Raw genomic sequence first — 57,671 nt, forward strand, 5'->3', positions numbered from 1 at the left:
TCTTCTCTGATAAACGTTATGATTTAGGAGAAGTAGGACGCTACCGATTGAATAAGAAGCTGAACCTGAGTACGGATTGGGAAACAAAAGTGTTAACTCGTGATGACATTATCGCCATCATTAAACACTTAATTCAGTTGATCAATTCAAAAACTGATGTCGATGATATTGACCACTTAAGTAACCGTCGTGTGAGAACAGTTGGTGAACAAATGGCCAATCAATTCGGGGTTGGTTTAGCTCGTATGGCTCGTACCATTCGTGAGCGAATGAATGTGCGCGACAACGAGGTGTTTACGCCAATCGACCTGATTAATAGCAAAACATTGTCTTCTGTTATTAACAGTTTCTTTGGTACAAATGCACTGTCTCAGTTTATGGATCAAACCAACCCATTGGCTGAGATAACTCACAAGAGACGTATGTCAGCCCTTGGACCAGGTGGTCTTTCACGTGAGAGAGCTGGTTTCGAGGTGCGAGATGTTCACTATACGCACTACGGACGTCTTTGTCCGATTGAAACACCGGAAGGACCAAACATTGGTTTGATTTCTTCCCTTTGTGTTTATGCAAAAATTAATGATCTTGGCTTTATTGAAACACCTTACCGTAAAGTAGATGACGGCCAGGTTGACTTAACCAATGAAGGCGTTTCTTACCTTACAGCAGAAGAGGAAGAATCGAAAATCATTGCACAGGCAAACGCTCCTTTGGATCAACAAGGAAAGTTTGTGAATGATCGTGTGAAAGCTCGTGAGGAAGGTGACTTCCCGGTGGTAGAACCAAATGAGGTTCACATGATGGATGTGGCCCCTAACCAGATTGCGTCTGTGGCTGCATCGCTAATTCCTTTCTTAGAGCATGATGATGCCAACCGTGCTCTGATGGGTTCTAACATGATGCGTCAGGCAGTGCCGTTGTTGCGCCCTGAATCGCCAATTGTCGGAACCGGTTTGGAAGGTAGATTGATTCAGGATTCACGTACGCACATTGTAGCCGAAGGCGATGGTGTGGTTGAATATGTGGATGCCGATGAAATCGTTATTCGTTATGACCTTACCGATGATGATCGTTTCGTAAGTTTTGAAGGCGAAACTAAACGTTATCCAATCGTTAAGTATCAGAAAACGAACCAGAATACTTGTATCGACATCAAACCTTTAGTAAGCAAAGGACAACGCGTTTACGAAGGAATGATTATGACAGAAGGATACTCCACAGAAAAAGGTGAGCTGGGGCTAGGTCGTAACCTGAAGGTGGCATTTATGCCTTGGAAAGGTTACAACTTTGAGGATGCGATCGTGATTTCGGAGAAAGTGGTGCGTGATGATGTCTTTACATCTGTTCATATCGATGAATATTCACTGGAAGTACGCGACACAAAACGTGGATTGGAAGAGTTAACCTCTGATATTCCTAACGTGAGTGAAGAAGCCACCAAGGATTTGGACGAAAATGGTCTGATTCGTATTGGTGCGCACGTGAAGCCGGGTGATATTCTGATAGGTAAAATTACACCAAAAGGAGAGAGTGATCCAACACCTGAAGAAAAACTGCTTCGTGCCATTTTCGGTGAAAAAGCAGGGGATGTAAAAGATGCCTCATTGAAAGCATCTCCATCACTAAAAGGTGTGGTAATCGATAAGAAACTATTCTCTCGCATAGTTAAAGATCGTAAGTCAAGAACTTCAGAAAAAAGTCAGATTGCCAAGATTGACGAAGATTTTGTTAGAGCAACAGAAGAGTTGAAGGGCCGTCTGGTAGACAAACTTTTCACCCAGGTTAATGGAAAAACATCACAAGGCGTAAAAGATTATTACGATGTGGATGTGGTATCCAAAGGGACGAAGTTTACTCAGAAAATTCTGAATGATATTGACTATATCAATGTAAATCCGAACAAGTGGACCACCGATAATGATAAGAATGAACTTATCGCCAAGGTGATTCATAACTACAGGATGAAATATAAAGAGTTGGAAGCTCGTGAAAAGCGCCAAAAGTACAATGTGACGATTGGTGATGAACTTCCAGCTGGTATCGTGCAGCTTGCTAAAGTTTATATTGCCAAAAAGCGTAAAATTACTGTTGGTGATAAGATGGCTGGACGTCACGGTAACAAGGGTATTGTATCACGAATTGTTCGCCAGGAAGACATGCCATTCCTTGAGGACGGCACACCTGTTGACATTGTGTTGAACCCACTGGGTGTACCATCGAGGATGAACCTTGGACAGATCTATGAGACTGTGCTGGGTTGGGCCGGATTGAAGTTAGGCGTGAAATTTGCCACACCTATTTTCGACGGTGCCAAAATGGATGACCTGAACAAGTGGACCGATGATGCTGGCGTACCAAGATATGGCCGTACTTATCTTTATGATGGCGGTACTGGAGAACGTTTCCACCAGCCTGCTACCGTAGGGGTAATCTACATGCTGAAACTGGGCCACATGGTAGAGGATAAGATGCACGCCCGTTCAATTGGACCTTACTCATTAATTACGCAGCAGCCATTAGGTGGTAAAGCACAGTTTGGTGGTCAGCGTTTCGGAGAGATGGAGGTATGGGCATTGGAGGCCTTTGGTGCTGCCAATATCCTGCAGGAAATCTTAACCGTTAAGTCGGATGATGTAATTGGTCGAGCTAAAGCTTACGAAGCGATTGTTAAAGGAGATGGAATGCCACAACCTGGTATTCCGGAATCATTGAATGTATTGCTTCATGAGATGAGAGGTCTTGGACTAAGTGTGAACCTTGAATAATAGTCTGATCGAAGAGAGTAGCCTTGTGCTGCTCTCTTGATAACCATATTATATAATTTACAATAATACTCTACGCTATATGGCATTTAGAAGAGATCAGAAACAAAAGAGTAACTTCAATAAAATCACTATTGGACTAGCTTCTCCTGAAGAAATTCTGGAGATGTCAAGTGGTGAAGTATTGAAGCCTGAAACAATTAACTACCGTACATACAAGCCTGAACGTGATGGCCTTTTCTGTGAAAGAATTTTTGGTCCCGTTAAGGATTATGAATGTCATTGTGGTAAATATAAACGTATTCGTTACCGTGGTATTGTGTGTGACCGATGTGGTGTGGAGGTAACAGAAAAGAAAGTACGTCGTGAGCGCATGGGCCATATTTCATTGGTGGTACCTGTAGCCCACATCTGGTACTTTAAATCGTTGCCAAACAAAATTGGTTACCTGCTTGGTTTACCAACCAAAAAGCTCGATACCATTATTTATTACGAGCGTTATGTCGTAATTAATGCAGGTATCAAAGCTGAAGATGGTATTAATAAGATGGATTTCCTTACGGAAGAAGAGTATCTGGATATTCTGGAAACCCTGCCAAAGGAAAACCAACATCTGGATGATGATGATCCAAATAAGTTCATTGCAAAAATGGGTGCTGATGCACTTCATATGCTATTGAGCCGTATTGATTTGGATTCTTTATCATACGATTTACGTCATAAGGCCAATACAGAAACTTCTCAGCAGCGTAAAAACGAAGCTCTTAAGCGCTTAAACGTGGTTGAGTCATTCCGTGATTCACAAGGTATTAACCGTCCGGAGTGGATGGTGGTTAAAGTGGTGCCTGTAATTCCACCTGAATTGCGTCCGCTTGTACCGCTTGATGGTGGTCGTTTTGCAACTTCAGATTTGAACGATTTATATCGCCGTGTTATTATCCGTAATAACCGTTTGAAGCGTCTAATCGAAATCAAAGCTCCTGAAGTTATCCTGCGTAATGAAAAGCGTATGCTTCAGGAATCTGTTGATTCGCTGTTTGATAACTCACGTAAATCAAATGCTGTTAAAACGGATTCTAACCGTCCGCTTAAGTCTTTAAGTGATAGCTTAAAGGGTAAGCAGGGACGTTTCCGTCAGAACTTACTTGGTAAGCGTGTTGACTACTCAGCACGTTCGGTAATTGTTGTGGGTCCTGAATTAAATATGCATGAGTGCGGTCTGCCAAAAGATATGGCGGCTGAACTATATAAGCCGTTCATCATTCGCAAGCTTATTGAGCGTGGGGTGGTGAAGACGGTTAAATCGGCTAAGAAAATTGTGGACCGTAAGGATCCGGTAGTCTGGGATATCCTCGAGAATGTATTGAAAGGACACCCTGTACTATTAAACCGTGCTCCTACACTTCACCGTTTGGGTATTCAGGCTTTCCAGCCTAAACTGATCGAAGGTAAAGCGATTCAGTTACACCCACTGGCTTGTGCGGCATTTAATGCCGACTTTGATGGTGACCAGATGGCAGTTCACTTGCCTTTAGGTAACGCGGCAATTTTGGAAGCACAAATGTTAATGTTGGCTTCTCAGAACATCCTGAACCCTGCCAACGGTGCACCTATTACCGTACCATCGCAGGATATGGTTTTGGGTCTGTACTACATGACCAAACCACGTGAGGGTGCTAAAGGTGAAGGATTAGTATTCTATTCACCAGAAGAAACTAAGATTGCTTTTAACGAGAAGCGTGTTGACTTACATGCCATTGTTAAGGTTAAAACATTAGATACAGACGACACAGGCGAAATCGTTACCAAAATGATTGAAACCACTGTTGGACGAATTCTTTTCAATGAGTTTGTTCCAAATGAAGCAGGTTTTATCAACACGGTATTAACGAAAAAAGCCTTGCGTGATATTATTGGTGACGTTCATAAGGTGTGTGGAACTCCACGTACTGCTGCCTTCCTTGATGACATTAAAAACCTTGGATACCGAATGGCATTCGAAGGTGGTCTGTCATTCAACCTGGGTGACGTTATTATCCCTGCTGAAAAAGAAATTCTTGTTCAGGAAGGTTACGACGAAGCGGCAGAAGTAATGAATAACTATAACATGGGTTTCATTACCAACAACGAACGTTACAACCAGATTATCGATATCTGGACGCATGTTAACGCGCGTCTGACACAGACTTTGATGAATCAGATCAGTACCGATAACCAGGGCTTCAACTCTGTTTATATGATGCTTGATTCAGGAGCGAGGGGTTCTAAAGAGCAGATTCGCCAGTTATCAGGTATGAGGGGTCTGATGGCCAAGCCACAAAAGGCGGGTGCTGAAGGTGGACAGATTATTGAGAACCCGATTCTTTCGAACTTTAAAGAAGGTCTGTCAGTATTGGAGTACTTTATCTCTACTCACGGTGCTCGTAAAGGTCTTGCGGATACGGCTCTTAAAACTGCCGATGCGGGATATCTGACTCGTCGTTTGGTGGATGTATCCCAAGATGTGGTTATCCTTGAGGAGGATTGTGGTACATTACGTGGTCTGACTGCTACCGATATCAAGAATAACGAAGAAATCGTTGCTTCATTATACGAGCGTATTCTTGGACGTGTTTCTGTACACGACATTTATCACCCAAATACTGGTGACTTAATTATTAAGTCGGGCCAGGAGTTTGGTGAGCGTGAAGCTAAGATAGTTAATGAATCACCAATCGAACGCGTTGAGATCCGTTCGGTATTAACTTGTGAGTCGAAAAAAGGAGTATGTGCCAAGTGTTATGGACGTAACCTGGCTACTGGCCGTATGGTTCAGTTAGGTGAGTCTGTTGGTGTAATTGCCGCTCAGTCAATTGGTGAGCCGGGAACACAGTTAACACTGCGTACTTTCCACGTAGGGGGTACAGCAGGTAACATCACTTCTGAAAATAAGATTCTGGCTAAGTACGATGGTATTGTCGAAATTGATGAATTGAGAACTGTACCATCCAAAACTGATGAAGGAGAAGATGTTGATGTGGTAATCGGTCGTTTGGCAGAATTACGTATCGTCGATAAGAATACAAATATTTCGTTAACAACTCACCCGATTCCTTATGGTGCCAAACTATTTATTAAAAATGGCGCAGAGATTAAGAAGGATGATGTGATTTGTGAATGGGATCCATATAACGCTCTGATTATTTCTGAAAAGAAAGGTAAAGTGGCCTTCGATAACATGATTGATGGTATTACCTTTAAAGAAGAGTCGGATGAGCAAACTGGTTTCCGTGAGAAAGTAATTACTGAAACAAGGGATAAAACGAAGAATCCTGGCTTACGTCTGGTAAGCAGCGACGGTGAAATCCTGAAGAACTACAACTTACCTGTAGGCGCCCACATGGCGGTTGATGAAGGAGAGGCTGTAGAGCAAGGACAAATTTTAGCTAAGATTCCTCGTGCAGTTGGTAAAGCGGGTGATATCACCGGTGGTCTGCCACGTGTAACCGAGTTATTCGAAGCCCGTAACCCAAGTAACCCGGCTGTGGTTTCTGAGGTAGATGGTGAGGTAACTTTTGGTAAGATTAAGCGTGGTAACCGTGAAATCATCGTAACCACTAAAGCTGGTGATGTTAAAAAGTATCTGGTTTCACTTTCGAAACAGATTCTGGTTCAGGAGAACGACTATGTTCGTGCCGGAACACCTCTTTCTGATGGTGCTACTACGCCAAATGATATCTTAAGTATCAAAGGGCCAACAGCTGTTCAGGAATACATTGTAAATGAGGTACAGGATGTATACCGTTTACAGGGTGTGAAAATCAACGATAAGCACTTCGAAATCATCGTACGTCAGATGATGCGTAAAGTAGATATCGCGGATCCGGGTGATACTAAGTTCCTGGAAAAACAGGTTGTAGATAAGGTTGATTTCATGGAAGAAAACGACAATATCTGGGGTAAGAAAGTAGTTGAGGATGCCGGTGATTCACAAACGTTGAAGCCTGGTATGATCATTACTGCCCGTCGTTTACGTGATGAAAATTCACAATTAAAACGTCGCGACCTTAAGTTGGTAACTGCTCGCGAAGCGATTCCTGCCACATCGAGTCAGGTGTTGCAAGGTATTACGAGAGCGGCCCTTCAAACACAAAGCTTTATGTCTGCCGCGTCCTTCCAGGAAACCACCAAGGTGCTTAATGAAGCAGCTATTCAAGGTAAGGTTGATCAGCTGGACGGCTTAAAGGAAAATGTGATTTGTGGTCACTTAATTCCTGCAGGTACTGGTGTGCGCACCTTTAACAAGGTGGTTGTAGGTTCGAAAGAAGAATACGACAGCCTCGTAAGTAAGAAAGCTGCCAGTGAGGAAGTTGAGTAAGCAAATTTAATGAGATAAGAGGAAGAGGGGAAGCACAGTTGTGACTTCCCCTTTTTTAGAAAATAGATGTATTATGGAAGAAAAGAAAAACCCGAATCAGCTGAATATCGAGTTAAATGAAGAAGTCTCGCAAGGAACTTATTCTAACCTGGCTATTATTACTCATTCACCGGCCGAATTTGTCATCGATTTTGTGCGCATTATGCCAGGTGTACCAAAAGCACAGGTAAAGTCACGTGTGATAGTGACACCAGAGCACGCGAAGCGCTTAATGAATGCCCTCAAAGAAAATATTGCCCGTTATGAGTCATTGCACGGACCAATTAAGAATACCGACAATAATGGACAGGGACCTGTAATGCCAATGAATTTTGGTCCGGCCGGTCAAGCTTAAACTATTCGAACAAATAAGCTTAAAAAACGAAGTAGGTACTGCTTCGTTTTTTTATTTTTACAAAAAAAATCATGCGTCTAAATCTTATTATTTTTCTAGTCTTCATAAGTTGTTCAATCCTTTCATGCAGGCCCAAGACAGTGGCAAATGCGTCGGTTTTGCAATTAGGGTGTCAAAAATTTGAAGAATACCTGCCTTTGCTTGCCGATAAACAGGTTGGATTGTTGGTTAACCATACATCAATGGTTGAAAGCACTCACTTGGTTGATACTTTGCTGGCCAGAGGGATTGCTGTTAAAACAATTTTTGCTCCCGAGCATGGTTTTAGAGGGAAGGCCGATGCCGGTGAGCTCATAGATAATAATGTAGATGCAAAAACAGGTTTGCCAATTACTTCACTGTATGGTAAACATAAAAAGCCAACAAGTGATGATTTGAGGGGTTTGGATGTGGTGATCTTCGATATTCAGGATGTCGGGGTAAGGTTTTATACCTATATTTCTTCCATGCACTACATGATGGAGGCTTGTGCCGAAAATAATGTAAAAATGCTGGTGCTGGATCGTCCTAATCCAAATGGCGACTACTTCGACGGACCCGTTTTACAGAAAGGCTTCACTTCTTTTGTGGGCATGCATCCCATTCCTGTTGTTCACGGACTTACAGTTGGGGAACTGGCTTTGATGATTAATAAAGAAGGTTGGTTGAATGATTCATTGCGCTGTGATTTGTCTGTTATAAAAATGGATAACTATGAGCACAGTATGGCTTATTCGTTGCCAGTAAAGCCATCGCCCAATCTGCCAAATGATTTATCTGTTAGGCTGTATCCTTCTTTGTGCTTTTTTGAAGCTACCGAAGTGAGCATCGGCCGTGGAACTTATATGCCTTTTCAGGTGATTGGTTATCCCGATTCGACCTTGGGGGACTTCACCTTTACGCCTGTAGCCATCGAGGGAATGTCGAAGCAACCGCCTCAGCAAGATAAGCTGTGCTATGGTGTTGACTTGCGACAGGAGGCCCTTACGCATACTTTTTCGCTGAAATACGTGATTGACTTTTATAATAATATGGGCCGTTCTGAAGACTTTATCAGCCGGCGGAGATGGTTTAATTTGTTGGCAGGTAACGATACCCTGATTGAAAAAATTGAGAAAGGCTGGACCGAAGAGCAAATAAGGGATAGCTGGCAAAGCGAGTTGGCGGCCTATTCTCAACTCAGAAATAACTATTTACTATATCCTTAATCATGAAGTTGAATGCAGCGATTGCGTGCCTAATGCTTATTGTAGGCATTGCACAGTTTGGAGAAGCACAGACGCAAAAAACGGATTCCTTGGGAGAGCTTGAAGCGCTTTACGAGTCATTAGCAAGCTTTAAGTTAGTAAAGCATTCCGACGATAACTTTCCGGTTGCGGACTTACTGAGTGAGAAGATTGGCTTTTACGTACCTAACAAAGCGGATGAATGGCAGTCATTGGTGTTGCGCTATATGACTGTGCCTGTTTATGAATCAGCTATCGGTTCAATCTCAAAGCAAATAGATGTCGACTCAGTTGAGCACCTAATTATTGCTGCAAATGAACACTTAGAAATGCTTCCAACGGATATTGGTCCAAGGAATTTAAAGCTGACTTTATTATTTTTTGGTGACTCTTTATGTATAGATGATCCCTTGTTGCAGCCGTTCGATAATGTGCTTGTCTGCTCATCCAACACTTCGTTGAGCCGTAATTTGGCGGTACAGGTTGTATTTAATGCCCTGACAATTGAGGAAGGTGGGCGTATAGCAATTGACTTAGACAATACGCAACAGCGGATGAAGTATTTACCTCCCGCACTTATGGGCCTTAACCAAGGGCTCATTAAAGAGCGGGTCGATTCGGTTGTGAATGGTGCAATTGCAGCCGGTGCATTCCCGGGGTGTCGGGTTATAGTTGCTGTCAGAGGAACGGTAATTTTTAACGAATCTTATGGCTTTCATACTTATAATAACCGAATAATGGTGGACGAACATGATGTATACGATTTAGCTTCAGTCACTAAAATAACAGGTCCCTTGCCGTTAATTATGAAAGCGTGCGGTGAGGGATTGATGCAGCTGGATGCTCCCTTTTATCACTATTGGCCTGATTGGAACAAGCGTTTGTTTCACCGCTCCAATAAAGAAGGGATGTCCTTGCGGGAGGTGCTGGCACATCAGGCACGTCTAACTCCTTACATTAACTATTATCAAAAGCTGATGGACGATGGAAAGTACGATAAGCGCTATTTCTCCATTAACAAAACGGATAAATATACATTGCCTATCGATCGCCATCTATTTCTGTCAAACGCCTTTAAAAAGGAAATTTATAAGACCATTCGGAAATCACCATTGTTACCCGAAGCCAAGTACAAATACAGTGGATTATCCTACATGATCTACCCTGAATTATTAGCCAACTTATATGGCCTAGACTACGAGTCACTGCTTTATGCGCATTTTTTTAAGCCCTTGGGGGCATCCTCATTGTGCTACAATCCATTAGGTAAAATAGATGAAGCTCGTATTGTACCAACCGAGTACGATGGGCATTTCAGAAAGCAGCAGATAAAAGGACTGGTGCATGATGAAGCGGCGGCTGTGATGGGAGGGGTTTCGGGCAATGCAGGTTTGTTTGGCAGTGCTGGTGACCTGATGAAGTTAATGCAGTTATACCTTCAGAAAGGCAGTTATGCTGGCCGGCAATACCTTTCCGAAGATGTGGTGAATGAGTTTACCAAAGTGCAGTTTCCTGACAATGACAACAGGAGAGGTGCTGGCTTTGATAAGCCATTATTTGGTAATGATACCCTTTCTATTGCAGCTAGTTATCCGGCCCCGGGTGTTAGTGCTTCCAGTTATGGGCATAGCGGATTTACAGGTACATTTGTTTGGATCGATCCTGACTATGAATTAGTTTATATCTTTTTATCCAACCGCGTGTACCCCACCCGTAATAATCCACTCATCTACCAAATGAATGTGAGGCCGCGTATTCAGCAGATTTTTTACGATGCCCTAAACGAAACTGAGGCTTACCAGTCTTCTGGTAAGCCTTGATTAGGTTCTGGATATTCAGGCTTACTATTCATCTTGTAAAAGATTTGGCCTTCTGTAATATCCATTTCTATCACCTTCATATGAATCAGGTTGATCAGAATTTTCTCTGCTTTACGTGGGCTGATATTAGCCATGCCACAAAACTTTGAAAACGTTATATAGCCATGTATTCCCAAATAGGTGAGTAGCTTACTTTCGGCGTATTTAATTTTCAGTAAAGAACCGCCTGGCTGCTTTTCGCGTTTCCAAACCTCAGTCAATATCCGATTAGCGACTAAATTCTGATCCTTCACCCGAACATAGTACGTTGGTTTCCCATCCTTGTCAGGTGCCGAGTGGGGTTTTTTAGCACTTTTTTCTATTATAATTTCTAAAACCGTTTTTCCCTCAATCTCCCATTTACGGGTTTCAAAACTGACAGATGGGCGACAGTGCCTTTTAGCCGCCGATTCAATCATATAATACTCTTCGTCCGATTCAACTCCGGCTATTTTACCATTGTCTTTAACTCCGATTAATAGTCGGCCACCATCGGTATTGGCAAATGCCGCGATTGAACGAGCAATTTTTTTTGTATCTGTAATTGCAAATTTAAAATCCTGGGTCTGATGTTCACCTTCCAGGATCATTTGCTGAAGTTCTTTCTGATCCACTATAATTCAATTTTGTACAAAGATCGAAAAAAAGCCCATATTATTAAAAGTTAAGGGGTGCAATTATCGAAAAGTATATAAAGGTATACTGCTTACTTAAATAGGAAATAATATGTTGATTGCCAGTTATTAAGAATCATTATTTATAATGAATATTTTCTGTAATTGCTTAAAATCTCATGGAATTAGCTGTTAAAAAAACTTAACTTTTAAAGATATAATTCTTTATACCAAGATTTTAAACCCTTAAATCAAAGATTATGACTGAAGTTAAGCAATTGGTAAAAGGATTGGCTGACCAACATGGCCGCACCATGGAAAGCCTTTTACCTATTCTTCAAGGAATTGTTTACCAGGAACAGCACATCTCGGAAGATGCAATGGTTGAAGTTGCCAAAGAGTTAAACATTTCGGCAGCGCAAGTTTATGGCACAGCAACATTCTACTCTTTTCTGCACACTAAGCCTTTGGGGAAGTATGTTATCCGGGTTTGTAAAACAATTACCTGCATGATGCATGGTAAAAATCAGATCATCAGTGAGCTTGAAGGGGTGCTTAAGATTAAGCTGGGCGAAACAAGCCATGATGGCAAGTTTACTTTGCTTGAAACGAACTGTTTGGGACAGTGCCATAAAGGGCCTGCCATGCTCATTAACGATGTCCCATATACCGACCTAACACCTGAAAAGGTGCGCGATATTATCATGAGCTACAGAAAGAAAGCCATAAGTGCGAATTAATTTTCTGTTGTTTCGTCTTCGCTTCATTAATCGATAAGTAAGGGGTGTAATAGTGCTGTTTATTCGTTGCATGAAGCGATACGCCATTTAATAATACCTGATGAGTGAAATTACCGGATACATAAGTTCAGCATGCTGATGGGCTCCTGAAAAGAGCTTATCTGGTAGTTTTATATGAACATAATAACCGTACTCAGATGAAAAAAAATTTACAAAGGCTCGATCTCATTTTCAAGAATGAACATGATACAGAGGCGATACTTAAAAAAACACTGGCCCGCAGTAACGACGAGGTGATTAATGATTTAATAAGTTCAGGACTAAAAGGGCGAGGAGGTGCCGGTTTTCCAACTGGTTTAAAGTGGAAGCTGGCAGCCGAAGCACAAGCGGATGAAAAGTATGTAATCTGTAACGCCGATGAAGGGGAGCCTGGAACGTTTAAGGACCGCGAAATTCTTTCCAGCGTGCCTCATAAAGTATTAACAGGCATGGCCGTATGTGGGCACATCATTGGTGCAAAAATGGGATTTATTTACCTGCGAAGCGAGTATAGTTTCCTTAAGAAACCCTTGATGGCTGTGATTGATGATTTTCATACACTGCTTGCCGATTGTGCTGTAGATTTCCGGGTTAGCATCTTCATGGGCAGTGGGGCTTATATTTGTGGCGAAGAGAGTGCGCTGTTTGAAAGTATGGAAGGTAAACGTGGAGAACCTCGAAATAAGCCACCTTTCCCAACTGATTGTGGGTATCGTAACCGACCAACGGTAATCAATAATGTGGAGACATTGGCGCATACCTATTCTATTCTTAAATATGGTCCGGATAAATTCAAAGATTTGGGCGTACAGGATTCCAGAGGATCAAAAGTATTTTCTGTTTCAGGTGATACGCCAATACCCGGTATTTATGAACTGGAGTTTGGCATGTCTTTACAAAAGTTTGTCGATGATTTCGGTGATGGAGATTCCAAAGCAGTTCAAGTAGGAGGTGCTTCAGGCTTTTGCGTGCCACGTAAAAGGTTTGAGAAAACCATTATAGGCTATCAGGGCAAGCTAAGGGGTACTTCATTGCCAACCGGCGGCTCAATGATGATTTTTAATTCTTCTCGCTCCATGTACAATGTACTGCATAACTACCTCGATTTCTTTGTGGAAGAGTCGTGTGGCCAATGCACCCCTTGCCGGGTTGGTACTCAGCAGTTGCTGTTGGGAATACAAGCTGTTAAAAAAGGTGAGCAGCCCTCTTCATACCTTGATAAACTGTTAGGCCTGGCCGAAGCTATGCGGGTCACAGCCAAGTGTGGATTAGGGCAATCGGTCGCTAATTCATTTTCATCCATTGTGGAGAACTTCAGAGAAGAAATGATTTATTAACCCTTTATGCCATTGTTATGTCAGATAAGATTAATCTCAAAATAGACAATATTGCCGTTAGCATTACCAACGGATCTACAATACTCGAAGCGGCTAAAAAAGTGAACATTCGAATTCCTACTTTGTGTTATCACGAAGATTTGTGTGTAGCCGGTAACTGCCGTGTTTGTGTGGTCGAACAAACTGGCAGTGATCGCCTGTTACCGGCTTGTGCAATGCCTGTTGCTGAAGGAATGGAAATTCATACCAACAGCATGAAGGTGCGAAGTGCCCGTAAACAAATTGTAGAGCTTTTGGTGAGTGAGCATAGAGCCGAGTGCACCCGTTGCTATAAGAATGGGAAATGCGAATTACAGGAGTTAGCATCAGAGTATATTGTTGGTGAAAATGGGTTTATCGACCTGGTTGTGCATAAAGGCTTTACAATTGATAATTTTTCGCCATCAATTATTAAAGATGACAGTAAATGCATTCGTTGTCAGCGTTGCGTCAGAACCTGCGATCAGCTGCAAAGTATAGGTGCGCTTACCGTTGCCCATAAAGGGGAATACATGAAAATATCGTCATTTTTCGAAAAGCCGATGTTTGAAGTGGTGTGCACCAATTGTGGTCAGTGTGTAAACCGCTGTCCAACGGGAGCACTAACCGAAAAAACATACATTGATGAAGTATGGACTGCATTAAACTCTGAAGATAAACACGTGGTGGTGCAAACGGCTCCAGCCGTAAGAATAGCCTTGGGTGAAGCCTTGGGGATGCCCGCCGGAGAAATTGTAACCGGAAAGATGGTAACGGCCTTGCGCCGCCTGGGCTTTAGCTCTGTTTTGGACACCGATTTCACAGCTGACCTTACCATTATTGAAGAGGGAAATGAGCTTTTGCAGCGCTTAAAAAGTGTAGTCAAGGATAAAGATGAAAGTGTTAAACTGCCAATGACCACGTCTTGTTCGCCGGGATGGGTCAAGTTTATTGAGCATGCTTTTCCGGAATATTTGGCAAATGTTTCGACAGCCAAATCTCCTCAGCAAATGTTTGGAGCTTTAGCCAAAACATTTTACGCCAACAAAATTAAGGTTGAGCCTGAAAATATTGTCAGTGTGTCGATTATGCCTTGTACGGCCAAGAAGTACGAGGCCGACAGACCTGAAATGAGCAGTAGCGGTTATAAGGATGTGGATTTTGTGTTGACCACACGGGAGCTGGCGTTGATGATTAAGCAGGCAGGAATTGATTTCGCTTCTTTACCCGATGATGAGTACGATAGTATAATGGGCGAATCAAGTGGCGCAGCAGTGATATTTGGAGCTACAGGAGGGGTGATGGAAGCGGCCCTTCGAACAGCCTATGAGGTGGTTACCGGGCGGGAAGTGCCTTTCGATAATCTGGATATTCTGCCTGTTCGAGGCATGGAGAGCATCAGAGAAGCGAATATTAAAATCGAAAATGTATTGCCCGAATGGGACTTTCTTGAAGGTGTAGAACTCAAAACATGTGTGGCACATGGCTTATCAAATGCAAAAAAAGTAATGGAGGCGGTAAGAGACGGTAAAGCTGAATACCATTTTATAGAAATTATGGCTTGTCCCGGAGGATGCTTGGGAGGAGGTGGGCAGCCTATTCCAACTTCACCAGCCATTCGTCAAAAACGAAGTGAGGCTATTTATGAGGAGGACAAACACAAGCCTATTCGTAAATCGCATGAGAATCCTGAAGTGCAGTATCTCTATGAGGCGTTTCTTAAAAAGCCACTCGGACGTGTATCCCATAAGCTGTTGCACACACATTATACTGAAAGAAATCGATATTAAATGGATTGAAACCGGCATTGGTCGGTTTCTTTTTGTTATTTTAAACTTGAAATTCAAGTCATAATAATTATGGAAACGAAGCATGAAATAATAATTTGCCTGGGAAGTTCTTGTTTCTCAAGAGGTAATAAGGAAGTTTTGGAAGTGGTCAAAGAATTCCTTAGAGAGCATCAACTCACAGGCGAAGTGTTTTTCCATGGTGATTTATGTGGAGGTAAATGTGAAGAAGGCCCTGTGCTGAAAATTAATGATAGCTTATTTTCACAGGTTACAGTGGATAATGTATATGAAATATTAACCAGCTATTTTGATGTAGAAAAAGAGAACTAACAATGGGGCAGCTAATTCTAACCGATAAAGAAAAATGTAATTTAAGTTATACCTGTGTTCGGGTGTGTCCGGCCAAGGCCATTAAAATTGCTGATAAATACGCACAGATTTTACCTGACAGATGTATTGGTTGTGGGCACTGTGTAACCATGTGTGCCCAGGAAGCCATAGCCTACAGGAGTGATATTGAAGTGGTAACTGAGCTGATTAATAACAGTGCCAGAGTAGCGGCCATTTGCGATCCGGCCATATCTGGTGAGTTTACAGATGTGGCCGATTATCGGAAATTTGTGGCCATGATTCGAGAGATAGGCTTTGATATTGTAACCGAAATGTCGTTTGCGGTCGATTTGGTCGCCTATAAGTATAAAGATCTCGTAGAGAGCTTTCAGGGAAAACACTACATCACCACCAAGTGCCCTCCGGTAGTCAGTTACATTGAGAAGCAGGAGCCTGAGTTGGTCGAGAACCTGGCGCCCATTGTGCCGCCTTATATTGCCATGGCAAAGATAATACACAAGCGTTATGGCGATGATGTAAAAATCGTGTACATAACGGCCTGTACTGCGGCTAAAGATGAAAAGCGGCAATTTTATCACACGGATGGACATATAGATGGAGCACTCACCTTTAAAGAGCTGAGGCAACTATTTGCTCAGAGGAGCATTACCGAGAAAACGGTAGAATTTAGTGAGTTTGATCCACCATTAGGCCGAAAAGGCGGACTCTTCCCCATTTCACATGGCTTGTTTCAGGCAGTTGATATTAACCAGGGGCTGCTCGAAGGCGATATCATCATCACCGAAGGGCGGACTAATTTTCTGCAATCAATTAAAGAGTTTAAGTACGAAAGTGAGCTCAACCAGCACCTTGATTTATTCTACTGCAAAGGCTGCATACAAGGGCCGGGTACTTCAGTAGGTGGAAAAAAATTTACCAGACGTTCGCAGGTTATCAAGTATGTGAATAAGCGGATGAAGGCCATAGATGCCTATCAGTGGCGCCTTGATATTGAAGAGTTTAAGAGTCTAGATCTCAGCCGATCTTTTAAGTCAAAAGACATTCGGTTACCGGTTCCAACCAAAGAAGAGGTGGACAACGTACTGGCCGATATGGGTAAATCCAAAGCCGAAGATCAGCTGGGCTGCGGCGCTTGCGGCTATCCTTCCTGCCGGGAGTTTGCCATTGCTCACTTGCAAGGATTAACCGATTATGAACAGTGTTACTCTTTTTCAGTCAGAAAATTACGTTCCTATGTTAATAAGGTTAATGCATCCAATGAAAAGTATCGCAAAACTCAAGAGGCCCTAGTTAAAAGTGAAGAAAAGGCAAGGCAGGAAGAGAGTCTGGCACGTGAAGCTGCAGAAACGACAACCGCCATGCTTAATAAGCTGCGCGCGGGAGTGGTTATTGTCGACCATAACCTTAATGTGATGGAGGCCAACCAACGGTTTGTGGAGATGCTGGGAGACGATGCCCGGGAAATAGCAGAGGTAGTGCCCGGACTGAGAGGAGCTGAGTTGAAAAGCCTGGTTAGCTTCCATAAAGTGTTTGCCGCTGTTTTGCAGTCGGGGCAAGATGTGGTGGAGCGTGACCTGGATTATGGCGGTTCAATCTTTAATGTATCGGTATTCACCATTAAGCGTAATCAAGTGGTTGGGGGAATTATCAGAGACTTAATAACACCGGAGGTTAGAAAAGAAGAAGTTATTAAGCGCGCCCGTGATGTAATTAAAGAGAACCTTGAAACGGTGCAACAAATTGCTTTTCTGTTAGGCGAAAGTGCTTCTAAAACAGAAAAGACGCTGAATAGTATTATTGAAGCTCAGCAGTTAGGAGAAAAAGATGGATCCGGCAACTAAATATTTCATCGATGTTGAATGTCGCCAAAATATCCATGCAGGTGAAATTATTTGTGGCGATGTTTTTCTTTCTCAGCGGATGAAGGAAGAAGGGCGCATTATTGCCGTTCTTTCCGATGGTTTAGGCAGTGGTGTAAAAGCCAATGTACTGGCCACGCTGACGGCTTCCATGGCAATGAATTTCACCGTGGAGCACAGGGAAGTGGCACGTTCTGCAGAAATTATAATGAATACTTTGCCAGTTTGCAGCGTGCGGAAAGTGAGCTACAGCACCTTTACCATTATCGATATTGAAGATGATGGAACAACCACCATCGTTGAATACGATAATCCTCGGTGTATGATCATGCGTGGCGCTGAGGAGCTGGACCCAGGCTGGAAAGATTTGGAGCTGGAAAGTGAACAGAATAAGGGCAAGAAACTAAAGTTGTGCCGGTTTAAAGCACAACTTGAAGACCGCATCTTTTTTTGGTCCGATGGGGTGGTGCAGTCGGGTATGGGCACCCGTGCTTTTCCTTTTGGCTGGGGACGCGATGAGCTGGGTGAATACGTGAAGAAGATTGTAAAATACACTCCTTTTGCCTCTTCCGGGAAGCTGGCACAAAAGGTGATTAATATGGCCTTATTACATGATGGCGACCAGCCCAAAGATGATTCTTCCTGCGGGGTAATTTATTATCGTGAACCGCGTAAATTACTGCTAATTACAGGTCCCCCGTTTGAGGAGCGAAACGACTTTTCTTTTTCGCTTAAAGTCAAGCAATTTAAAGGTAAAAAGATAATTGCTGGTGGAACCACGGCCGAAATTGTGGCCCGTGAGCTGGCCTTGAAATTCGATGCCGGCTTTGAATCGGATGATAGTGAATTGCCACCCATTTCCTATATGGAAGGGATTAATCTGGTCACCGAAGGCATCCTGACGCTTGGCAAAGTAGCTCGTTTGCTTGAAACTTACACGGTTAATACCCGTTTGTCCAAAGGCGCTGCCGATCAGATAATTAAAATGCTGTTCGAAAGCGATCGCATCCACATTCTCAATGGAACGCGTATCAACGTGGCACATCAGGATCCTAACCTGCCGGTTGAACTGGAAATCAGAAGAACTGTGGTTAAGCGCATTGTCCGATTATTGGAGGAACGGTTTCTTAAAGATGTAACCATCGAATACCTTTAGTAATTATGATTTAAATCATACATTTAACATTTGTTATAATTTGATACACAAGTGTTAAATCTACTTTTGATTCGAAAGCTAATTTTGCCGCTTATCCACTGATTTGATGCACTTTATTTAGATTTGTTCTGTATTAAAAAAAGCAGACATCTGGCCTTTTTTTTCTCGGTATATTAGTATTAGTTTGTTAATTATTCAGGAATTATTTCTTTAATAGTTTGCATCATTAACCTAGCTAAGATGAACAAATTATGGCGTCATCAATGAAAATTAAAAAGATTGCGGAAGTACTGGATGCTCAGGTCGTTTGTGGCGAAAAATTTATTGATAATGAAGTGGTGTGTGCCTTTGCCAGTGACTTAATGAGCGATGTATTAACCTTAGAGTCTGAGCAGTTGGTGCTCATTACCGGCTTAACAAATATGCAAACGGTGCGCACAGCCGAAATGGCCGATATAAATTGCATCGTGTTTGTCAGGGGAAAAAAGGTAACTCCGGAGATGATTGATGTGGCCAGCGAAAATAACACGGTTTTAATCGAGTGTAAGTATTCGATGTTTAAAACGATTAGTATGTTGCACGAAGCAGGCTTGTGTCCTGTATATTGATTAGATAGAGGATATGAAATTTAGCTACGATGTTGAAGGAGGAAACTTTGCCAAAGCAGGTAATGCCGCCAGCAATGTGAAAAAGATTCTCAAACAGCTAAATGTGGATCCCAAGATAATAAAGCGCATTGTAGTGGCGCTGTACGAAGGCGAAGTCAATGTAGTGGCACATGCCTATAAAGGACAAGTATTGGTTGATATTAATCCCAGTCGGATACATATTCGTATTGAGGATGAAGGGCCGGGTATACCGGATATCAACCTGGCAATGCAGGTGGGGTACTCAACAGCATCAGCAATGGTGAGAGAAATGGGCTTTGGCGCTGGCATGGGATTACCCAATATGAAACGAAATGCCGATGCGATTGATATTAAAAGCACGGTAGGAAAAGGAACGGTTGTAGAGCTAACAACTAATTTGACAAGTTAACAGGGAGTAGCTATGAGCGATCAACAGTTTTATCATGCATTAAAAGTGGATAAAGATTTATGTTTCGGCTGTACCCATTGCATGAATGTTTGCCCAACTGATGCCATTCGTATCCGCGATGGAATTGCGTCGATACGAAAGAACTGGTGTGTAGACTGTGGAGAATGTATGAAGGCCTGTCCGGTAGACGCTTTTTATGTGGAACAGGATGACTTCGCGAAAATTTTCAATTTTAAATACCGGGTAGCCATTCTGCCATCAGTTTTTATTGGCCAGTTTTCTAAGCATATCAAAGAGTGCGAAATTATTGAAATACTCAAAGGGCTTGGCTTTACCCATGTAGTGCCGGCTGAGGCAACTGTTGATGTGATAAAGCAAGCGATGTTGGAAGAGCTTAACTCAGATAGAGATAAGCCAATGATCAGTGCCTTTTGTCCGTCTATAGTGCGCCTGATACAGGTGCGTTTCCCCGGTTTGGTCAACAACATAATTCCCATTAAACCACCCATCGATACCACGGCTATGTATTATCGCGACTTGCTGCAGGAAGAAGGTAAAAGTGCCGATGAAATAGGGGTGTTTTATGTAACGCCGTGTGCCTCCAAAATAGCAACCGTCAAAAGTCCGGTAGGTGATGAAGTATCCAATGTGGATGGGGTCATTAACATGGATTTTCTTTATAATAAAGTGTACCATGTGTTAAAAACGCGTCCCGAAGCTCAGCATGTTTGTCAGGATACCGTGCCCTACCTGTCTCCGCAAGGGCTTAACTGGAGTCTTACCGATGGGGAGGCCAGCCATATGACCGGCCGGTGCCTGGCCATTGATGAAATTCACAATGTGATTTCTTTTCTGGAAAAAGTTGAAAATGATGAAATCATTAATGTCGACTTTCTCGAGTTAAGAGCCTGCGACCAAAGCTGTGCAGGTGGCGTTTTATTAACCGAAAATCGCTTTCTAACTGTCGAAAGAATTAAAAGTCGGGCCGAACGGATCAATGCCTCAGGCAAGTATGTGCTTAATATTTCGGCTGAACACAAGCGGCTAATCAAGCAGAATACAACAGTAGGCAAGATAGAGCCACGTTCTATGATGGTGCTGGATGAAGATATGGGCATTGCATTAAAGAAGATGGAGCGGGTGCGTCGAATGATGTGCTATTTGCCTGGTATAGATTGTGGGGCCTGTGGAGCTCCCAACTGCGAAAGTCTGGCTAAAGATATTGTTCGAAAGGAAGCACATTTATCCAACTGTGTTTTTTTGCAAAGGATGATGGAGAAAACTAAAAAGCTCGATCCACAGCACTCCATTCGCATTATTGAAAAAACATGGGGCAAAGATCGCCTCGATAAAGATTGTAAGAAAAAAGGGGCTAACAACGAAGGTAACAGATAAAAGATATCCTCAAGCGGATGGCTTTGGAAGTATCTTATTGGTTCATTGATAATAATTTATTTACACATGAAAGTTTGTGACATAATTGAAAAATTGGATCTGAAAGTTATTGCCGGGGCAGAAGGTCTCCAAAATGAGATAACCGGAGGTTACACCTCGGATCTGCTGAGCGATGTAATGGGGAATGCCGATGAAGGCTATGTGTGGATTACCCTCCAAACGCATCGTAACGTTATGGCAGTAGCTTCTCTAAAAGAAGTGGCGGCAGTCATTATTGTGAAAGGTCTCGAAGCCGATGAAAATACAATTACTCAGAGTAATGATGAAGGGATTCCATTGCTCAGCTCAGAGATGGAAACATTTGAGCTGTCTGGCAAGCTATATCAATTGTTAAACGAATAAACGACACCAGGTACAAAACACAACGCGATGTGTTGTATCCTGTATAAAACGTTTTGATACTTGAAACTGACCTGATGAAGCGCTTTAAAGCCGATCTGCATATCCATACTGTCTTATCTCCCTGTGGAAGTTTAGAGATGAGTCCGGTACGAATTGTTGATAAAGCTTTAGACCAGGGCTTACATATGATAGGAATAACCGACCATAACTCAACCCGGCAGTGTGCCGAAGTTTCGAGAGTGGCTGGCAAAAAAGGATTGGTGGTAGTGTGTGGCGCCGAAGTAACGACTAAAGAGGAGGTGCACTGTTTAACGTTCTTTGAAAACTTTGAAAAACTTGATGCCTTTCAGTCCTACCTGGATGAACATCTGCCTCATATCCCTAATGATCCTGAGCGTTTTGGTCATCAGGTATGGGTAGATGAAAATGAAGAAATCATCGGACAGGAGGAACGTTTGCTCATTAGTGCCATCAATCAGTCTATTGATGAGGTGGAGCAAAAGGTGAGAGAACTGAAAGGCTTGTTTATTCCGGCACATATTTTTCGGCCAAGTTATAGTGTATACAGTCAGTTAGGATTTATGCCTTTCGAAATACAACCAGACGCGGTCGGGATTAGTGCCCGGTTCGATGTGGAGGAACAATTAAAAAAGCACCTCGAACTGAAACAGTTTACCATTCTGCGCTCATCAGATGCTCATTTTCCAGAGCAAATAGGCTTGCATTACTCATTGATGGCTATGGAGGAGGCTTCTTTTAGTGAGTTACGAATGGCTTTGCATCAGCAAGGGGGACGAAAAGTGGTGGAGTTGAGATAATGAAGGATTTGTCAATGCATATCATGGATATTGTCCAAAACTCGGTAAGGGCTCAGGCCAAAAATATAGGCTTGTCAATTATTATTGATGAACCTTGGTTAGTCATTCGTGTGCAAGACGATGGAACGGGCATGGATAAGCCAACACTGAAAAAAGTAAAAGATCCTTTTTATACCTCCCGCAGAACCAGAAAGGTAGGCATGGGTATTCCCTTAATTCTGCAAAATGCAGAGATGACCGGCGGGCATTTGCAAATTGAGTCTGAATTGGGCAGCGGCACCACCTTAACCGCCAAGTTTGGACTGAAGCACATCGATCGCCCACCAATGGGAGATTTTGCCTCCACAGCTGCCATGATGATGACAGGGAATGAAGGGGTGAATTTGCAATTAATTGTGCAGCATGGGGAGCAGCAATTTGCAGTTACTACCAATGAAGTTAAGGAAGTACTGGGAGATGTTGATATCCGTTTACCACGGGTAACAAGGTTTTTAAAGGAAATGATTGAAGAAAATCTAAAGGAATTAAAAATAGAGTTCGATTAACGAGCAATCCGGTTTTCGTTGTAAGCGTTCAACCCGATGGCTCATTAGCTAAATAAAGAATGTGTAATTAATAATAACCAATTTCTATGTCAAAAGTTAAATCTCTCGCCGATTTGCGCAAAATGCGCGATGAGCTGCAAACAAAAGTTAGTTTGCGTGAGAAAAGCGACCATCCTGAAAAACTGGTTCAGGTAAAAGTGTCGATGGCTACCTGTGGAATTGCTTCAGGTGCCAAGGAAGTGATGAATCATATGATTGATGAAATGGATCGTCAGGCTATTGATGCTGTAGTTACTCAAACCGGCTGCATGGGCTATTGCTATGCAGAACCAACTATCGAAGTTACGCTGCCCAATAGTACACCGGTGGTTTTTGGGCATGTGGATAATAAAAAGGCCAATGAAATCATTGAAAAGTACATTATCAGAGGTGAACTGGTGGATGGTATCATCCCGGTAAATTACGAAACAGTAAAAGAGAACAAAAACGAATAGTTTTTCACGCTATGGCTAAATATAAGAATCATATCCTTGTGTGCGGCGGAACTGGTTGTCGCGCATCACGGGGAGAAGAAATTGTACAGAATCTTGGTAAAGTTCTGGAGGAAAACAGTCTGGAGAATGAGGTGCAGGTCGTAAGAACCGGGTGCTTTGGTTTTTGCGAAAAAGGGCCTGTTGTTAAAATGGTTCCCGACAATACATTCTATGTCCATGTGACTCCGGAAGATGCCAATGAAATAGTTGCCGAACACTTGGTGAAAGGGCGTAAAGTGGAACGCCTGTTATATACCGACCCTGAAACGCAGGAGCGTGTGTTGGAATCAAAAGATATGGGTTTCTACAAAAAGCAAATCCGCATCGCTTTGCGAAATTGTGGCTTTATTAACCCTGAAAACATCGACGAATATATTGCCCGTGATGGATATGCTGCTTTGGGGAAGGTACTCACCGAAATGACCCCTGAAGAAGCCATTAAAGTAATTATCGATTCAGGTTTGCGCGGACGCGGAGGAGGTGGTTTCCCTACCGGTTTGAAATGGGACATTACCCGCAAAGTAGAAGCGGCTCAAAAATATGTGGTTTGTAACGCCGATGAAGGCGATCCAGGTGCATTTATGGACCGCTCAATTCTCGAAGGCGATCCGCACGCGGTGTTGGAAGCAATGGCCATCAACGGTTACTGTACTGGTGCCACAAAAGGGTTGATTTACATCCGTGCCGAATATCCGTTGGCTATTTCCCGCTTAAAAATTGCCATTGCTCAGGCGCGCGACTACGGCTTATTAGGCTTCAATATTTTTGGAACAGGCTTTAGCTTTGATGTGGAGCTGCGTTATGGCGCTGGTGCATTCGTTTGTGGTGAGGAAACATCATTGATTCACTCAATGGAAGGGTTGCGTGGAGAACCAACCGTTAAACCACCATTCCCATCCGAAAGTGGGTACAAAGGCATGCCAACCAATGTTAACAACGTTGAAACCTATGCGAATATTCCGGTAATTCTGTTGGAAGGGGCCGAGTGGTTTAGCAGCATCGGTACTGAAAAGAGTAAGGGTACCAAGGTGTTTGCTTTAGCCGGTAAAGTCAATAATGTGGGCTTGATTGAAGTACCAATGGGTACCACATTGCGCGAAGTGATCTTCGATATTGGTGGCGGTATCAAAGACGGTAAGAAATTTAAAGCTGTTCAAACGGGTGGCCCATCGGGTGGTTGCTTAACTGATAAGCATTTAGATATTCCTATCGATTACGATAACCTGCTGGCTCATGGCTCAATGATGGGATCTGGCGGAATGATTGTGATGGATGAGGACGATTGTATGGTTTCGGTAGCCAAATTCTATTTAGATTTTACAGTTGAAGAATCCTGTGGTAAATGTGCACCTTGCCGCATTGGTAATAAGCGTTTGTACGAAATGCTGAATAAAATTACTGAAGGCAAAGGCACTGAAGAGGATCTGACATTGCTGCGTAACCTGAGTAATGTAATCAAGGATACCTCGCTTTGTGGATTGGGACAAACATCGCCCAACCCGGTGCTTTCAACCATGGAAAACTTCATGGACGAGTATGAAGCGCACGTACAGCAGGGACAGTGTCCGGCCGGACAATGTAAAGCATTGATGCAGTATGTGATTGATGCTGAAAAATGTATCGGTTGTACGCTTTGTTCACGTGTTTGTCCGGTTGATGCGATTACCGGCGATAAGAAAGAACCTCATGTGATTAGTCAGGAGACGTGTATCAAATGTGGTGCTTGTTATGAAAAATGTAAGTTTGGGGCAATCAGCATTCAGTAATTGACCAGGCGTATTTTTGAACAGTAAAAGATAGAAGAATGGAAATCGTTCAATTAACCATAGATAATAAAAAGGTAGTTGTTGAGAAAGGCACTACCATCTTAGAAGCAGCTAAAAACATCGGGGTGGATATTCCCACGCTTTGTTACATGAAGCTGGATGATATGAACTTTGAGAACAAGCCGGGCGGCTGTCGGGTGTGTGTGGTTGAGGTCGAGGGTCGCCGTAACCTGGCACCAGCTTGTAAAACTGAATGTACCGAAGGGATGGAAGTCAATACCCACTCTGTACGCGTGGTAAATGCCCGTCGTACAGTTATGGAGCTGATTTTGTCAGATCACCCCTTTGAGTGCCTGGTATGTACAAAGTCGGGGAACTGCGATTTACAATCGCTGGCTCAAAAGCTGGGTATCCGCGAGGTGCGTTATCAGGGAGAAAAGAATACCTATAAAAGCGATGAATCTCCGGCAATCGTGCGCGAGATGGAGAAATGTATCATGTGTCGCCGCTGCGAAACGGCCTGTAACGACGTGCAAACGGTAGGCGTCCTATCTGCAATTAACCGCGGCTTTGAATCGGTAGTGGCACCAGCCTTCGAGATGGATTTAGATCATTCAACCTGTACATTTTGTGGTCAGTGTGTGGCAGTATGTCCAACAGGTGCATTAACCGAGCGGGATAGCTCAGCAAAAGTGATGGATGCAATTGTTGATCCAACCAAGACGGTCATTGTGCAGACGGCACCGGCTGTAAGGGCTGCTTTAGGAGAAGAGTTTGGCATGGAGCCGGGTACTTCTGTAACAGGTAAAATGGTGGCGGCATTACGTAAACTTGGTTTCGACCATGTGTTTGATACAGACTTTGCTGCGGATTTAACCATAATGGAAGAAGGTACTGAACTGCTTGGGCGTTTAAATGCACATTTAAATGGCGATAAAGATGTTAAGCTGCCTATTTTAACCTCTTGCTGTCCGGGATGGGTGAACTTCTTCGAGCATCAGTTTCCTGATATGATTGATATTCCCTCAACCGCTAAGTCGCCGCAACAAATGTTTGGTGCTATTGCCAAAACCTATTTTGCCGATCAGTTGAAGAAAGATCGCAAAGATGTAGTGGTGGTTTCTGTGATGCCTTGTTTGGCTAAGAAATATGAATGCTCGCGCGATGAGTTTAAGGTCAATGGCGATCCGGATGTGAATTTGTCGATTTCAACACGCGAACTGGCACAAATGATTCGCAACGCTAACCTCAATTTTGGCGCACTTGAAGATGATGATTTTGACCAGCCGATGGGAGAATCTACTGGAGCAGCTGTAATTTTCGGCACAACAGGTGGTGTGATCGAAGCTGCTGTACGCACGGCTTACGAACTGCAAACTAAAAAGCCTTTGCCAAAAGTGGATTTTGAAGAGTTGCGAGGATTTGAAGGTATTCGTTCGGCCACTATCGATTTTGACGGGTTACCAATCAATATCGGTATTGCACACGGATTAGGTAATGCGCGTAAATTATTGGAAGAGATTAAAGCTGGTAAATCACAGTTCCATGCCATCGAAATCATGGCTTGTCCGGGTGGTTGCATTGGTGGTGGCGGTCAGCCCTATCACCACGGCGATGTGGAAGTGTTGAAAAAACGTCAGCGCGCTATTTATGAAGAAGATAAAGGAAAAGTGCTTCGCAAGTCACACGAAAATCCATTCATTACAAAGTTGTATGAAGAGTTTTTAGGTGAGCCATGTGGGCACAAATCGCATGAGTTGCTTCACACGCACTATTACGATAAGAAAAAGAAGATTGAAATCTAGTTAGTAGCAAGGTGAAAGTATCGGGGGCAATTAACATCCCGGTACTTGATGCTTGTATCTTTTATCTTAAAAGGAAATAAAATGGCAAATATAAAATTACCCGCTGCTAAAGTGGACGAATTAAAAGAAGTATGTAAAAGGTTTGACAACGATGGAGGCGAACTGATTAATGTGCTTCATGCAGCTCAGGAGATGTTTGGTTACTTGCCTGCCGAAGTGCAGGAGCTGGTAGCTAATGAATTAAATGTTTCAGTAGCACATGTTTATGGAGTGGTAACGTTCTACTCTTTCTTTTCGATGATTCCCAAAGGTGAGCATCCTATTTCTATTTGTATGGGAACAGCTTGCTACGTGCGAGGAGCAGAAAAAGTGTTGGATGAGTTCAAACGTCATTTGAGTGTGAAAGTTGGTGAAACAACCCCAGACGGTAAGTTCTCCATAAGCTGCCTGCGCTGTGTTGGTGCCTGTGGTTTGGCACCGGTAGTAACGGTTGGCGAAAAAGTATATGGCCGCGTGTCGGCTGAGGATGTCAAAGGCATCTTGGAAGAGTATAAATAAATACCTTTTCTCAAAATAAAAGCCGCCTCATCGGTTGGGGCGGTTTTTTTATGGTTTGAAGAAGCGAAAAGAGCACATTGGTTGAAGAAAACTCAAGCATATTTCGACTTTATGATGATTTGTATTTATCTATGAAAAAATTTTTTTAGTCAAAAATGATTTAAATGTATTTATTTTAAATAACCTATACGATAAGTTTTTATAGCTTATGCACTACTTAAAGATTATGATGCCGCTTTAACTGCTCTTGAAAAAGGCCGTGCATTGGATAAGAATGTGGGTGATGCTAATTATGTGGAATACAAGTTGACAGATCTGGCAAAGAGAAATAAGATATTTAAAGAGTTTCTTGCTGCAAACTAACAAGCACCCGAGAGTAACCAAATTGTTCGGAAGGACATTTTAGAGAAATATCGATTAGTTAAATGTTTAAAAATGAAGCCGTCTTACATTAGTAAGGCGGTTTTTTTTATACTTTTAGAATAGATTCTACCCAAACTATTATGAAAATTCGATTAGTATTCAGCTTATTGCTTTTTGTGCATTTTGGTTTTTCACAAGAACCATTTTTTAAAGTCAGCCAACCTTTTGTTTTTACAAACGGTAAAATTGGAGGTGCTTATATAGATATCGATATGGTAGAAAATGACGCCTGGTATGTCTATTCCGGTGGAAGCTCCCCCACCTATGGTCATTATTATAATGCAGAGGGCAAAAAGGTTCCGGCTTATTTAAAATACAATGGCTCTGCAAATCACCTGTATGTTAAAAGTTCAGAGGAGTACCTTAAAGGAAAAGTTTTATCTGCTGGCAAGGAATGTAAAGGATTTGTTATTGAAAATGATTCCTTTACAGTATTTAATAATGTTACTTTTAACAAAGTAACCAAGTCAAAAGAACTTAATAAACCACAATTTGTCAAATACATAGCTTCGATAGATGGACACGAGTTATTTAGACATATCCGAACAACAAAAGATGCCAGATGGGTTACCTATTTATTAAAAGATACGAAGGCAGACCGCATAATTACTTTACCAAACGAGGATGAGGAATTAAGACGAGCCTTGGAATGTTTTTATCATGTTGCACCTGAATTAAAGAGCTTAATTGGCGGGTTTGGCTATACGGTTCAGGATATGGAAGAGATATTTACCTATCTGAAATACAAAAAGTGTTATGTTGCTGATTCGGTCATGTTCCTTAATAGCTCATTAAATGCGGTGGAGGATTCTTTGCAAGCTAGCTGTTATTTGAAAGTAAATCACATCAGTCATGAAGCTTCTGAACTGGAATATTACAGCTTGGATAGGCGAAAACTAATGACTGCGACGTATTCAACTCTCTTCCCCAAAGTTAAACATGGCCAATGCACGTATTATTACCCCAATGGAAATGTAAGAAAGAAAGTAGAGTATAAAGATGGTCGCATACAGTGTTTAGAAGCTGTTTATTATCAAACTGGTGAGCCCAAGGTCACAATTATCAATTATCCCAAAGCATATAGGTACAGGTTGGAAAGCCTTAATGCATTAAAAGATACCAATGGTTTAAAAAGCTTTATAAATGAGGTGAAAGCACTGCAGCACGATGTGTGGTCGAAAGGAACGGAGGTGTTGTATTATGAGTGGAAAGATAGGTTTGGTGCGAACTTACTTGATGAAACTGGCAGCGGTCTTATTCAGGAAGTTGATTCTACTAATTCAATGGTCTATCATCGAGTAATTTCAAATTATCAGTTAATGGAAGCGTATTACCTGTTAGGTGATAAAAAAATCTACCAATATTGTGAATCTCCCTTAAAGTTGAGAGATTTTAATAATAAGGGAGCAGAGTTTTCAAAAGGATTTGGTTACCCCATCAAATGGAAGGTAAATGAGATGGCAGGCTGCTGTCTGGTGCGCTTTGTAATTGATGGGGATGGTTTAATAAAACACTACGCCATTGAACGGATTTTAGATGAAGATACTTCGCAAAAAATGGATGTTTTCTTAAAGAGGATAATAGGAGATACCTCATGGCGTGTTGCCAAAAACAAGCAGGAAAAAGTAATGGGTGAGTATTGGTTGTGTATTAATTTTATAGACAGATTTGATAATTTGTCATCGGGCAGATATCATAATTCGGGATTAATGCAAATGCAACAGATGCAAATGCAACAGATGCAGAACAACTTTAGACCTCCTGTGGGCTTTTAATTTAGATTCTCAGAAATACACTTGTTTTTACTTTAGCTTCAAGGCAAAATGTTTATGAAAATAATAAGATTGTAAGCGAGAACGCATCAATTATTTAGGTTTGTCATTGGTGCATTTATCTTATGACATCTCTCAGTTAATAATTCTGGTAATATCTTGCTTGAATAAGCTTAAAACACCTAATTTTGAATCATTCAAGTCGTGATTTGGACAATATGTAAAAGCAAGGCAAATGTCAATAATTTATAATCCGCAACAATACAAGTTGGCCGATAAGCCAATGGAAAACTTTATTGATTCGGACGAAATTCATGAGATACTGGAAGCGCATCAGAACCCGTCAATGGAACAGGTTACTGAGGTAATAAATAAGTCGCTTAATAAACAACGATTAAGCCTGCAGGATACAGCAACGTTATTGAATGCCAACGAACCAGAAATGGTCATGGCCATTAAAAGTGCTGCCAGGCAACTGAAAGAGCAGGTCTATGGCAAGCGCATCGTACTCTTCGCCCCACTTTATATCGGAAATTTGTGTATCAACGATTGCGCCTATTGCGGATTCCGTTCGACCAATAAAAAGCAGGCGCGTTTAACACTTGATAAGCAGGATATTATTGAGCAGGTAAGGGCGTTGGAAGACACTGGCCATAAGCGTTTGATTTTGGTGTATGGCGAGCATCCCCGTTACGATGCCCAATTCATTGCCGATACTGTTAAGATAGTTTATGGTGTTAAACATGAGAATGGTGAAATCCGACGTGTCAATATCAATGCGGCACCATTGGATATTGAAGGGTTTAAAACGGTTAAGGAAGCTGGCATTGGAACCTACCAGATTTTTCAGGAAACCTATCATAAACCCACCTATGAAAACGTGCATCTGAAAGGCACTAAAAAACATTTTGACTGGCGACTGGCCGGGTTGGACAGAGCCCAGGAAGCAGGTATTGATGATGTTGGTATTGGAGCTTTGTTTGGCTTGTATGACTGGCGTTTTGAAGTACTGGGTTTACTTCGCCATGTAAATCATTTTGAAGCGGTATACAACGTTGGGCCACACACCATCTCTTTCCCTCGTATTCAGTCGGCGTCAGGCTTTGAGGTAGATAAGAAGTACGATGTAAGCGATGCGGATTTTACGAAGTTAGTAGCCGTTTTGCGTTTGGCAGTGCCCTATACGGGTCTGATATTAACAGCTCGCGAACCAGGCCATATTCGTGATGAAATTTTGCAATATGGTGTTTCCCAGATTGATGGTGGTACCAATATTGAAATGAAAGGTTACACCAGTCATAAAGAGCAGCAGGATTTAGATCATGAACAGTTTGAAATTTGCGATGCCCGTTCATTAAATGAGGTGATGGAAGAATTGGTAGAGAGTGGATACATCCCTTCTTTTTGTACAGCTTGCTATCGCTTGAAGCGCACCGGTGAGCATTTTATGGAGTTTTCTGTGCCTGGTTTTATTAAACGGTTTTGCCAACCAAACGCCCTATTAACTCTTGCCGAGTATCTTGAAGATTATGCGCCGCCAGCGACCAAAAAGAAAGGCTATCAGTTGATTGACGATAACCTGAAAGAGTATGAAGACGAGCGGTTTAAGGATAAGTTAGTCGAGCGTCTTCACCGCATTAAAGAAGGGGAGCGTGATTTATACTTTTAAACAGTAACACACACATATATAGCTAAGGCCTGTTGGATTTGATTCCGGCAGGTTTTTTTGTGCTGTGGCTTTCGACTTTTGCAATTAACAGGTCAAATATTTGGCGTTATCTATCCATTAATCAGTGAATTATTCACATAAAACACCTAAATGAGATAAAAACATCCTAAAATCGATATAAATTAAAAAGTTATCAATACATTCGTAACGTTTTAGTATTAATCAGGATGGTCAATGATTATTTGAGTGGGAGTTGGGGCATTTTTGTTCCCCGTTTCATGTACTTGTGCAGTTTATCATCCTCAAATGAATTTGAATGCAATTAGTTGAAAATAAGCAAGGTGTTGAAGGTGGTCTGAAAACTGAATTTGAGCAGCTGTTAAAGAATTTAAAAGCAAAGATGAAAAGCGTTTATCATGAACGCACTAATGCCAACCAATTGGCAATCAACAGAGGGATGCCGCCATTTGTGATGCGCGAAATCATGTCGGTCAACCCTTTCTCGGCCATCATACCTAAAGAGCATGGAGGATTAGGGGGAGATGTTAAGGAGAGTATTGCTCTGATGGGAGCCGCCTCCTACGAGTCTTTAGCCCTATCGCTTACCTTTGGAATAAATATGGCCCTTTTTCTGCAACCTGTTATCAAGGCAGCTCAGCCTGCTGCAAAACGCGAGGTGTTAGCGCGCTTTGTGGGGCAGCAAAATATGGGTGGATTAATGATTACCGAGCCAGCTTTTGGGAGTGATGCACTGAATATGCAGACAGCCTATACGATGGCTAATGACATGGCCCGTATAAAAGGAACCAAGCATTGGGCCGGTCTTACCGGATGGGCTGATTTTTGGCTCTTAACAGCTCGCAAAGATGCAGGAGATAAGCGTCTGGAGCGCGATTTGGATTTTTTTGTATGCGACGTTACACAGCCCAGACAAGGAATAGAGGTCGAGGAATTTTTTGAAAACCTGGGATTGTATCAGATTCCCTACGGGCGCAACAAAATTGATGTAGAGGTGCCCATAACCCATAAATTGGAGCCGGAGAGCACAGGCGTTAAGTTTATGCTTGATTTATTGCATCGCAGCCGAATGTCGTTTCCGGGTATGGCCATTGGTTTTGTCAAGCGCATGATGGATGAAGCCATTGCGCATTGTCAGCAGCGCTTTGTTGGTGGAAAGAGCTTACTGGCCTATGATCAGGTGCAGCAGCGTATCAGTCAACTTCAAGCCTATTATACAACTATCTCGGCATTTTGTCTGCAAAGCAGTAAGAGCGCCGGGTTACATGAAGATTTATCAATGATTGGTATTGAGGCCAACGCAGTTAAAAGCTTGTCGACAGACATGATGCAGGCTGCTTCGCAAAGTTTGCTGCAGTTAGTTGGAGCCAAAGGATACCGCCTTAATCATATTGCTGGTCGCTCAACAGTTGATAGCCGGCCATTCCAAATTTTTGAAGGCTCGAACGACATGCTGTACTCCCAAATTGCAGAAGGTGTTATTAAGCAAATGCGCAAGCTAAAGCAGACAAACGTTTTGGAGTTTATCAATGGGTTTAGCCTCACAGCGAACAGTGGTAAGTTGGTTGATGACTTACTGAACTTCAACCTAAACTTTTCCATACCACAGCGTAAGCTGGTTCAGTTCGGACAGATATTTAGCCGCGCTATTTCACTTGATCGGGTTACGGAACTTGGTAATGCCGGGTTTTCTTCGCAGCTCATCGATGGCGCTATTGTAAACCTTCGACACGAAATGAAACAGCTTATTTCGGCTTTTACTGCCAGCAATGAGTCGAAAGTTATTGAAGATTATCGTGCTAAGTCCGACTGGTGGTCGTTTGCCTGAGGTTAGCAGGTTGCCAATAAAAGCAAACGCCCCTTGTTACAATTAGCAAGGGGCGTTTGTTTATAGTAAGTTGTGTTACTTTCTCCATAAAGTTTTCTGGAAAATGATGCCGTAATATTTATCACTGCTATCACTCATAATGCAGTATTCAAAGCCAAGTTGAATACCTCCAAAAGCTTTGATGTTATAATAGCCATCCACCCAAAGCGAATTATTGCTATAGCCCTGTCGGTTGAAATTAGTTGTTGTTCCAACGGCAAAGTCAAAGCGGCCTCCATAGGTATAATACAGGCCATTTACCAAAGCACCATTGTCCCAGGTTTCTACATCGTGGTTGTAGGTAAAGTAGGGCTGAAGCGAATGGTTCTTAACCTTAATTTCGTAGCCATAGCCCAATCCAATACCAAAAAACTGCCCCTCAAACCGTTCGTGCGCAAGGCGGAGGTTAAAGCTATGGCGGGCATCTTTAAGAGCAGTCAGCCAAAAGCTGGCTTCCATATCTGAGTAGCCTACTGTGTTAAACAGTTGTACACTTAATGCGTGTATGTTGCTTGAAATGTTCCGGTTGTACGGTTCTTTTTCCACACCTTTTGCAGAAAAAGATAATAGCGTTACAATAGCTGAAAAAACTATAAGCTGTCGTTTCATTTTACTTTTCGACATCTTCGTGTCCATTAATTAAGAATTAAACAATAGTGTAGATTTAATTTCTCTAGTAATGGGGTTGGATAAGGGGGAACAGCTGTTTTAGATAAGGACTATTTTATCCTGATGAATTTCAATTAAGCGTTGCTTGTATAATGTGCCGGTAGCTTTTTTGAAGTTTTTTTTGCTGGTTCCAAACAGCTTATAGATTACTTCGGCGGGACTTTTATCAGAAATTGGTAATTGGCCGCCTTTGGCTTGCAGCTGTTGTAAAATTTCTCCGGCGAGTCCTTCTATTTTTTCGTAGCCAGGTTTCTCGAGTGTGACATCCAGTTTGTCATCTTCCCGCACTTTTTTAATAAAGCCTTTGCAGCGATCGCCTATTTTAATGGGTTTAAACAGCTCGTTGTGGTAGAGCATGCCTGAGTGCAGATTATTAATCGCTACTTTATAGCCCAAATCTGTTTTATCAATCACCAGCAGATCCACTTCTTCTCCTTCTTCGTATTCGGGAATCAGGTTGTCCAAGGCCGTGTTCAGCTTTGACGTGGCTACAATTCGTTTACTTTCATCATCAAGGTAGACGTATACCACATACTTTTTGCCTTCTTTCATGCGTTCTGCCTGTTCGCGGTAGGGAACCAACAGATCTTTCATTAATCCCCAATCTAAAAAGGCACCTGTTTTGTTAACAGATACAACTTCCAGAAAAGCAAATTCTCCTATGGTGGCATAAGGTTCTTCTGTGGTCGCGATTACTCGGTCTTCTGAATCCAGGTAGATAAATACTTCGATTTCATCTTCAGGTTTCAGTCCGGGTGGAACATATCGTATCGGCAGTAAAATCTCACCAAATTCGCCTCCATCCAGATAAACACCAAAATCAACTTCCTTAACAACCTTTAGTGTATTGTACTTACCTATCATTCTGTTCGTTTTTTAGGTGCGCAAATATAGATAAAAAGAATAGGATATGTGTTCATTCAGAGGAATTAAGCACTTACATGGGTGTTTTTTAACGCTTTTTAGCGACTGTTTTATAGCATCTTTTAAAAACGATAAAAAAGTGTTAATTTAAATAGCAGTAAATCAGTCCAATATAAGCGACAATCATATATAAACATCTAGAAAGTTGCATATGTAGAAAAATAGATATATGTTTGTCACTGAAATTTTACGAGAGTAAAACAAATGCGCAAAAAACAAGCAAAACATATGAACAGGAATTTTTTTACAGGAGTATTACTAGTCTGCCTGTCACTGGTGGGCTATACATCTTATGCTCAGGAAGAAGATGAGTTAAAGGTGTTTTCATTAGAGGAGGCATTACAACTGGCCTCTGAGAATAATCGTGAGATTTTAAAAGCGTTGGCAGATGTTGAAGCGGCAAGGGGAGGAAGCCAGCAGGCAAATGCTGCTTTTCTGCCTTCTGTGGAACTGTCAAGTGGATACACAACTTCCAATGATCCACTTTATGCTTTTGGCTTTAAGCTGCAACAACAAGGGGTAACCATGGCCGATTTTGATCCGGCGGTGATTAATAATCCTGGTCAAACCAACCAGTTTGCCACGCAAATAATGGTTGAGCAGCCATTAATCAACGTGGATGCCTGGTTGGGTAAAAGTGCTGCCCGAAAGCAGGTAAAGGCACTAGAGCAGAAGACGGCCTACACGCGCGAGTATGTGCAGTTTTTGGTTAAGCAAACCTATTATGGCCTGCAGTTGGCTCAAAACCGTGTTGCTGTGATGAAAAAAGCACAGACAACAACGGAGTCATACCTCAGGGTGGCTGAAGATAACCTGAAGCAAGGCTATATGAAAGAAGCTGATGTGATGACAATAAGAGTGCGTCAGTATGAGCAGGTGGCTATGGTGCAGGAGGCTGAGAACCAGGTGAAGAACATCAGTGAGATGCTCAATTTTTTGATGGGTCGGGATATTCACTTGCCCGTTCAGGTGTCCGATTCAATTAGCCAGGTAACTTTTTCATTCAACAATGCTACCTCTATTTTTAACCGTTCCGATGTTGTGGCCATGCAGTATGGTGTGGATGCGCAGAAGCAAATGAGCAAGAGTGAGCTGATGAAGTTTGCTCCCCGGGTGAATGCTTTTGGGGCCTACAACCTTTATGACGCTGATTTCGGGGGTTTTGGTGCCGATAGTTACATGGTGGGCATTAAGCTGCAATGGCGCCTTTTTAACGGCGGCCGCAATATTGGGAAATACAACCAAACAAAAGCCAACTATAACAAGGCACACGTGGCCTATCAGGAATACATTGAAAAAGAAAATATGGAACTGTCTAAAGCGGCACGCGACATCGCGGTGGCAGAGAGTCAGCTGGCGACCTACAATCTGGCAACTGAAGAGGCCAATGAGTCGCTGCGTATCAGAACGAACCGCTACAACCAAGGCATGGAGAGCACCTCGGATCTGTTAATGGCTGAAACAAAGGCAGAAGAGAGTATGCTTAAAAAGCTGAATGCCATCTATACCTATAACGTGGCGGTATTCAGGTACCAAATGCTGGCTTCGGAAGCTGGTCAGCAATAATTCAAGTTATCATTCGAAAAAAACAAAAAATAGTAACATATGAAATCTTTAAAATTATTAATAGTAGCATCGGCTATCGCTTTTTTTACGCAGGCTTGCGGCGGTAGCTCCGAGGAAGGTAATACAGGCAAGTTAGCTGTTAAAGCAAAAGTTGAAACCCTTCAGCTAAGTACCGTTCCCAAACAATTTAATTATACCGGCACCGTTGCTTCAGTCAATCAATCGACCCTGAGTACACGTATTATGGGGCAAATAAGCAAAGTGTTGGTGCGCCAGGGCGATGTGGTTCAAAGAGGTCAGTTATTGGTATCTATCCGCAGTAACGATATTCAGGCCAAAGCTATGCAGGTGGAGGCAAATATTGTGCAGGCCAAAGCGGCCTTTAAGCATGCCCAGGACGATTTTAATCGCATCCAGTCATTGTACAACAGCAATAGTGCTACCGAAAAGGAGTTGGATGATATTACCGTGCATCTCGAAATGACCAGAGCTCAGTTGGTAGCTGCTCAGAAAGCTAAAGATGAGGTAGCCGAAATGCTGTCTTATGCCAACATTAAGGCGCCTTACAATGGCGTTATTACCGATAAGTTTGTAGATAGTGGAGACATGGCCAATCCGGGCATGCCGCTGCTAGCCATTGAATCTCCTGGGTTATTCGAGGTAATTGCCAGGGTACCAGAGTCAGAAATTTATAAGGTTGAAAAGGGCGATGCTGTGCAAGTGCGTGTGGATGCATGTGAAGAACCCATTGAAGGCGTTGTGGCTCACATTAGTCCATCCAGTCGTTTTTCGGGTTCGCAGTTTGATGCCCGCATTAGTTTGCAGCCAACAGCCGAGCAGGAGCAGGTTGTTCGTAGTGGGATGTTTGCGTATGTATCCCATATTAAAGGAGAAGAGCAAAAGTTATTGGTACCAGCATCAATGGTCGTTGAACGCGGCCAGCTTAAAGGTATCTGGACGGTTAGTCAGGCTAACCAGGCACTATTACGCTGGGTACGCTTAGGTAAAACCTATGGTGATAATATCGAAGTGCTTTCGGGCTTGAGCGATGGTAACCAGGTTATTGTTACCTCAGAAGGCCGTCTGTTTGATGGCGCCCACCTGCAATTAAACTAATGTTCCAAACCTTTAAATTCTTACAGTTATGAAAACAGGATTTGCCGGGACATTAGCCCGGATGTTTATAAAATCAAAACTGACACCCCTTTTGATGGTCGCATTTTTGATCATTGGAGTGTACAGTTCATACCTTACTCCTCGGGAAGAGGAACCGCAGATTGATGTTCCCATAGCCGATATTTTCATCGGCTATCCGGGAGCCAGCCCTAAAGAAATAGAGTCTAAACTAGTTACTCCTATTGAAAAACTTGTTTCTAATATAAAGGGCGTAGAGTATGTGTATTCCCAGTCAATGTCGGAACAGGCCATGCTGATAGTGCAGTTTTATGTGGGCGAAGATATAGAACGAAGCCTGGTGAAGCTCTACAACGAAATCATAAAAAATATGGATAAGATGCCGGCTGGCGTTACAATGCCGCTGGTTAAAACCCGCTCTATTGATGACGTGCCGGTGATGGGCCTAACGCTTTGGAGTGAGAATTATGATGATTATCAGCTGAAGCGCGTGGCGCAGGAGCTCACATCCGAAATTGAGAAGATTACGGATGTGTCGGAAACAAAGGTCATTGGTGGACGAAACCGCGAAATACAGGTGGTGCTCGATCGGGATAAGATGGCTGCCTTTAAAGTCGATCCATTGCTTATTACCCAGCAGTTGCAGGCTGCTAATCAGCAAGTATCGGCCGGTAGTTTCAATAATAATAATACCGAGTATGCCGTTCGAACAGGACAGTTCTTTACCAATGCTGAAGAGGTGGCCAATGTGGTTGTAGGCGTTTATCAAAACTCACCGGTCTATCTGCATCAGGTAGCACAGGTAGAAGATGGACCTGCTTTGCCCAGTTCGTACGTGGCCTTTGGTTATGGGCAGGCCAGTGATAATAAGTCCGTGTTTCAGGGCGAATATCCGGCGGTAACCATCTCTGTTGCCAAACGAAGAGGTGCAGATGCCATGCGTCTGGCTGATCAGATAAACGATAAAATTGAGATTCTGCGTGAAGAGCTGCTTCCGGCCGATATACAGGTTGAAGTAACACGGAATTATGGAGAAACGGCTTCGGATAAAGTAGGAGAATTGCTGATGCACTTGTTAGGTGCTATTATTGCTGTTACATTGGTGGTGATGCTAGCCATGGGATGGCGTGGTGGTTTGGTGGTGTTTATTTCAGTGCCAATTACCTTTGCCCTAACCATGTTTAGTTATTATTTCCTGGATTACACGCTTAACCGTATTACCTTATTTGCCTTGGTGTTTGTAACCGGTATTGTGGTCGACGATTCCATAATAATTGCTGAAAATATGCACCGCCACTTCAAAATGAGGCAGTTGCCTTTTTGGCAGGCCGCTTTGCGCTCTATCGATGAGGTGGGTAATCCAACCATTTTGGCTACTTTCACGGTGATTGCAGCTGTTATTCCGATGGTGTTTGTATCCGGTATGATGGGACCCTACATGAGTCCGATGCCGATTGGTGCTTCTATCGCCATGATTTTCTCCTTGCTGGTGGCGTTAATGATTACGCCCTGGTTGGCCTATAGGTTGCTGAGGCACGATGATAATGAGGACGATCAGAAAGATTACTCATTGGAAAAGACCCTCATATACAGGCTCTACAACAAAACCATGCGCCCCATGATTGAAAGTCCGGTTAAACGCTGGGTGTTTATCGGTGGTGTAACACTGTTATTAATTGGATCAACCAGTTTGTTTTTATTCAAAGTGGTTACTGTTAAGATTCTGCCTTTTGATAATAAGAATGAGTTTCAGGTGGTAGTGGATATGCCCGAAGGGACAACTCTCGAAGAAACTGCTAATGTAACCAAAGAGCTGGCCGCCTACCTGAAGAATCATGAGCTGGTTACCAATTATCAGACTTATGTAGGTGCGTCTGCTCCAATTAACTTTAACGGCCTGGTGCGGCATTATGATCTACGCCGGGGTTCCAATGTAGCTGATATTCAGGTTAACCTGTTGTCTAAAAAGGAACGCGACTTGCAATCGCATGATATTGCTAAAGAGCTGCGTCCTGGTTTGCAGGCTATCGGTAAAAAGTTTAATGCCAATGTAAAGGTGGTGGAAGTACCGCCCGGACCTCCGGTGATGTCAACACTGGTTGCTGAGGTGTATGGTCCCGATTATGAGGCACAAAAAAATGTTGCCACGCAGGTGAAACAACTGTTTGCCGAAACCGAGAGTGTGGTAGATATCGACTGGATGATGGAGGCTGATCAGACCGAATTTACTTTTGATGTTGATAAAGAGAAAGCCATGCTGGCAGGAATTGCCCCGCAGCAAATTATTCAGGCCATGAATATGGCTTTGCGCGGGTCTAATGTCTCGTATTTATACGCCGAAAACGATCATAAGCAGGTGGGTATTAAGCTGCGTTTGGATGAAAGCAACCGCACAAGTATTGACGATCTGAAAAAAATTACGCTGAAATCACAGCAAGGTGATATGGTGGTCATTGGTGATTTGGTGCATGTCAGGGAGGCTTTTAAGGAAAAAAGTATTTACCGCAAAAATCAAAAGCAAGTGGTATATGTAACCGCTGATGTGGCCGGTAAGCTGGAGAGTCCGGTATATGCTATTCTGGATATGAGTGATCGCATGGATGAGATTGAGCTGCCCGAAGGCTATTCCATTGAAGAATTTTACAACGGACAGCCATTTGTTGAAAACAATTTCGGACTTAAATGGGATGGTGAATGGCAAATTACCTACGAGGTGTTTCGCGATTTAGGAACAGCTTTTGCCGTGGTATTGGTAGTAATTTACTTGCTGATTGTGGGGTGGTTCCAAAACCTGAAAGTGCCTTTCGTGATGATGGTGGCAATTCCTCTTTCATTGGTTGGTATCGTATTAGGACACTTTATGCTTAATGCCTTTTTTACTGCCACTTCAATGATTGGTATGATTGCGCTGGCCGGTATTATGGTACGTAACTCCATATTGCTAATCGACTTTGTTAATATCCGCCTGAATGAAGGTGTGCCGCTGCGCGAAGCAGTGATTGAGGCCGGGGCTGTAAGAACAACACCTATTTTACTAACTGCCGGAACAGTGGTTATTGGTGCTGTTGTCATCCTGTTTGACCCAATCTTCCAAGGACTGGCCATCTCCTTGATGGGGGGCACTATTGCCTCTACGGTATTGACCTTATTAATTGTGCCACTCATCTATTACATGACAGAGCGCAAGAAATATGAAGGAACTGAATTAGCAGGTGATAAGGCCGCTGCCACTGAGAGTGAGGCTGCAGCCATTGAAGAAGTAGTGGAATCCAATAATTAATTACCCATGGTGTAAAGTGTGTGAGCTATTGTCGAATGTGTGCTGCACACTTTACTCCAGGTGTTTAATCAGATAAAATATGAAACTATTAATAGCCATTGCGGTAGCGGAATATAGAGAACGCCTGCAGGAGTTTTTTAGCGAGCATCAGGTCCCTTACTATAACGAAATAGAAATGATGGGAATGCGTAAGCTTCAGAAAGAGCATCGTTTGGGGAACTGGTTTGGACAAAAATCCATGGGGGTTGACAACATTGCTTTTGTCTCATTTATAGGCGATGAGCAGGCCAATAGCCTACTGGATAACCTCTTGAAGTGCAAAGCAGAAATGCCTCAGTGCAACATTAATGCGTATGTTATTGATGTTGAAAAAGGCGTGTAAGCTTCTTGAGAGTGTGTTGCAATAAATAAAATGTAAAGTATTTATAAAGTTAAACTGCTGGTGGCCATAGTGCTTACCACAAAAATAAAGAATCATGCAAGAACGAATTATCAGAGCAATCGCCGGAACATTAGTGTTAACAAGTATTTTGTTAGCTGTTTATGTGAACATTAACTGGCTGTTTTTAGCCGGGTTTGTAGCTGTTAATATGATACAATCATCCATTACCAAATGGTGTTTAATGAACGATATTTTAACAAAACTGGGAGTGCCCAAATAAATATAGGTGATGTTTTCTCATTGGAGAAAGCATGTTTTTAGGTTTCCATATTTTTTGTTTGTGAATGAGAAAGGCCCTAACTGCTAAGAGTAGTTAGGGCCTTTCAAGTATGGTTTTGGCTACTCTTGCAGTTTAAAGTAGCTGATCAGTTTTTTGAGCTGTGTTGCTTGTAAGTTCAGTTCTTCAGCACTGGCAGCTATTTCTTCGCTGTTGGAGGCATTGTACTGAGTGGTTTGATTAAGCTGTTGGATGGCTGCATTAATTTGTTGCACAGCATCGCGCTGTTCACGGGTGGCTGCTGATATTTCCTTCATCAGGGTATAGGAACTATCAATGGTGGGCAGCATGCTTGTGAGCTGTGCATTGGAATTGGCTGACAGTTCATGACTTTCGCCAGCAAATCGAACAATTTCAGCGGCTGCATACTGGCTGCGCTCAGCCAGCTTACGCACTTCACCGGCTACTACTGCAAAACCTCTTCCTTGTTCGCCAGCCCGTGCTGCTTCAACAGAAGCATTTAGAGCTAATATATTGGTTTGCAAGGCTATTTCTTCAATGATAGAAATTTTATCCGCTATCAGTTTATTGGCCTGGTTGGCTTTTTCCGATTCCTGAGCAGTGGTTTTGATGCTTTCCAGTGCCTTGCTGGAATGCTCCTCGCTGGTGCCGGCATTGACATTACTTTGTTCAATATTGGCCACCATTTCTTCCATAGTGGTCGACACTTCCTCCAGAGATGCTGCCTGCTCGCTGGCTCCCTGCGTTAACTCTTGCGAACTTCTGTTGAGCTGGCCGCTGGCTTGATTGAGCTGCTCGGTGCCGTTCATAATTTCCGCAACCACTTCCCGAATTTTGCTATTCATTTGCATCAAAGCATTCATCAGGCGACTGATCTCATCTTTTCCCTTCATTTCGAACGAGTGATACAGTTCGCCTCTGGCAAGTGCTTCTGCTAGTTCCAAGCCTTTGTTCACTGGTTTAATAATGCTCCGAGAAATGATACTACTGCTGATGATGCCAATGAGGATGGCGATTATCAGAAGAGAACTGCCTAAAATGGCTGCAGTGCGTATGACGTCGTTCTCTTTTTCGTTAATCTTCAGGATGATATTATCGCTCAATCGTTGCGTTTCATCTCCGGCTGCTTGCATCTCTCTAACGAGTTTCCCTTGTTCAAGGTTGGCATCAACAAATGCTTCAAAGGCTTTTTCATATTCGCGGTAGCTGTCATGAATATTGTTGATGGAGGCTACTGTTTTGCCCGCATAGGTGGATTTAGCCTCATCCAGCACTGCATAAAATTTATTGAGCCTTCCTTTCACCTTTTTTACCAGGCCCTCGTTAATATTTCCATTTACGTCGAGCGGTTTGGATACATATTCCCAGGCAGCAACTCGCACCTGACTGTGGGCATACAAAATGTCTTTCGAGAGTTTATGGTGTTTGTTAAGCTGCTGATCGAATGAAATAATAGCTCCCGTTTTTGCTCCTGCTTTCGACCAGTTGGTGCGTGTACTCTGTTTGCTTTGTTCCAGTTCCAGGAAACCGCTAAAAGCATTTAAGTACGACTGAACCGCCAGGCTTAAGGAGTCGGTCGGGAGGCCTTTAACGGTTTGGAGGCTGTCCGTTATTTGAATTTCATGAAGGGCACTATTCAGGTAATCAATTACTAAGGGGGGCTTCGTTTCATCTTCAAACTCCATATAGCTCAGTGTCGCTACTCTGGCATTCATTAAATAGTTTTGAGCGTGCTTGAGGTGGTTGGCATAGGCCACTACTTTTTGCGTTTTGTTAATGCTATTTCTGCCTATTATTCCGACAACTCCAACGCAGATGACCATAATTGAGAAACCAATCATCAATTTCATTCTAATTGATAGATCTTTGATATTAGTTTTTTTCATTTTCTTTTAGATGAGTTTATTGAGCGATTTGAGGTACGCAAAAATAATTTTCTACTTTTATTAACGAAAAAGTGAGCTAAATGTGTAACCAGCATTAACACAGGAGAGTGACGTGTTTTGGTGGAGTGAATCCCTCGAAAAACTCCATCAAACCCCTGAATTTATTGACGAAATAATTCCGTAATTAAACACCTGTTTAGCTTTAACAGCCATTGGCAAGTAGGGCGATAACTTACCAATACGCAGAAGTTTATACGAAGCTTAATTATGATATACTTGTTAACCTTTAGTTCAACTGTTTTAAAGATTAATAGCAGTTTAGGGAGATACGTAACACTTTTGTGCGTGAGACGTTAGTTCGTGCTGCCTGCAAATGGTTTGCAAATAGTGGTTTTGAGGAGATGATGGAGAGCTAATTTTATTTTTTGGTGTGTACTAGTAGTTTAGCGAATGCTCCAGTACCAGAACGGTAATGTTAAAGTGGTAAAACATTGGCTCACATTTTGCCAGCGCCAATGCGTTAATACAGGTATTTTCAGATGGCAGGATACCATCCATACAAGGCCTAACTCATTGGTTGTGGTAAAATAAATAGGATCTCATCTTTTATAAAAGACGGGCTGGTTGTTTTTTAAAATTCAACCACCCGTCAGCAATGCTAGAGTTCACCTTTTTTAAACTTGTCAATCATCTCACCGGAAATACTGATGTGAGGCGAATGGGGTGGCAGGTTATCCCTTCTAAACCAGGCTGCTTCAACAATTTCCTTGTTATCGGGAGTAATTGGTTGTTGGTCATCGGCTTCGGCAATAAAGCCAATCATCAGAGAACCCGAAAGGGGCCAGGGGTGATTTCTGTAATACCTTATGTTTTTTACATCCAGGCCAACTTCCTCTTTAACTTCTCTCGCAACTGTTTCCTCCAGTGTTTCTCCCACATCGGCGTAGCCCGCCACAAGAGAATAACGGCCTTCGGGAAAATGACTGCCGCGGGCCAGTAATAGCTTATCGTTGCAAATAACCGCTACAATAATTGCCGGCGAAATTGTAGGATAGTTTGTTGTTGAACAGGCGCTGCATACAATGGCTCGTTCACTGGTCTTGAGCTGTGTTGGAGCACCACACTTGCCACAGTATTGGTGGTTGGTGTACCAGTTGTGCAATTGAAAACCTAGTATACATATCCAGCCGATTTCTTTCGGTAGGGTTCTGAAAATATTGATGTCTTGATATTGCAGGGGCGACTGGTTATTACCCGAAGGTGTTGGGCATAAAAAGCATTGCTTATCATTGAGACTAAACAGGTAGGTGCAATCCTCTTTATGAATGCTGTTTTGAACATCTTTCCATTGTGGAGGTAAAAAAGTAGTACCTGCACAGTTTAATAGTATGGAATGATCGGTGTAATGCAATATGTAATCATCTGGCTGAAGGCTCGCTTCACTATTGTATTGAACGTTGAAGCTGTGAGGTAATATTTCGTTGATCATTGTATTGGTGGCTTATTTTAAAAAGCGAAGATAATGGAAACGATTGGTGATTACAGATGATTATGTGTTATCCTGGCTTAAGAGGCTTAATTAATTTATGGGGTGATGGTTGGCCTGTACTCTTAATAGCTTATAGATGGCTCTGTTTCTGTCTTTTGTAAACGCAGTATGGGCATGTGTGCGTATTTGCTAAATCGCTAGTAGAAAGGGGGAACTTATTGTTAGATGAGGTGTCGTAAAACATGACAAGTGTGTTCAACTAAAACTAGGTAAAAAGTGTTAATTTACTTTATATTTGCTCAAAACCTCACATTATGAACATTAATTACCTTGAGATCATCTCTGCTTTTATTGTGCTTTTTGCCGTTATCGATATTCTTGGTTCGCTCCCAATCGTTCTGGATCTTCAAAAAAAGAGTGGTCCAATCAAAGCTTTTCAGGCAACCTCGGTAGCATTTACCATAATGATTGTCTTTTTATTTGTTGGTGAAGCACTGCTCGGGCTGTTCGGCGTCGATATCTCCTCTTTTGCCATTGCAGGTTCATTTGTGCTGCTTATCATGGCCTTTGAAATGATATTGGGCGTAGAAATATTCAGACACGACTCACCCTCTGGAGCATCTATCGTGCCCATCGCTTTTCCGCTGATAGCAGGGGCCGGTTCATTTACCACTCTACTGTCTTTAAGGGCCGAGTTTGAAACGGTTAATATCATAATTGCCTTATTCCTCAATATTGTAGTAGTGTTTTTTGTGCTTAAGTCATCCAGTTTTGTTGAGCGGGTGATCGGCCAAGGCGGCATTTATGTCCTGAAAAAGTTCTTTGGTATCATACTGTTGGCGATGGCTATTAAGTTGTTTATGACCAACTTTGGTAATATTGTTATTGATTTTATAAAGAATTTAAATATCTAATTTTTATGAGTATTACAATCTCCTCTACTTTTGATGCTGGCAATATTGAGCTTATCAATGCCAGTGACCCTGGCAATATTGAACTGAAAATACGAAAAGATACCCACTCTGATTTTTTTCAGTGGTTCTATTTCAGGCTGCAAGGTGCCCAGGGAATAAAGTGTACCCTTAACCTCCTGAATGCTGGAGAGGCGGCCTATCCCGACGGGTGGGACAACTATAAAGCCCGTATGTCCTACGATAGGGAAAATTGGTTTTTGGTTCCCACAAGTTATGATGGCGGTGTGCTAAGTATGGAACTTACACCTGAGTACGATACCGTCTATTTTGCCTATTTTGCTCCTTTCTCTTATGAGCAACACCTCGATTTGATTAATAATGCTCAGTTATCAAGCAAATGTGTTCTAGAATGCATTGGCCATACAACGCAGGGAAGACCCATCGATTTTCTTAAAATAGGCACCCAGGATGAGAACAAGAAGAAACTTTGGGTGATTGCCCGTCAGCATCCCGGTGAGTCCATGGCTGAATGGTTCATGCAAGGGTTTATCGCTCGCGTGCTCGATGAAGAGGATCCAACGGCCCTTCGCTTACTGGAAAAGGCCAATTTGTATCTGGTACCCAACATGAATGTGGATGGCAGTATTTTGGGGAACCTGCGGGTGAATGCTAAAGGAGTTAATCTGAATCGTGAATGGGCCAATCCAACGATTGAAAACAGCCCTGAAGTCTACTTTGTGAAGGAAAAAATGAAGGAGACAGGCATGCACTTTGTCCTTGATGTACATGGTGATGAGGGCTTGCCTTACAATTTTATTTCTGGCATAGAAGGCATTCCGTCTTTCGATGAAAAACTTAAGCAGCTAACCGATAGTTTTATGAACAACTGGAAGGTGTTTAGTCCCGACATGCAGGATGTGTATGGCTATCCGAAAAATGAGCCCGGTAAGGCCAATCTCCAAATTGGCTCTAAAAATCTGGGCGAAGAGTTCCATTGCTTGTCGCAAACACTCGAAATGCCATTTAAGCAAAACGCTGATCTGCCCGATGAGTTGCTGGGCTGGTCACCCGAGCGCTCTATGAAACTTGGCGAATCATTGGTACCAACTTTGTTAAGTATGGTTGACGATTTATAAATCAGGCAATTATATTTTTGGCACCCTCAACCCTGTTTCTCATACAGGGGAGGTTTCCTTCATTGTGGGGTATGCCGATGCATTTACCGGTAAGTAATTGCATTTTGTGGTAGCCCAGTATTGTTACTTGGCAGACATCATTTAGTGGTTATATAAAAAAGGCCCTGTGGCGAGGATTAAAAGTTCGCTACAGGGCCTGATTCTATCTTTTAGGAGGGATAGGAAAACTATTCTCCCAGCATCATTCGGATAATTTCTTTATCAGTTTCGCGCATGCCTACACTGCCTAATCGGCCTATATTTTTGATTGTGTTTTCAACTCCTTTAACAACAATGCCATCACCACCATAAAACTGCTGACCATTTTTATACATGTGGTAGCCCAGGATGCCAGCCTCTACAGCCGATGCAATTTTGCCGGCACATGATGGCTTGGCTCCATCGCATACAATGCCTGATACAATCGCCAGTGCATTTACAATGGTATGGGCAATCTCTTTGTAGCGTCCGCCGTAAAGGTAGGTAATGCCAGCACCGGCGCCCACACCTGCCGAAACAGCACCACAGAAGGCCGAAAGTCGACCAATACTGGTTTTCTGGTGAATAGTGACCAGGTTAGCCACCAACAAGGCTCTGAGGAGCGCATCTTCGTCGGCCTTAAGCTCTTTGGCATATTCAATTACCGGCACTGAGGTAGCCAGTCCTTGGTTGCCGCTTCCTGATACAATCATTACTGGCAGTTCGCAGCCACTCATGCGGGCATCTGAACCCGCGGCCGCCATAGCTTTTGCGCGTACTTTTATATCATTTTCGTCCCAGCTCGTTAGCAAAACCGAGCCCACATTGGCACCCCAATTACCTTTGATGCCTTCTTGTGCAATAGCCGAATTGTAAGCAATCTGAAGCTTTAATACATCTTTTACCTCTGCAATGTCTACTGAGTTAGCAAAATCCACAATATCTTCCACCGACATCATACTGCGATCGGTTTTGTGCTTATTGCTCACGTCATCACAATGGTGGGTATACACAGTTGCTTCACCATCTTTGGTAATGCGTACAATATTAGTGTGGTAGTGCGATATTTGAACCGAAGCATGTGACTCACCGGCATACACATTCACTATCAAATCGAATATTATACCGCTGGTTGAAGCACTTACCTTCACTTCATTGCTCTTAAGGAACTGTGCCATTTCGGCTCGCTGTGCATCATTCACCTGCGAAATAACCTGCAGCACTTTGTCGGCATCGCCAGCTACAATACCAGCTATAGCCGCAGCTTCAATTCCCTTGAGGTTACCGGTGTTTGGCACCACAACGCTCTTCACATTCTTGATGATGTTATCGCTGGCTTCCACCCATACGCGATCAGGCATGCAGCCCAGAATTTTTCGGGCCATAGCACCGGCATAGGCAATTGCAATAGGTTCGGTGCATCCCATTGCTGGCATCAGCTCTTCATGCAGTATATTGACGTATGAAGTATATTGCTTATCAGATTTGTTCATGATTTTTTGCTTTAAATCAGACTACCCTTTTCATTTGCGGGGCTAAAATACGAGGATAATTGCGGATATACTATGATTATTTGCACGCAAACACAATGTTGGTAGGGCTTGTGGCGACGATGACCTGCTTATTTTTCTGCGACCTGGTCCAATGTTTTCTCCGGACAGCCGATTTTATAAGCCGGGTCAGGTTTAATAACAAGAAAGCCGCTCAGGTTTGGGCGGCTTTCTGTTGTGTATCAGTTATTGTTTTTTAACAGATGGCGATGGAAATGGAGGAGGCGTTATGGTCTGTTTCGCTTTGAGAAGCGACATCGCCTCTTTAATGGCCCTTTCCAGTTGTGGGTCTGAGTTTTGCTCCATGGCTTTTGCATCCATTCTCACCTCAATGGTTGGGGCAATACCGGTATTTTCACCTACCCATTCGTTGTTTATGGGGTCGAACACAGCATTGTCGGGTGCCGTTAAGGCTCCGCCATCAACCAGTCGGTAGTGAACCGATGACTTAACCAGTCCACCCCAGGTGCGGGCTCCAATAACAGGGCCTATTTTTTGTTGCTTAAAGGCCCAAGGAAAGAAATCGCCTCCCGAGCCGGCCATTTCGTTGACAAGTAATACTTTAGGTCCTTTAATGCCGGCAGGCAGTAAAATTGGTGAGCCATTTGGTACTTCGTTGGTTAAGGCTGCCCGGAGGTCTCGCTTCATCAGGTCAACCATGTAGTCGTCTAACAGGCCGCCACCATTAAAGCGTTCATCAATAACGGCTCCCTGCTTATCTTGCTGAGCGAAATAATAGCGGTTAAATGATACAAAACCGGCATTGGAAGTGTTGGGTACCCAAACGTAGGCCAATTTACCATCTGATAGATTGTCAACCAAACGACGGTTGTCTTCCACCCAGGCGCGTTGGCGCAAAGCACGCTCACTGGCGATTGGTTTCACGGTAATGGTCCAGCTGCCTTCAAATGTATTTTTATCATTGATGTGCAGCACCGTTTGAATGCCGCGAGTACCATCTAAAGCCTTGTAAGGGTCTTCGGCTGCAGTCAGCTCCTTGCCATTTACTCCAACCAGGTAGTGACCTTCTTCTACCCTCAGTCCCGGACGCTCAAGCGGGCTGGATAAGTCGGGGTTCCATACTTCGGTGGTGTAGATGCGTTTAATCTGCCAATGTGAGGCGCTTTGAACCAGATCGGCGCCGAGCAGGCCTACTGATACCTTTTCCACATCGGGCATGTCTCCTCCAAACACAAAGCTATGTCCTACCGACAGTTCGCCATTCATCATGTCTAACACATAGTTGAGATCGCTGCGGTGTTTAACGTAAGGTACAAGTGGAGCATAGCGCTCGTATACTTCATCCCAGTTGCGACCATGCATATTGGGGTCGTAAAAGAAATCGCGTTGGTAGCGCCAGGCTTCTTCAAATATTTGCTTCCATTCGGCTTGGCGGTCTAGTTTGGTGGTCAAATCAAGCTTCAGTGTTTTGCCATCTTTCCCGTTGTCTTTAGCCGTACTCATTACTTTCCAGGAGGTTCCGAATTTGCCAAGCAGGTGTTTTCCATCGGCCGAAACGGACACTGAGCTGGCTCCCGAAACAAACTCTTTTGCTTTGCGTTCTTTCAAAGAAAATTTATGAATGGTAGTGCTTTTGTTTTCCGATTTTCCTATAAAAACAACACCTTCAGGCCCGCTTAGCATAAACTGATAGGCTCCTTTAGGCATTGGCATTGCCATAATGCGGGTTTCAATGGCCTCGAAATCGATAGTAATATCGTGGTCTTTGTCTGCTTCTTTAGCGTTTGATTTTTTCCCGTTTTCCGGCTTTTCATCCTCCTCTTTTTCCTCTTTAGTTTCTTCTTCATCGCTGCGGGGCTCAAAAGGGGATTCGTCTGTTTTATTGAGGTTAATCACGTAAGGCGTGTAGCGGGCATCTTCTGGCGACATAACACTGGTGTTGACATAACTCGATGCAAGTCCCAAATCGGTACTGGCCAGAAAATACAACTGTTTGCCATTTTGGTCCCAGGCTGGGGAGAAGGCATCGGCCATGGCATTGGTAACGGCCTTTGTACTATTATCGCTAACCGACCAAATATAGATACGGCGGAAATGATTGGCACCTGCTTTGGAGTAGGCCAGGTATTTGGCATCTTTAGACCAGGTAATGCCCATGGAGCCACGTTCAAAATTATTATTGGCTGCATCAATGGTTTTAATGGTTTTGGCATTCAGATCCAGCACCCTGATGCGCACATCATCATCAACAAAGGCAATGTATTTTCCATCCGGCGACCAGCAAGGCTCCCAAGCCATTTTTGATTCGCCAATGCCGATCGTTTGGACCTCTCCCAAGCCATCTTGAGTGGTCAACATTACTTCATATTTTCCATTTTCATCGGAAAACCAGGCGATTTGATCACCTTTAGGGGACCAAAGAGGTTTGCGGTCAGCAGCCATTGAGCTATTGGTAATATTACGCGTATTGCCGTGCTCGACAGGCACTGTAAAAACTTCGCCACGTGCGCCCATGATGGCACGTTTGCCACTTGGAGATAACCGTGCAAAAGTTACTTTCTTACTCACCTCTTCCCATTGGGTTGCAGCCCAGGGAAAGTCGCCTGCCACATTGATCGCCAGGCGCGTGCTTTGCTGCGAATCAATGTTGTATAAATGGATATAGCCGTTATGCTCAAATACCAGTTCGTTTTTGTGGCCCGATAGGTATTTGATATCGTTTGTGTTAAAATGGGTGAGCTGTTCAAGTGTTTTAGTTGTGGTGTTGTAAGACCAGATGTTGCTTACCCAATCGCGGTCTGACAAAAAATAGATCTGCTCACCCAGCCAAACAGGTTGAATGTCGGTTGTTCGTTCATTGGGCAGTAACTCTTCCTCCCAGGTGTTGAGGTTCAGGATGATGAGTGGAGTATTTTGCCCTCCTCTGTAGGCGCGCCACTCAACATCCCAACGGCGTACCCGGTCAAGTGCCAGGTGCTGACCATCGGCAGAATAACTGGCTTTGGTGCCCCATTGCTTTGTCAGCAACTTTGAGGGGCCGCCTTCTTTGCTCACCGTCCACAAGCGGTGGTGCGAACTGGGAGCTGTTTCGCGGTCAGACGTGTATAGAACCGACAGTCCATCAGGTGTCCAGCCTCTTACCTGAGAAGCTGCCGGATACCAGGTGAGTCGTGTGGCTTCACCGCCCTTAACAGACATGGTATAAACCGCATCGGTACCCGAACGATTAGATGTAAATGCAATGGTTTGTCCATCGGGTGAAAAGTAAGGGTCTTTTTCTACAGCGGGTGTGCTGGTTAAGCGGATTGCATTGCCGCCATTTTTACTCGTTAGCCATAAATCAGCTCCATAGGTAAACACCAAATGTGTTTCACTAATGTTAGGTTGACGAAGCAGGCGTGTTTCACTTGCCCTTGCATAGGGAGCAGACAAAAGCAAGCTTGTGATTAAGCAGAACATCATCCTGAATGATGATTGGTAAGATAGTAGATTCATGAAATTAAATTGAGGTTTAGACAATGCTTAAGGTTTAATAACAATGGGAAATATTCTTCATACTGAAGAGGAAATACTAAAATAGATAATTTAAATCTCTGTAACAAGTTCGTTTTTGCTGTTCAAATTCTATTTTTGTTAGCTCTAGGATAATCAAGAGGCAAAACTTAACTAAATGACACAGAAGAGTATTACCATTAGCGGGCTTCGGAAGTCTTATGGAACAGGTGCGGGAGCAAAGGAAGTGCTAAAGGGCATTAACCTGAGCATCGATAGGGGGCAGATAATTGGATACATTGGTCCCAATGGTGCCGGAAAGAGTACGACGGTGAAAATTTTGTGTGGGTTATTAAGCTCTTTTGAAGGAGAGGTGGAAGTAATGGGATTGTCTTTGCGTGAGAATACCCTTGATGTGAAACGCCGCATTGGCTATGTGCCCGAGAATGGAGCGCTTTATGAAGCCTTGACACCCACTGAGTACCTGAAGCTGATAGGCACTCTGTTCGATATGTCCCCTGAGTTGATTGATGAACGGAGCCACTCATTGCTGAAATACTTCAAGATGGAGCAGCATGCTAATGAACGCATGGATACTTTCTCGAAAGGGATGAAGCAGAAGATACTGCTCATTGCCGGCCTTATTAACAATCCTGATATTTTATTTCTGGATGAGCCCTTAAATGGCCTGGATGCCAATGCGGTGATTTTGGTGAAGGACATGCTTACGCGTTTGGCTGCACAGGGGAAAACTATTTTTTACAGCTCTCACCTGATGGATGTGGTAGAAAAGATATCCGACCGTATCATACTGATTGCTAACGGACAGGTTATAGCTGATGGTACCTTTGAGCAGTTGCAGCAAAACAGCAAAATTTCGTTGGAGCAAGTGTTTGCTAAACTGACCGGTGGTGAGGGAGAGAGTGTTGATTCTGATATTTTTGATGAGGTTTTTAAATCCAGATAATGACAGCAGTAATGCAGATGTTAGCGATGCCATTTAGTTTTTTATTAAAGGTGTTTGGAGTTGAAGCACACCATTTTAAGGTATTATTAGCTGCCAAATTAAAAATGGATTTTCGTCGGCCGCCAAACAGTTTTCAATCAGCGAGTAAAAAGCAAACTTTGCTAAAGCAGCTGCTCGTTTATCTTTTTTTAGGTGCTATAGTGCTATATGGAATTTATCGTCTGCCCGATTTAATGCTTCAGCTGACTCTGTTTTATGCTTTTCTAATTGTGTTTGCCGGTACAACAATGCTCACTGAGTTTACGTCGGTATTATTTGATGAAAAAGAGAATTATGTGTTGCTGCCACGTCCAATCTCTTCGCGCACGCTTTTAGCGGTGCGGTTGGTGCACATCGCCATTTACATTAGCAATATTGCACTGTCCTTAAGTCTTCCCTTTAGTATTTATTTGGCGGTCAACTATGGGTTTCTGGTGCTTTCATTCTTAGTTGGGGTATTTTTATGTGCTTGGTTTACCTTGCTTTTAGCCGTTGGTTTTTATATGCTGTTATCCAGGCTGGTGACCCTAAGTCGTTTTAAGGACGTGCTCAATTATTTTCAGATTGGTTTGGCGGTTATTATCATGGCCAGTTACCAGCTTGTGCCCAATTTTATTGAAGGGCTTAATATGGAACAGTATACCTTTACCAGTACCTGGTGGACGCACCTGCTTCCGTCTGTATGGTTTGCTGGTTTTGCTTGCTTTACAGCAGGTATTCCTCTGGCCGGCAGTAGTGTTTGGTTTCTGATAACTGTGGCTGTCACAGTGATAGGGACTCTGCTATTGGTACGCGCCTTATCTACCGGGTTTAATAGCATCATTGCCGAAACAGGATCAGGAACAACTACAACCAGCAATAAGGTGGGTAAGGTGACCCATTCAGGCAGGTGGTTAAACAGTATTATAAAGGTTTTGTGCGTATCCGAAGTTGAAAAAATGGGCTGGGCAGTAACTATGAGCCACATCCGTCGCGATCGCAAACTAAAGCAGCAGCTTTATCCCATGTTAGCCTACAGTGTTATTATGGCGATTGTGTTTTTAAAACCGCAGCTGAACAATTTCATCGAATACCTTGCTGACTTGCGACAAAGTTCAACGTACCTGATGCTTTTTCTTGCCGGATTTTTTGGTGCACTGGGCATATTCATTATTCCTTATACCGACTCGCCAGAGGCCGGCTGGATATATGATGTAGCCACAACGGATAAGAAATACCATATTCAGACGGGTGCGATTAAAGCTGTGCTTTTTACTTTTTTCCTGCCTTTGTACTTACTATATTCAGTACCTGTTATCTTGATTTGGGGCTTTGGGGTATTGCCTTATTTTGTTTTGGGCGTTGGCTGGAGTGCTGCTTTAGCAATTGTATCCACGCGCATTCAGAGAAGCCCTTTGCCATTTTCTAAAGCCAGAGAAATGATTAATAAAGGGGAACTGACTCTCATAATATTTTTAGGCATGCTGATGGTAGGCGTAATAGTGGGTGCTGTGTACCTCTTGTCTCTTATTCACGTGGCATTTGCGATAGGCCTGTGTGCTACATTGCCTATACTCATTTCGTTATCTCACCGCTGGGTAAGGGGGCAAAAATGATGCGAAGGGTTAAGAGGAGAATAAGCTGAATGCTGAAATAATTGCTGCTGAATATTAAGTTTTCTGCTGACCGTTTGGACAGCTTGCTGTGAAAAAGATAAAACAAAGAAGCCTCTTCAATGTGAGAGGCTTCCTGATGTATTATAACTGAATGTTGTTGACGTTCAAACCGTCAGACTGAACTGAGCGGGCGTATTTAACGGCCGGTAAACCAAAGACCATGATGTAGCCAATGCGATGATCATCGGGTATGCCAAAGGCCGCTTTTAGTTCTGGTGCTATGTGTTCCATCACTGCTTTCAGAAAGCCATTCCACAAGGTGCCAATGCCCATGGTGTTGGCCAACAGCTCAAAGTAGCTCAGTGAAATAACGCAATCGGCCACTCCGTTACCGTTTGTTTCAGGGGCTGTGGCAATTATCAGGTGAGGGGCACCTCTGAAAATAAGATCAATACCTTTGGTTTCCCACATTTTCTGCATGGCTCCGTACATCGACAAAGAGCTATCTAATTGTTCTGCTTCGATGGCGCGCTTTATGGCATCATAGACAAGCTGACGAACTTTATCCATCTCCTCACGGGTATTGGTGAGTGATAGTAAGACCTGATTTTTATTGTGACCAGTAGGAGCATGAGCAGCACTTTTTATCAGCTGCTGAATGGTTTCAGCGTTTACTTCTTCATTTTTGAATTTACGAATAGAGCGGCGTGTCAGGATGAGGCGCTCCATGTCTTCCGCTGAAGGTATATGTTCATCCACCGGAATGCTGTCTTCCGGATTCTTACCAAAGATAGAAAGGGCACCTGTTGGACATACAGCCAAGCAATGCTGGCATCTGATGCAGTTCTTCTCTTTTCCTTCTTTTATTTCCGGTACACCGTTTTTGCCATTAATGATTAGGGTGGGGCACTCTTTGGAGCAAAGTCCACACTGCGTGCATTTTGCCTCGTTAATTTTAAAGTCTAACATTTGTCTTTTACTTTTTTTGGGACGACAAATGTAAGCAATCCATTTAGCTTGAAAGTATATTTTTATTTAATGAATGTTTAATTGTGATGCCTGAAACAACAGCCCAATACTAATCAATCACTAATTTTTGAATCACCGGTAATACTCACTCAGGGTTTGACACCGTTCAGGATAGTATGAGTATGTGTGTAAAGGGTTTAACTTACTCAGCTTCTACGTTTAGCATAAATACTTCATATTGTCCCCGCTCTTTTTCTGGTAAATGAATTTGAGAGGTGGTAAAGTAAAGTTGACCGTTTGTATCCATGGTAAATGAGTCGGCCCAGCGAATGCGAGGCGATTGGATAACGGTTTCAAGTTTAGCATCTGTGGTTAACCTGTTTATTGAATTGTTTTCCAGACCTCCTAAATATAAATTCCCTTTTTTGTCGAAAAGCATTCCATCAGTAGCCGGTATTTTTTTAACTTTTTCAACGCGTCTGCCTATCTCATCAGCACTGAGCGTAACATCCATCAAAACTTGTGTAGGTAAGCGGTAAAGTGTGTGCCCCGATAGGGCTATGTAGTACAAATAAGCACGGTCGGGCGACAGCGCAATGCCATCTGCATGCACTTTGTTTTCCCAACGGTGTCCATCGCATATCAGGTGGTCTGTTTCGTTGTGTGTGGAAGGATGATGATCCAATAGGCGTTGCGATTCGCCAGTTGTAAGGTCTAGTCGGATGATGGCTCCATCGCCTGAATCGCTTATATAGGCTATTTCCTGTTGGGTGTCAATTCTTACATCATTAAAGTAGGATTGTGGTTGATAGACGCCTGGAGGAAAGGTGTATGTTTTTACCAATTCATCGTTGGACAGATTATAGTGATAAAGCTGTGGGCCATTTTTGTTAACGCCCTTAAATTGTGGGTTGTTCGTATCCAGTACCCACAATCGGTCTTTGTCATCGATATAAACCGATTGTATGGCATTAAATGTGTGATTTCCGGTACGCTGGTTTTGTTCCATATTTGGGTAGGCACGTGCAACACCATTTTTTATTTCAGCTACACTTACAGGTACATGGCCCGACCAGTAGGGGTAATTAACAAACATTCGCCCCTCCTTACTTATGGCGATCCCAGTCCACTGTTTTTCGGATACAATGATTGGTGTCAGATTCAGAGCGGTATTTTGATCCTTTTTTTTGTTGAATTGGCATGATGTAAAGGATATAACGAGAGCAAAAATAAGGAGTAGATATCTCATATTCAGAACTTATTAAGTTTACTGAAACAATTTACAAAAATATAATTGGTTTTACCGATGTCGGACTCCATCTTGGGTGATAGTAAATCTATAGGCAGTGATTTAATAATGATAAGCTGTTGCAGATTAGTTGTTCTGCATGATTGACTAAACGCTAGCCCTTAGTACAGAAACTATTCCTGCATTGAGTTTATATTAATCGAATAAATCTCCAATGACAGTTGGTTTTGAAACACAATCAGATTGGCTTTTAAGATTGCAGTATTAAGAAAGTAAGACAGTTTTTAGTTCTATTCGCAAACTTTTTTTGTCCTTAGTGGAAAATTATGACTAAAATAAATAGCTCAAAAACTATTTATGCATGCAGGATTTGCGTCATCTTATCAGCAAGGGGTATAAAAAAAGGAGGAAATTCACATTGAATTTCCTCCTTAAAGGTACAGTAATAAAAAACGTTATATAGTTAAACTACTTTCACATTAACGGCATTTAAGCCTTTTTTACCTTCTTGTAAATCAAATTCTACTTCGTCACCTTCACGGATTTCGTCAGTTAATCCAGTAACGTGCACAAAATGTTCTTTACCATTCTCTTCAGTGATAAAGCCGAAACCTTTTGCGTCATTGAAGAATTTTACTTTTCCTTTATTCATCTTATTGTATTGAAATTATAATATGCGACAAACATACATTAATAATCTGAGATTCAATGCTATTTAATGAAATAGTGTATTTTTTTACAAAAATTAACAGTTGATAAACCTCGTTTACATTTAAGCTATCTTCTGAAATAGAACAGCAAGCAACGCTGCCGGCTGTGCGATATATGAGCAATGAGGCTTCAAATATTTGTTAGGCGCTGAGACTTTTGATTCGTCATTTATACAAACGAAAAAAGACCTACAAAGTAATTTGTAAGTCTTTTTTTTCAGCTGTCGGGATGACAGGATTCATGCCATTCCCTGTAAATCTTTTATAACCAATATGCTGTGAAAATCAATATA

The 57,671-nt window shown here is 42.8% G+C and carries 43 protein-coding genes (1 of these 43 cut by a window edge); 33 read left to right on the top strand and 10 right to left on the bottom strand.

What is annotated here, in order from left to right; all coding sequences use genetic code 11:
* From rpoB to ACSX1H_RS04265, 5 genes are all read left to right on the top strand, one after another.
* Positions 1-2,765: the 3' portion of a DNA-directed RNA polymerase subunit beta gene (gene rpoB / locus ACSX1H_RS04245; protein WP_439182433.1), read on the top strand. The gene continues 1,045 nt to the left of window position 1, outside the view; 2,765 of the gene's 3,810 nt are visible here — the last part of the coding sequence; its start codon lies beyond the left edge, outside the window; it ends in the stop codon at positions 2,763-2,765.
* A 79-nt stretch (positions 2,766-2,844) separates the two neighbouring features.
* Positions 2,845-7,119, top strand: coding sequence for a DNA-directed RNA polymerase subunit beta' (rpoC, locus tag ACSX1H_RS04250; RefSeq protein WP_439182434.1), 4,275 nt, complete (start codon positions 2,845-2,847; stop codon positions 7,117-7,119).
* A 73-nt stretch (positions 7,120-7,192) separates the two neighbouring features.
* On the top strand, positions 7,193-7,513 hold the full coding sequence (locus tag ACSX1H_RS04255; protein ID WP_439182435.1) for a DUF3467 domain-containing protein: 321 nt from the start codon (positions 7,193-7,195) through the stop codon (positions 7,511-7,513).
* Between the two features lie 158 nt (positions 7,514-7,671).
* Positions 7,672-8,760, top strand: coding sequence for an exo-beta-N-acetylmuramidase NamZ family protein (locus tag ACSX1H_RS04260; RefSeq protein ID WP_439182436.1), 1,089 nt, complete (start codon positions 7,672-7,674; stop codon positions 8,758-8,760).
* A gap of 2 nt (positions 8,761-8,762) precedes the next feature.
* Positions 8,763-10,598 (top strand): serine hydrolase domain-containing protein, encoded by a 1,836-nt coding sequence (locus ACSX1H_RS04265; RefSeq protein ID WP_439182437.1) that lies wholly within the window; start codon positions 8,763-8,765, stop codon positions 10,596-10,598.
* Here ACSX1H_RS04265 and ACSX1H_RS04270 read toward each other — a convergent pair.
* On the bottom strand, positions 10,574-11,251 hold the full coding sequence (locus tag ACSX1H_RS04270) for an AlbA family DNA-binding domain-containing protein (RefSeq protein ID WP_439182438.1): 678 nt from the start codon (positions 11,249-11,251) through the stop codon (positions 10,574-10,576). The genes ACSX1H_RS04265 and ACSX1H_RS04270 overlap by 25 nt on opposite strands.
* Before the next feature lie 260 nt (positions 11,252-11,511).
* On the opposite strand from ACSX1H_RS04270, the gene nuoE reads away from it, so the two are divergent.
* The 19 genes from nuoE (at position 11,512) to ACSX1H_RS04365 (ending at position 33,111) form a co-directional block, all read left to right on the top strand.
* A complete protein-coding gene (nuoE, locus tag ACSX1H_RS04275) occupies positions 11,512-11,991 on the top strand; it encodes an NADH-quinone oxidoreductase subunit NuoE (RefSeq protein ID WP_439182439.1) in 480 nt (159 codons plus the stop codon).
* Between the two features lie 197 nt (positions 11,992-12,188).
* Positions 12,189-13,367 (top strand): NADH-ubiquinone oxidoreductase-F iron-sulfur binding region domain-containing protein, encoded by a 1,179-nt coding sequence (locus tag ACSX1H_RS04280; RefSeq protein WP_439182441.1) that lies wholly within the window; start codon positions 12,189-12,191, stop codon positions 13,365-13,367.
* A 17-nt stretch (positions 13,368-13,384) separates the two neighbouring features.
* Positions 13,385-15,175 (top strand): NADH-dependent [FeFe] hydrogenase, group A6, encoded by a 1,791-nt coding sequence (locus tag ACSX1H_RS04285; protein ID WP_439182444.1) that lies wholly within the window; start codon positions 13,385-13,387, stop codon positions 15,173-15,175.
* Positions 15,176-15,244: 69 nt separating this feature from the next.
* Positions 15,245-15,505, top strand: coding sequence for an NAD(P)H-dependent oxidoreductase subunit E (locus ACSX1H_RS04290; protein WP_439182445.1), 261 nt, complete (start codon positions 15,245-15,247; stop codon positions 15,503-15,505).
* A gap of 2 nt (positions 15,506-15,507) precedes the next feature.
* A complete protein-coding gene (locus ACSX1H_RS04295; RefSeq protein ID WP_439182446.1) occupies positions 15,508-17,367 on the top strand; it encodes a [Fe-Fe] hydrogenase large subunit C-terminal domain-containing protein in 1,860 nt (619 codons plus the stop codon).
* A complete protein-coding gene (locus tag ACSX1H_RS04300) occupies positions 17,351-18,541 on the top strand; it encodes a SpoIIE family protein phosphatase (RefSeq protein WP_439182447.1) in 1,191 nt (396 codons plus the stop codon). The genes ACSX1H_RS04295 and ACSX1H_RS04300 overlap by 17 nt, the downstream gene beginning before the upstream one ends.
* A 263-nt stretch (positions 18,542-18,804) precedes the next feature.
* Entirely contained in the window at positions 18,805-19,149 is a 345-nt protein-coding gene (locus tag ACSX1H_RS04305; RefSeq protein WP_439182448.1) for a DRTGG domain-containing protein, read from the top strand.
* 13 nt (positions 19,150-19,162) lie between these two features.
* Positions 19,163-19,579, top strand: a complete 417-nt coding sequence (locus ACSX1H_RS04310; RefSeq protein ID WP_439182449.1) for an ATP-binding protein — start codon at positions 19,163-19,165, stop codon at positions 19,577-19,579.
* A gap of 12 nt (positions 19,580-19,591) precedes the next feature.
* Positions 19,592-20,974, top strand: a complete 1,383-nt coding sequence (locus tag ACSX1H_RS04315; protein WP_439182451.1) for a [Fe-Fe] hydrogenase large subunit C-terminal domain-containing protein — start codon at positions 19,592-19,594, stop codon at positions 20,972-20,974.
* Between the two features lie 66 nt (positions 20,975-21,040).
* Positions 21,041-21,376, top strand: a complete 336-nt coding sequence (locus ACSX1H_RS04320; protein ID WP_439182452.1) for a serine kinase — start codon at positions 21,041-21,043, stop codon at positions 21,374-21,376.
* Positions 21,377-21,450: 74 nt separating this feature from the next.
* Positions 21,451-22,194 (top strand): PHP domain-containing protein, encoded by a 744-nt coding sequence (locus ACSX1H_RS04325; protein ID WP_439182454.1) that lies wholly within the window; start codon positions 21,451-21,453, stop codon positions 22,192-22,194.
* Positions 22,195-22,217: 23 nt separating this feature from the next.
* Positions 22,218-22,739 carry an ATP-binding protein gene (locus tag ACSX1H_RS04330; RefSeq protein ID WP_439182455.1) on the top strand — a complete coding sequence of 174 codons (522 nt, stop codon included), beginning with the start codon at positions 22,218-22,220 and terminating at the stop codon, positions 22,737-22,739.
* An 86-nt stretch (positions 22,740-22,825) separates the two neighbouring features.
* Positions 22,826-23,233: a (2Fe-2S) ferredoxin domain-containing protein gene (locus ACSX1H_RS04335; RefSeq protein ID WP_439182456.1), complete on the top strand. Its 408-nt coding sequence runs from the start codon at positions 22,826-22,828 to the stop codon at positions 23,231-23,233.
* An 11-nt stretch (positions 23,234-23,244) separates the two neighbouring features.
* Positions 23,245-25,038, top strand: coding sequence for an NADH-ubiquinone oxidoreductase-F iron-sulfur binding region domain-containing protein (locus tag ACSX1H_RS04340; RefSeq protein ID WP_439182457.1), 1,794 nt, complete (start codon positions 23,245-23,247; stop codon positions 25,036-25,038).
* A 38-nt stretch (positions 25,039-25,076) separates the two neighbouring features.
* On the top strand, positions 25,077-26,843 hold the full coding sequence (locus tag ACSX1H_RS04345) for an NADH-dependent [FeFe] hydrogenase, group A6 (RefSeq protein ID WP_439182458.1): 1,767 nt from the start codon (positions 25,077-25,079) through the stop codon (positions 26,841-26,843).
* Positions 26,844-26,924: 81 nt separating this feature from the next.
* Positions 26,925-27,401 (top strand): NADH-quinone oxidoreductase subunit NuoE family protein, encoded by a 477-nt coding sequence (locus ACSX1H_RS04350; protein ID WP_439182459.1) that lies wholly within the window; start codon positions 26,925-26,927, stop codon positions 27,399-27,401.
* Between the two features lie 503 nt (positions 27,402-27,904).
* Entirely contained in the window at positions 27,905-29,599 is a 1,695-nt protein-coding gene (locus ACSX1H_RS04355; RefSeq protein ID WP_439182460.1) for a toxin-antitoxin system YwqK family antitoxin, read from the top strand.
* A gap of 232 nt (positions 29,600-29,831) precedes the next feature.
* On the top strand, positions 29,832-31,265 hold the full coding sequence (hydG, locus tag ACSX1H_RS04360) for a [FeFe] hydrogenase H-cluster radical SAM maturase HydG (RefSeq protein ID WP_439182461.1): 1,434 nt from the start codon (positions 29,832-29,834) through the stop codon (positions 31,263-31,265).
* 316 nt (positions 31,266-31,581) lie between these two features.
* Positions 31,582-33,111: an acyl-CoA dehydrogenase family protein gene (locus ACSX1H_RS04365; protein ID WP_439182463.1), complete on the top strand. Its 1,530-nt coding sequence runs from the start codon at positions 31,582-31,584 to the stop codon at positions 33,109-33,111.
* A 75-nt stretch (positions 33,112-33,186) separates the two neighbouring features.
* On the opposite strand, the gene ACSX1H_RS04370 is transcribed toward ACSX1H_RS04365, so the two are convergent.
* Entirely contained in the window at positions 33,187-33,786 is a 600-nt protein-coding gene (locus ACSX1H_RS04370; RefSeq protein WP_439182465.1) for a hypothetical protein, read from the bottom strand.
* A gap of 72 nt (positions 33,787-33,858) precedes the next feature.
* On the bottom strand, positions 33,859-34,683 hold the full coding sequence (locus ACSX1H_RS04375) for a CvfB family protein (protein WP_439182466.1): 825 nt from the start codon (positions 34,681-34,683) through the stop codon (positions 33,859-33,861).
* A gap of 288 nt (positions 34,684-34,971) precedes the next feature.
* Between ACSX1H_RS04375 and ACSX1H_RS04380 the strand changes: the two genes are divergently transcribed.
* From ACSX1H_RS04380 to ACSX1H_RS04400, 5 genes are all read left to right on the top strand, one after another.
* A complete protein-coding gene (locus ACSX1H_RS04380; protein ID WP_439182468.1) occupies positions 34,972-36,309 on the top strand; it encodes a TolC family protein in 1,338 nt (445 codons plus the stop codon).
* Positions 36,310-36,348: 39 nt separating this feature from the next.
* On the top strand, positions 36,349-37,425 hold the full coding sequence (locus ACSX1H_RS04385; RefSeq protein ID WP_439182470.1) for an efflux RND transporter periplasmic adaptor subunit: 1,077 nt from the start codon (positions 36,349-36,351) through the stop codon (positions 37,423-37,425).
* Between the two features lie 28 nt (positions 37,426-37,453).
* Complete coding sequence (locus ACSX1H_RS04390; RefSeq protein ID WP_439182471.1) at positions 37,454-40,723, top strand: efflux RND transporter permease subunit; 3,270 nt, start codon at positions 37,454-37,456, stop codon at positions 40,721-40,723.
* A 79-nt stretch (positions 40,724-40,802) separates the two neighbouring features.
* Positions 40,803-41,105, top strand: a complete 303-nt coding sequence (locus ACSX1H_RS04395; protein ID WP_439182473.1) for a hypothetical protein — start codon at positions 40,803-40,805, stop codon at positions 41,103-41,105.
* A gap of 94 nt (positions 41,106-41,199) precedes the next feature.
* A complete protein-coding gene (locus ACSX1H_RS04400; protein WP_439182474.1) occupies positions 41,200-41,385 on the top strand; it encodes a YgaP family membrane protein in 186 nt (61 codons plus the stop codon).
* A gap of 119 nt (positions 41,386-41,504) precedes the next feature.
* Here the strand turns inward: ACSX1H_RS04400 and ACSX1H_RS04405 are convergent, their stop codons facing one another.
* Positions 41,505-43,289, bottom strand: coding sequence for a methyl-accepting chemotaxis protein (locus tag ACSX1H_RS04405; protein ID WP_439182475.1), 1,785 nt, complete (start codon positions 43,287-43,289; stop codon positions 41,505-41,507).
* Between the two features lie 658 nt (positions 43,290-43,947).
* Positions 43,948-44,778, bottom strand: a complete 831-nt coding sequence (gene nudC, locus ACSX1H_RS04410) for an NAD(+) diphosphatase (protein WP_439182476.1) — start codon at positions 44,776-44,778, stop codon at positions 43,948-43,950.
* A 314-nt stretch (positions 44,779-45,092) separates the two neighbouring features.
* Here nudC and ACSX1H_RS04415 point away from each other — a divergent pair, with 314 nt between their 5' ends.
* Both ACSX1H_RS04415 and ACSX1H_RS04420 read left to right on the top strand, forming a co-directional pair.
* On the top strand, positions 45,093-45,692 hold the full coding sequence (locus ACSX1H_RS04415; protein WP_439182477.1) for a MarC family protein: 600 nt from the start codon (positions 45,093-45,095) through the stop codon (positions 45,690-45,692).
* Between the two features lie 5 nt (positions 45,693-45,697).
* Positions 45,698-46,828 (top strand): M14 family metallopeptidase, encoded by a 1,131-nt coding sequence (locus tag ACSX1H_RS04420; protein WP_439182479.1) that lies wholly within the window; start codon positions 45,698-45,700, stop codon positions 46,826-46,828.
* Between the two features lie 227 nt (positions 46,829-47,055).
* On the opposite strand, the gene ACSX1H_RS04425 is transcribed toward ACSX1H_RS04420, so the two are convergent.
* Positions 47,056-48,339, bottom strand: coding sequence for an L-cysteine desulfidase family protein (locus tag ACSX1H_RS04425; RefSeq protein ID WP_439182480.1), 1,284 nt, complete (start codon positions 48,337-48,339; stop codon positions 47,056-47,058).
* A 243-nt stretch (positions 48,340-48,582) separates the two neighbouring features.
* Positions 48,583-51,852, bottom strand: coding sequence for a S41 family peptidase (locus ACSX1H_RS04430; protein ID WP_439182482.1), 3,270 nt, complete (start codon positions 51,850-51,852; stop codon positions 48,583-48,585).
* A 175-nt stretch (positions 51,853-52,027) separates the two neighbouring features.
* On the opposite strand from ACSX1H_RS04430, the gene ACSX1H_RS04435 reads away from it, so the two are divergent.
* Both ACSX1H_RS04435 and ACSX1H_RS04440 read left to right on the top strand, forming a co-directional pair.
* Positions 52,028-52,816: an ABC transporter ATP-binding protein gene (locus tag ACSX1H_RS04435; RefSeq protein ID WP_439182484.1), complete on the top strand. Its 789-nt coding sequence runs from the start codon at positions 52,028-52,030 to the stop codon at positions 52,814-52,816.
* The gene (locus ACSX1H_RS04440; RefSeq protein ID WP_439182486.1) at positions 52,816-54,450 is read left to right on the top strand and encodes a hypothetical protein; all 1,635 of its coding nucleotides are present in this window, start codon (positions 52,816-52,818) and stop codon (positions 54,448-54,450) included. Before ACSX1H_RS04435 ends, ACSX1H_RS04440 begins: the two co-directional genes overlap by 1 nt.
* A 141-nt stretch (positions 54,451-54,591) precedes the next feature.
* Here the strand turns inward: ACSX1H_RS04440 and ACSX1H_RS04445 are convergent, their stop codons facing one another.
* The 3 genes from ACSX1H_RS04445 to ACSX1H_RS04455 all read right to left on the bottom strand — a co-directional run bounded on the left by ACSX1H_RS04445 (position 54,592) and on the right by ACSX1H_RS04455 (position 57,320).
* On the bottom strand, positions 54,592-55,419 hold the full coding sequence (locus ACSX1H_RS04445; protein ID WP_439182488.1) for a nitroreductase family protein: 828 nt from the start codon (positions 55,417-55,419) through the stop codon (positions 54,592-54,594).
* 202 nt (positions 55,420-55,621) lie between these two features.
* Complete coding sequence (locus ACSX1H_RS04450) at positions 55,622-56,668, bottom strand: L-dopachrome tautomerase-related protein (RefSeq protein ID WP_439182490.1); 1,047 nt, start codon at positions 56,666-56,668, stop codon at positions 55,622-55,624.
* Positions 56,669-57,131: 463 nt separating this feature from the next.
* A complete protein-coding gene (locus tag ACSX1H_RS04455) occupies positions 57,132-57,320 on the bottom strand; it encodes a cold-shock protein (protein WP_439182492.1) in 189 nt (62 codons plus the stop codon).
* Between the last annotated feature and the right edge of the window lie 351 nt (positions 57,321-57,671).

This window comes from Carboxylicivirga taeanensis, from assembly GCF_051851475.1.
In the GTDB taxonomy this organism is placed as follows: Bacteria; Bacteroidota; Bacteroidia; order Bacteroidales; family Marinilabiliaceae; genus Carboxylicivirga; species Carboxylicivirga taeanensis.

What these genes read in the sequence shown, in the direction of transcription:
- rpoC (WP_439182434.1), top strand. Translation starts at nt 2,845, where the DNA reads ATGGCATTTAGAAGAGATCAGAAACAAAAGAGTAACTTCAATAAAATC.
- ACSX1H_RS04255 (WP_439182435.1), top strand. Translation starts at nt 7,193, where the DNA reads ATGGAAGAAAAGAAAAACCCGAATCAGCTGAATATCGAGTTAAATGAA.
- ACSX1H_RS04265 (WP_439182437.1), top strand. Translation starts at nt 8,763, where the DNA reads ATGAAGTTGAATGCAGCGATTGCGTGCCTAATGCTTATTGTAGGCATT.
- nuoE (WP_439182439.1), top strand. Translation starts at nt 11,512, where the DNA reads ATGACTGAAGTTAAGCAATTGGTAAAAGGATTGGCTGACCAACATGGC.
- ACSX1H_RS04280 (WP_439182441.1), top strand. Translation starts at nt 12,189, where the DNA reads ATGAAAAAAAATTTACAAAGGCTCGATCTCATTTTCAAGAATGAACAT.
- ACSX1H_RS04285 (WP_439182444.1), top strand. Translation starts at nt 13,385, where the DNA reads ATGTCAGATAAGATTAATCTCAAAATAGACAATATTGCCGTTAGCATT.
- ACSX1H_RS04290 (WP_439182445.1), top strand. Translation starts at nt 15,245, where the DNA reads ATGGAAACGAAGCATGAAATAATAATTTGCCTGGGAAGTTCTTGTTTC.
- ACSX1H_RS04295 (WP_439182446.1), top strand. Translation starts at nt 15,508, where the DNA reads ATGGGGCAGCTAATTCTAACCGATAAAGAAAAATGTAATTTAAGTTAT.
- ACSX1H_RS04300 (WP_439182447.1), top strand. Translation starts at nt 17,351, where the DNA reads ATGGATCCGGCAACTAAATATTTCATCGATGTTGAATGTCGCCAAAAT.
- ACSX1H_RS04305 (WP_439182448.1), top strand. Translation starts at nt 18,805, where the DNA reads ATGAAAATTAAAAAGATTGCGGAAGTACTGGATGCTCAGGTCGTTTGT.
- ACSX1H_RS04310 (WP_439182449.1), top strand. Translation starts at nt 19,163, where the DNA reads ATGAAATTTAGCTACGATGTTGAAGGAGGAAACTTTGCCAAAGCAGGT.
- ACSX1H_RS04315 (WP_439182451.1), top strand. Translation starts at nt 19,592, where the DNA reads ATGAGCGATCAACAGTTTTATCATGCATTAAAAGTGGATAAAGATTTA.
- ACSX1H_RS04320 (WP_439182452.1), top strand. Translation starts at nt 21,041, where the DNA reads ATGAAAGTTTGTGACATAATTGAAAAATTGGATCTGAAAGTTATTGCC.
- ACSX1H_RS04325 (WP_439182454.1), top strand. Translation starts at nt 21,451, where the DNA reads ATGAAGCGCTTTAAAGCCGATCTGCATATCCATACTGTCTTATCTCCC.
- ACSX1H_RS04330 (WP_439182455.1), top strand. Translation starts at nt 22,218, where the DNA reads ATGGATATTGTCCAAAACTCGGTAAGGGCTCAGGCCAAAAATATAGGC.
- ACSX1H_RS04335 (WP_439182456.1), top strand. Translation starts at nt 22,826, where the DNA reads ATGTCAAAAGTTAAATCTCTCGCCGATTTGCGCAAAATGCGCGATGAG.
- ACSX1H_RS04340 (WP_439182457.1), top strand. Translation starts at nt 23,245, where the DNA reads ATGGCTAAATATAAGAATCATATCCTTGTGTGCGGCGGAACTGGTTGT.
- ACSX1H_RS04345 (WP_439182458.1), top strand. Translation starts at nt 25,077, where the DNA reads ATGGAAATCGTTCAATTAACCATAGATAATAAAAAGGTAGTTGTTGAG.
- ACSX1H_RS04350 (WP_439182459.1), top strand. Translation starts at nt 26,925, where the DNA reads ATGGCAAATATAAAATTACCCGCTGCTAAAGTGGACGAATTAAAAGAA.
- ACSX1H_RS04355 (WP_439182460.1), top strand. Translation starts at nt 27,905, where the DNA reads ATGAAAATTCGATTAGTATTCAGCTTATTGCTTTTTGTGCATTTTGGT.
- hydG (WP_439182461.1), top strand. Translation starts at nt 29,832, where the DNA reads ATGTCAATAATTTATAATCCGCAACAATACAAGTTGGCCGATAAGCCA.
- ACSX1H_RS04365 (WP_439182463.1), top strand. Translation starts at nt 31,582, where the DNA reads ATGCAATTAGTTGAAAATAAGCAAGGTGTTGAAGGTGGTCTGAAAACT.
- ACSX1H_RS04370 (WP_439182465.1), bottom strand. Translation starts at nt 33,786, where the DNA reads ATGGACACGAAGATGTCGAAAAGTAAAATGAAACGACAGCTTATAGTT.
- ACSX1H_RS04375 (WP_439182466.1), bottom strand. Translation starts at nt 34,683, where the DNA reads ATGATAGGTAAGTACAATACACTAAAGGTTGTTAAGGAAGTTGATTTT.
- ACSX1H_RS04380 (WP_439182468.1), top strand. Translation starts at nt 34,972, where the DNA reads ATGAACAGGAATTTTTTTACAGGAGTATTACTAGTCTGCCTGTCACTG.
- ACSX1H_RS04385 (WP_439182470.1), top strand. Translation starts at nt 36,349, where the DNA reads ATGAAATCTTTAAAATTATTAATAGTAGCATCGGCTATCGCTTTTTTT.
- ACSX1H_RS04390 (WP_439182471.1), top strand. Translation starts at nt 37,454, where the DNA reads ATGAAAACAGGATTTGCCGGGACATTAGCCCGGATGTTTATAAAATCA.
- ACSX1H_RS04395 (WP_439182473.1), top strand. Translation starts at nt 40,803, where the DNA reads ATGAAACTATTAATAGCCATTGCGGTAGCGGAATATAGAGAACGCCTG.
- ACSX1H_RS04400 (WP_439182474.1), top strand. Translation starts at nt 41,200, where the DNA reads ATGCAAGAACGAATTATCAGAGCAATCGCCGGAACATTAGTGTTAACA.
- ACSX1H_RS04405 (WP_439182475.1), bottom strand. Translation starts at nt 43,289, where the DNA reads ATGAAAAAAACTAATATCAAAGATCTATCAATTAGAATGAAATTGATG.
- nudC (WP_439182476.1), bottom strand. Translation starts at nt 44,778, where the DNA reads ATGATCAACGAAATATTACCTCACAGCTTCAACGTTCAATACAATAGT.
- ACSX1H_RS04415 (WP_439182477.1), top strand. Translation starts at nt 45,093, where the DNA reads ATGAACATTAATTACCTTGAGATCATCTCTGCTTTTATTGTGCTTTTT.
- ACSX1H_RS04420 (WP_439182479.1), top strand. Translation starts at nt 45,698, where the DNA reads ATGAGTATTACAATCTCCTCTACTTTTGATGCTGGCAATATTGAGCTT.
- ACSX1H_RS04425 (WP_439182480.1), bottom strand. Translation starts at nt 48,339, where the DNA reads ATGAACAAATCTGATAAGCAATATACTTCATACGTCAATATACTGCAT.
- ACSX1H_RS04430 (WP_439182482.1), bottom strand. Translation starts at nt 51,852, where the DNA reads ATGAATCTACTATCTTACCAATCATCATTCAGGATGATGTTCTGCTTA.
- ACSX1H_RS04435 (WP_439182484.1), top strand. Translation starts at nt 52,028, where the DNA reads ATGACACAGAAGAGTATTACCATTAGCGGGCTTCGGAAGTCTTATGGA.
- ACSX1H_RS04440 (WP_439182486.1), top strand. Translation starts at nt 52,816, where the DNA reads ATGACAGCAGTAATGCAGATGTTAGCGATGCCATTTAGTTTTTTATTA.
- ACSX1H_RS04445 (WP_439182488.1), bottom strand. Translation starts at nt 55,419, where the DNA reads ATGTTAGACTTTAAAATTAACGAGGCAAAATGCACGCAGTGTGGACTT.
- ACSX1H_RS04450 (WP_439182490.1), bottom strand. Translation starts at nt 56,668, where the DNA reads ATGAGATATCTACTCCTTATTTTTGCTCTCGTTATATCCTTTACATCA.
- ACSX1H_RS04455 (WP_439182492.1), bottom strand. Translation starts at nt 57,320, where the DNA reads ATGAATAAAGGAAAAGTAAAATTCTTCAATGACGCAAAAGGTTTCGGC.